The organism is Mesorhizobium sp. YR577, from assembly GCF_900116595.1.
In the GTDB taxonomy this organism is placed as follows: domain Bacteria; phylum Pseudomonadota; class Alphaproteobacteria; order Rhizobiales; family Rhizobiaceae; genus Mesorhizobium_M.
In genome coordinates this window covers 1-57,671 of record NZ_FPBI01000015.1, presented here as the reverse complement: position 1 = coordinate 57,671, position 57,671 = coordinate 1, and the positions used below count along the sequence as shown (strand labels likewise).

Genomic DNA, 57,671 nt, shown 5'->3' with positions numbered 1-57,671 from the left:
ACGTCTCCTTCGGCGCCGGCATCCATTTCTGCATCGGCGCCCCGCTGGCCCGGCTGGAACTGCAGAGTTCGCTCAAGGTGGTGTTCGACAGGCTGCCAGGTCTGGCGCTCGCTGAAGGGCCGCTCTTCCGCGACACTTATCATTTTCACGGATTGGAAGCGTTGCGGGTGCGGTTCTGACGTACGGTCGTGTGGGCGACTACCGGATAATCGCCCACATCGAAGACAGCACCGTGCGCATTCTGATTGTCCGCGTCGGCAATCGCAGGGATGTGTATAGCCGGTAAGAAGGCGCGACACCTACACCTTGATCACATAATCCTTGCGTGTCGTCTCAAGCACTTCCCAGCTTCCCCTAAAGCCGGGCCGCAGAACAAAACGGTCGCCCGCCTTGACCGTACGCGCCTCGCCGCCATCTTCGGTGATAACCGAGACGCCGGAGAGGATGTGGCAGAACTCCCACTCGTCATATTCGATGCGCCATTTGCCGGGCGTCGATTCCCATATGCCGGCATAGAGGCCGCCTTCGACCTCCTCGGCATTCCATGTGCGGAATTTGGGATCGCCGGACATGACACGCCCCTCGGCGGGCGCGCCTTCCTCCGGCTCGATGCCGGTCGTGTCGATCGTCAGGAATTTTTGACTTCCCATCGAGGTCCTCAAATCGTTGGTCGAAATCTATCGGTGCGTCCTTCGAGGCTCGCTTCACACCTCAGAACGAGGGTGGCAGGCGCGAGCCTTTCAAATTCTGAAACGTGGCTAACCTTGAGCCGCGATAAAATCGACTATTTTCATTCATCGCCGCAGCACAACCTCCCTCATCCTGAGGTGCGAGCGAAGCGAGCCTCGAAGGACGCACCAATAGCCCCGGCAAATCAAGCGTTCGCCAGGCCCTGTTCGAGATCGGCGATGATATCGGCGACATCCTCGATGCCGACCGAAAGCCGCACCACATCAGGCCCCGCACCGGCAGCGATCTTCTGCTCGTCGGAAAGCTGGCGGTGCGTCGTCGAGGCGGGATGGATAACCAGCGATTTCGTGTCGCCGATATTGGCGAGATGCGAGAACAGCTCCAGCCCCTCGACCAGTTTCACGCCCGCCGCATAACCACCCTTGAGGCCGAAGGTGAAGACCGAACCGGCGCCGAGTGGCGAATATTTCTGCTGCAGCTTGTGGTTCTTGTCGTTCGGCAAGCCGGGATAGGACACCCACGCAATCTTGTCGTGTTTCGACAGCCATTCGGCGACCTTGAGCGCATTGTCGGAATGACGCTGCATGCGCAGCGGCAGCGTTTCCAGCCCAGTCAGAATCAGGAATGCGTTGAAGGGCGAGATCGAAGGCCCGAAATCGCGCAGGCCGAGCACGCGCGCTGCGATGGCGAAGGCGAAGTTGCCGAAGGTTTCGTGCAGCACCACGCCGCCATATTCGGGGCGCGGCTCCGACAGCATCGGATAGTTGCCGGATTTCGACCAGTCGAAGGTGCCGCCATCGACAATCGCGCCGCCCATGGAATTGCCATGGCCGCCGATGAATTTCGTCAGCGAATGCACCACGATGTCGGCGCCATGCTCGATCGGCCGCAGCAGATAAGGGCTTGCCATGGTGTTGTCGACGATCAGCGGCAGGCCGTGCTTGCGGGCAATGTTGCCGATTGCCTCTATGTCGACGAATTCGCCGCCCGGATTGGCCAGGCTCTCGATGAAGATGCCGCGCGTTTTGTCGTCGATCTGGCTTTCGAAGGTCGAGATGTTGTCCGTGTCGGCCCAGCGCACTTCCCAGCCGAAATTCTTGAAGGCGTGGCCGAACTGGTTGATCGAACCGCCGTAAAGCTTTCTCGCAGCGATGAAATTCTCGCCCGGGCGCAGGATGGTGTGGAACACCAACAATTGCGCGGCGTGGCCGGATGCGGTCGCAAGCGCCGCCGTTCCGCCCTCGAGGGCAGCCACACGCTCCTCCAACACGGCCTGCGTCGGGTTCATGATGCGGGTGTAGATGTTGCCGAACGCCTTCAGGCCGAACAGCGAGGCGGCATGATCGACATCGTCGAAGACATAGGCCGTCGTCTGGTAGATCGGCGTGGCGCGCGCGCCCGTCGCTGGGTCGGGCTTGGCGCCGGCATGAACGGCTAGCGTGTTGAAACCGGGAATCCGCTGGGACATTTTTTCCTCCGAAAAGCTCTTCTGAAAATTCGTTGCTATTCTTGGCGGAGCACTGCCGCGAATGCAAAGAACAAAATACTTCAACGGCATATGCGATGAGCCGCAAAGGCACGAAAAAGCGCCCGGCACGGAATGATTTTGCGAAAACTACTTCTGGCGAACGCCGAAGCTCTGGAATCCGGCGCGCATGATCGGCTTTTTCGAGGACAGAACGCCCGAATTGACGCCATTCCAGCCGATCTCGCCGGCAAGGCGGGCGTATTCGATTTTCGGGCAGCGGTTCATCACCACCTTGAGGCCGGCAGCCTCGGCGCGCGCCGCTGCTTCGTCATTGCGCACGGTCAGTTGCATCCAGATCACCTTGGGCAGCGGATCGAGCGCCAGCGCCTCGTCGACGATTGCCGGCACGGCATTGGAAGCCCGAAAGATATCGACCATGTCGATCGCGCCCGGAATGTCCGTGAGCTTCGCATAGGTCATCTGGCCAAGGATCTCCTTGCCCGCCTGCCCCGGATTGACCGGGAACACGGTGAACCCCTTGGCGATGAGATATTTCATGACGAAATAGCTCGGCCGCACGTCGTTTGCAGATGCGCCGACGACGGCGATCGTCTTCACCGAATTCAGAATGCCGGAGATGTAGGAATTGTCGTAGGAATCGTGGTTCATGATGCCTGCTTGTTTGAGCGGAAGGATGCAGCCGTCAAGGCGCCTACTCGCCCGTCCATTTCGGGTCACGCTTTGCGATGAAGGCGCCGATGCCTTCCTCGGCGTCGCGGGCCAGCATGTTTTCGACCATCACGCGCGAGGCGTATTCGTAGGCGTCTGACAGGCCCATCTCGGCCTGTTGATAAAAAGCTTCCTTGCCGATCTTCAGCGTCAAAGGCGATTTCGAAGCAATGGTTTGAGCGTATTTGTTCACGATTTGATTCAGGTATTCGCGCGGCACGACGCGATTGACCAGGCCGAATTCGCGTGCTGTCGTCGCGTCGATCGTCTCGCCGGTCAGCAACATTTCCATCGCCTGCTTGCGCGATACATTGCGCGACAGCGCCACCATCGGGGTCGAGCAGAACAGACCGATATTGACGCCGGGCGTGCAGAATGTCGCCTCGTTCGAGGCAATGGCAAGATCGCAGCTCGCGACAAGCTGGCAGCCGGCAGCCGTTGCCAGCCCATCAACCTCGGCAATCACCGGTTTGGGATGGCGCACGATCGACTGCATCAGTTGCGCGCAGGCGCCCATGCTGCGTTCGAAGAAGGCCCTGCCCCGGTCGGCATCCGCGCGGTGCAGTGTCATTTCCTTGAGGTCGTGACCGGCGCAGAACAACTTGCCGCTTGCTGCCAGGATGATTACGCGCACCGCCTTGTCGTCGCGGGCGCGGTCGAATTCGGCTTGAAGTGCTGCCATCGTCGCGATCGACAGCGCATTGGCCGGCGGATTGGACAGCGTCAGGCGCAGCACGCCTTCCTTCAGCACCGAGGTTACCGGCCCTTCCGGCGCAGGTTTTATGGCGACGATCTCAGCCAATATTCATCTCCTTCGTCTCGCCCAAAGAACTAACACGCTGCCGGTTGAAGAACAGGGGGCAAACGTGTTTTCTGGCGACGCTTTCGGGCAGATATAAGCAGCCGGACCCACCGCCGGTAGAACCAGACCCCGCGACAGGAGCAGATCAGATGCCGGCCCAGCAGAAACTCGAACCGAAGATGACGGCCGGCGAAATCAACGATCTGCTGAAATCCGTCTACCCGCAGCTGAACGGCGATCTTACGGCTTTCGAGGCGGTCGAGGTGTTTCCCGGCGGCTGCACGGTGAGGCTGAATGCCGACGAACGCCACCTGCGCCCCGGCGGCACGGTGTCCGGGCCATCGCTGTTTACGCTGGCCGATATCGGCGGCTATGTCTGCGTGCTTTCCCATGCCGGACCCGACGCGCTGTCGGTGACCACCAATCTCAACATCAACTTCATGCGCAAGGCCGAAGCCGGTCCGATAGACGGCCATTGCCGCATACTGAAGCTCGGAAAAAGCCTGATGGTCTACGACATAGATATCGTCGCCGGACCGGACGGGCACACGGTCGCGCATGCCACCGGCACCTATTCGATACCGCCGAAGCGCTGAAATTTGTGTGGTAAAATAATACCTTATACCTAGCGCATTGTTTTTATTGAATTTACTCAGAAAGCGGCTGTTTTTCGTCACTTGACCTTCGGGATGCCCGCAGCCTATAAGCCGACATCGAAACAGCGGCCACATCGGCCGTCGTTTTGTTTTTGAAGCGGCGCGCAGGCGGCGTTTCAATCCAAGCAACAAGAAACGCCTTCTCCGGAAGGTCCGAACCGAAAGCATATGACCATGACAACCTTTTCGCAGAAGCCTGCGGACGTGGTGAAGAAGTGGGTGCTGATCGACGCCGAGGGTCTCGTCGTTGGTCGTCTCGCCTCTATCGTCGCCAACATCCTCCGCGGCAAGAACAAGCCCACCTTCACCCCCCATGTCGACGATGGCGACAATGTCATCATCATCAACGCCGACAAGGTCGCATTCACCGGCAAGAAGTTCACCGACAAGGTGTACTACTGGCACACCGGCCATCCCGGCGGCATCAAGGAGCGCACCGCGCGCCAGCTGCTCGAAGGCCGTTTCCCGGAACGCGTCCTTGAAAAGGCCGTCGAACGCATGATCCCGCGCGGTCCGCTTGGTCGCCGCCAGATGAAGAATCTGCGCGTCTATGCCGGCGCCGAACATCCGCATGTCGCCCAGCAGCCTGTGACGCTCGACGTCGGCGCGCTGAACGCCAAGAACAAGAAGGCTTCGTAATCATGGCTGAGCTCAACTCGCTCGCAGAACTCGGCACCGCTGCCGTTACCGCACAGCCGGCTGCCCCGGTCTATGTCCAGAAGCTGGACAAGCAGGGCCGCGCCTATGCCACCGGCAAGCGCAAGGACGCGATCGCTCGCGTCTGGGTCAAGCCGGGTTCCGGCAAGATCGTCGTCAACGGCAAGGAATTCGCGGCTTATTTCGCCCGTCCGGTGCTGCAGATGATCCTCAACCAGCCGATCGTGGCTGCTGCCCGCGTCGGCCAGTTCGACATCATCGCGACCGTCGTCGGCGGTGGTCTTTCCGGTCAGGCCGGTGCTGTCCGTCACGGCATCTCCAAGGCGCTGACCTACTACGAGCCGGGCCTTCGCGGCGTGCTCAAGAAGGGCGGCTTCCTGACCCGCGACAGCCGTACCGTCGAGCGCAAGAAGTACGGCAAGGCCAAGGCCCGTCGTTCGTTCCAGTTCTCGAAGCGCTAATCGCTTTCGAATTTCAGGTGCTGCTTGCCAGTGCCGAACGAAAAGGCCCCGCTTGCGGGGCCTTTTTGTTTGAACACTTACCGTAAAATGGCTGGCAGCGCGGAATTGCCCGTGGGGGCTGCCGCCGGGATATTCGGCCCCTTGCCGTTCGCCGCATCTGGCATTGCTGACGAACTGTCGACGATTGGGCTCTTTTCTGCTTCGACGCCGAAACACATGGCGAACGAAGCATCGATGATCGCCAGCTTCACCGCCTGGGCGGCCATGTAATCCTGAAGAAAGCCCTGCGACACCCACATTACCGAATGGTTCTTCTGGCCATGCCATCCGAGGCTGCCGGCATCCTCGGCCTCGCGAAGCTTTCGCGCGAGGTGAGCCCGCGACAGGGTCAACCACATGCCCAGATTGGTGACCGAGGTTATATCCGTCGAAATACGCGCGGCCTTGATGTCGGCTTTTCGCATCCCGGTTATCAGCCTCTCAATGACGATGCCGCCCTCGTTGAGCCACGAGAAAAGGGAGAAGGTGTTCTTGGGTTCTCTCACGGCGCGGGACTTGAGAAGGCCATCGGAAATGAGTGGCAGAAGCCGGCGCGCGCCGTCAGGCGCAGCCTGGAATGTCGCGAGCCGGGTTTTGCCGTCGAGACTGTCGAGCGTGGTGAGCCCTATCGTCAGCCAGACGCCTATCGCGTCGACACTCAAAGCCGTCGGATGAAACGTCACCGTCCGCTTGTCTTCGATATCGGAACCATAGCTCGCGAAGCCGTAGTTCAGCATCTCCTTGACGAAGGCGCTGGCGGTATTCTTGCTGGCGACCGAATGGTAATCGATCACCTCGAAGAAGCGGGCAGTGCTTGTCCCGGTCGGGCTGCCGCCTGGATTGCTGCGAAAGTAAAGCGCAACCGCAACCATCGCCATCAGCCAGCGCTGGTGGGTCGCAAAGACTGCTGCCAGCCGCGGATGTTCTTCGGAAACCTGCAGAAATGCCCGCGACTGCCGCTGAATCACGGGAAACAGCGCGGGATGGCTGACAATTTCATCTGCATTCATAGAAGGAAATCCTCAAACCCGCCTTCTACCAGAGCGTGTTCCACGAACACTGTCCAGTTGCTTTTCCAAGATGACGGAATATTGAGAATGTTTGGCTAATATTCGACTTTCCTAAAGAGCAAAGCAAATACGATGACTTTCGCGCTGGCGCGTAAGACTATCGTGCTCGACGTCAATTCGTCAGATCATAGGGCGTGCGGTAGCCATTGGCCGTCAGCCAATCGATCGCCGCTTCGGGTTCGTCCGTCTGGATGATCGTCGCGCCCTGCTCCGCCCAGAAACCATAGGTTTCCTCCGGCAGGCTTGCGAATGTCGCCAGCTCATCGCCGCGGCCGCCGGCCAGCAGGCCGCTTTCCCTGTTCACGATCGGGTAGGTGTTGACCCAGAGGTGCCAGTCGCCCCGGGCAGCAACCGCACGGGCACGCGAACCGAACAGCGGCCCGCCATCGGCTATCATGCGTTGGCCCTGTTGGCGCCAGACAACCATTTCGACCGCATCCGCCGCAAAAGCCTTCGTGGCCGTCTCGATGAAACGCGCATCCCTGACGGCATCGTCGGCAATGATCGGCATGAAGTGAACGCCCTCGCCCACCTTCGCCATTACTGCCTTCATCTCGGCGATCTTGTCGGTGTTCCAGAGGTTCTGCTTGATCACCACCTGCCGCTCGATACCCAGATCGCGGGCGACCGCGACCATTTCCGGCAGCGCATCGACGCCTAGCTTGTTGTCGATATTGACCATGATCCGGCCTTTGGCAGCGGCAAGCATGTCGCGCAGCGTCGGCACTGTTTCGTCGGTCACTTCGCCCGTGCCTTCAACGATCAGCCGGCAGCCCTTCAGGTCGGCCAGCGCATACTTGACCAGTTCGCCCTTGCAGGTGGTGGTGCGGTCGAGCCAGCTGTCATGCAGCACGACGAGTTCACCGTCCTGCGTCTTCTGGACATCGAACTCGACCATCTCGACGCCGAGGTCTATCGAGTGGCGGATCGCGGCAATTGAATTCTCGGGACGGGTGATCTTTCCACCGGCCTTCCAGCCGGCGCGATGAGCGACGATCATGACGTGGTCACGCCACAGGTTGGCGTGCTCGAAGCGATCGATGATCTGGTCGATCCGCGCGTTCTGGGCCGACGCCGGCGTCGAGACTTGCAAGAGGAAAGCGGCCACAGCCGCACCCAGCCACATCATCCGCATGAGAATCGTTTCCTCGCCGGTTTGATGTGGCGAGGAGATAACGGCCGCGCGTGACAGCGCGGTGAACGCCGCCGGCTACATTTTCGCGACCCGCCGGACCGCAGGCACATGCCGGTGGGCGAAAAAAAAGTCGACAAACGGGAAAGATGAGCCGATGAAGGCGCTCTGCGAAACGAATCCCGTCGCTGGAAAATGAGAAAGCGCGACCAGGAGAGCGCAGAAACCCCGCCAGGAACGAGCATTTCGAACCATTCGGCGGCGGTAGCCAAAGGCCGCATTCGCGGCAAGATCAATGAAGGAGCTCCCATCGAGGAATGCCGTCTGCGTCAAGATGGTCCGCCTCCTGTCCCGGTGATAATAGAGCCGGGGCGAATTCATTTCCCCACCGAAGCCGCGCAATTTCCGCGCCGCTTCATCAGCCCGTCACAAGACAAGTTTTAGGAAATCGTGATGCCTGCAAAATCCATTGACCATGCTTTCACGGCCAACAAGAACACCGGTCGCTCGGGCGATCCGACCTATGCCGGTGCACTGTCATTCATGCGCCGCCGCTACACCAAGAACGTAAAGGGCGCCGACGCCGTCGTCTGGGGCATTCCGTTCGACGCCGCCGTCACCAACCGCTCCGGCGCGCGCTTTGGCCCACAGGCGATCCGCCGCGCTTCGGCGATCTTCGACTGCGATCCGCAATATCCGTTTCATCTCGACCTGTTCGAGAATCTCGGCGTCGTCGACTATGGCGACTGCCTGCTCGACACCGGCAACCACCAGAAAACGCCGGGAGCGATCGAGCGCGAAGCGACCAAGATTCTGAAATCCGGCGCATTCCTTTTGTCGCTCGGCGGTGACCATTTCGTCACCTGGCCGCTGCTCAAGGCTCATGCGGCCATTCACGGCCCGTTGGCGATGGTGCAGTTCGACGCCCATCAGGACACCTGGGACGATGACGGCAAGCGCATCGATCACGGCTCGTTCGTGGCCCGTGCCGTACGCGAGGGCATCATCGATCCTGACCGCTCGATCCAGATCGGCATCCGCACCCATGCGCCCGACGATTTCGGCATCAAGATCATCTACGGCTATGAAGTCGAAGACATGCGTGCCTCCGACATCGCCTATGCGATCGCCGAGCGCACCGGCGGCAAGAAGACCTACGTCACCTTCGACATCGATTGCCTCGACCCGGCCTACGCGCCCGGCACAGGCACGCCGGTTGCCGGCGGACCATCAACGGCCAAGATATTTTCGGTGCTGCGCCAGATGACGCAGATCGACATTGTCGGTGCTGATGTCGTAGAGGTTGCGCCGGCCTACGACCATGCCGATATTACCGCGATTGCCGGGGCGACGGTGGCGATGCAATATCTCGGCCTGCTGGCCGAGCGAAAGGCTCGCGAAAACGCCTTGAAGGCGGGTTGACCAAATTGAGGAGATGAATCCGGTTTCGGCTTCATCTCCTTGGAATTGCACAGTTTAACGGACGACAGGACATGAAACCGAAAATCTTCATCGACGGCGAACACGGCACGACGGGCCTCCAGATCCGCACGCGCCTTGCCGAACGATCCGATCTCGATGTCCTGTCGATCCCGGAAGCCGAGCGGCGCAACAAGGACATGCGCGCCGATTTCCTGAAGTCGGCCGACCTTGCCATTCTCTGCCTGCCGGATGACGCCTCCCGCGAGGCCGTCGCGATCTTGGAAGGCAAGAACTCGACGCGCATCATCGACACGTCGACCGCGCATCGCGTGCATCCCGACTGGGCCTACGGCTTTGCCGAAATGGACGGCGCGCAGCGCGCGCTGATCGCCAAGGCGCGGCTCGTCGCCAATCCCGGCTGCTATCCGACCGGCGCGATCTCGCTGATCCGCCCGCTGGTGGCTGCCGGCATCCTGCCCGCCGACTACCCCGTCAGCGTCAACGCCGTCTCGGGCTACACCGGCGGCGGCAAGCAGATGATCGCGCAGATGGAAGACCCGGCAAACCCGGAGCACATCGCCTCGCCGCACTTCCTCTACGGCCTGACGCTTGCGCACAAGCACGTTCCTGAAATGAAGCAGCACGGCCTGCTCGACCGCAAGCCGATCTTTGCGCCGTCCGTCGGCCGCTTCGCGCAGGGCATGATCGTTCAGGTGCCGCTGCATCTGGCCGACCTCAACGGCGCGGTGACGCTCGGTGGGATCCATGCGGCGCTTGCAGCGCATTATGCCGGCCAAGACATCGTCGAGGTCGTACCGCTTGCCGAAAGCGCCAAACTGGCGCGCCTCGATCCGACAGCGCTCAACAACACCGACCTGATGAAGCTTTATGTCTTCGGCACCGATGGTCAGGGCCAGGTCAATCTGGTGGCGCTGCTCGACAATCTCGGCAAGGGAGCCTCGGGTGCTGCCGTCCAGAACATGGATTTGATGCTCGGGCTGAAGCACTGAATGAACCAGCCTGCCTTTCCGGGTCGCTGGAAGATCAGCGACCCGGTCCTCATTGCAGAAACATTTTCGAGCCGCATCTGGAAGGTGCGCCAGGAAAATGGCGACCCTGCCGTGGTCAAAGCGCTCAAGCCGTTCGATGACGTCGCCGACGAATTGCGCGGCGCGCATTATCTGTCGTGGCGAGACGGCGCCGGAGCAATCCGGCTGCTAGGCTTCGAGGGGCATGACATGCTGCTCGAGTATGCCGGCGACCGGCTGCTCACCGACGAGTTGAACGAGCATGGCGACCGGCACGCGACCGATATCGCGGTCGAGGTGATGGCTGAACTGTTTTCAGCATCCGACACCCCTCCTCCAGTTGAGCTGCAGCCCCTCACGGAACGTTTCGCCAGCCTGTTCACGAAAGCCAAGGCCGATCGCGACGCTGGAAATGACAGCCCTTATCGGGAAGCAGCGGAGATTGCCGAACGCCTGCTGTCGAACCCGCATGATCTGCGCGTGCTGCACGGCGACCTGCATCACGACAATATCCTGCACGGAAAACGCGGCTGGCTGGTGATCGACCCGAAAGGCCTTCTCGGCGATCCCGGCTTCGACGCGGCGAACTTCTTCTACAACCCGCTCCATCGTCACGATCTCTCGCTGGACCCGGAGCGCATCGCCTATATGGCAGAAGCTTTCGCCCGTGTGCTTGGACAGGACCCGCGCGCGATCCTCGATCATGCCATTGCATGGGGCTGCCTGTCGTCATCCTGGCACGCCGAAGACGAAAACGAAGCCGAAGAGACGAGCGAGCTTGCCGTCGTGGCGGCGGTACGTGCGGTGCGGGCTAGCTTCTAACGGCGATTTCGGTCGGCAAGGGATAAGCACCCTTGGTGCCGCGCCAATGGGCGGTCGCGAAGATCAGCACGATCATGGCAAAGCCTTGATGCAGCAGCGCCCAGTGAATGTGTGCCTGCGCGAGCAGGGTGCCGACGCCAATCGCCGCCTGCCCCAGAATGAGCGCCACCAGCACCCAGGCCCGGCGGGCATGCGTGGTTCCCGGAAGTGCCCGCATCGTCACCAAGGCATGCCAGATGGCCGCGGCGAGGACCGAATAGGCGAACATGCGATGCACGAATTGCACGGTCTTGGGATTTTCAAACAGGTTGCGCCACGCCGGATCGATGATGAACAGGTCCCCCGGAATGACTGCACCGTCCATCAGCGGCCAGGTGTTGTAAGTCAGGCCCGCATGCAGGCCGGCGACAAGACCGCCGAGGTAGATCTGGATCAGCACCAGCAGCACCATGATGCCGGCGAAGCGCTGCACGCCTCGATTTGCCGGCGCTTCCGAATAGGTCGCAACCCCGCGCGCGATATAGGCCGTCGCCATGATGATGATGCAGGCCAGCGTCAGATGCGTCGCCAGCCGGTACTGACTGACGGAAACGCGTTCGGAAAGCCCCGAGGCGACCATCCACCAGCCGATCGCGCCCTGCAGCCCGCCCAGCGCCAGAAGCCCAACGAGGCGCGGCTTCAGCCCGCGCTCGAGGCGGCCCGACAGCCAGAAGAAGGCTAGAGGAATGGCGACAAGGAAGCCGACGCCGCGGGCGAGCAAACGATGCGCCCATTCCCACCAGAAAATCCCCTTGAACTCATCCAGGCTCATGCCCTTGTTGATCTGCTCATATTGCGGGATCTGCTGGTATTTTTCGAATTCTTCCTGCCATTCGGCCTGGTTGAGCGGCGGGATGACGCCGTGGATCGGCTTCCATTCGGTGATGGAGAGCCCGGAGCCGGTCATGCGCGTGGCGCCGCCGACCATCACCAGCGCAAACAGCACGACGAGCACGACATAAAGCCAGCCGCGCACATAGGTGCGGTTGCGCTGTTCGCGGTCGTGCGAGGCAAGCGGTGCAGCGTTGGCGATTGCGGCCATGGCTCTCAATTCCAAACCGTTAGAAACGCGGCGATTGGTGGACCATCGGGACAGCTCTTACAAGGCTATCATGCACGCGACACGCCGTCGCGCTCAAGCAATTCTCGGAAAAGTGTGCAGCGGTTTTTCGCCCGGAATTGCGTAATGGCTTCTCTCGGGTTGCGCAGCGACCTGAGAAGTTTTAGGAGGACGGCGAAGGAAGAACCATGCCCATTCGCCTGAAAAAACTCATCGGAACCGTGCTGCTGATCGTGCTGGTCATCGTCTATGCGCTGGTCGCAACTACGGTGGCGGTGGCGCAGCTGTCGGAATCCGGCCCGCTGGTGCATCTGGCCTTCTTCCTGTTCAGCGGTATTCTCTGGGTGGTGCCGGCGATGGGCATCATCAAGTGGCTGATTATCGAGCCACGGCCGAAGCCCTGACCCTCATACGGTCACGAGCATCTTGCCGGCATTCGCCAGGGGCGTCGTGATACCCGACAGCATCGTGCGGATATAAGAAACGCGCTGGTAGCGGCCGTTGATCGAGATGCGCGGCAGCGCATGCAGGTGTCCGGCGTGGTCGGCCCGCAGCACACCATGGCGCGTCGTCACCGCCGAGGCATAGCCGGCAGCCTTCGCCAGCACCACCTCGCGCTCGCCCACCGCGCTCGGATAACCGTAAGGGTACGCCATATGGCGCGGTTTCTCGCCAAGCTCGGATTCGAGAATGCGCCCGGCATCGATGATCTCGCGCCTTGCCGTCTCCTCGTTCAACCGTTTGAGGCTGTAATGGTGCACTGTGTGCGCGCCGATCGTCACCAGCGGGTGGGCGGCAGCAGCCCTCACCTCTTCCCAGCCCATCAGCGTCTTCCTGCCCGGCCCGGTCGGATCGACGCCGCATGAACGCGACAGTTCGTGCAAGGCGGTGCGCTGGTCCTCCTCGCGAACGTCGATGGTCAGATATTCCTGAAGCCGCGCATTGGCCTCTGCCCGCTTGGCCGGCGACGAGCAGTCGATCATCACGCGGCCCTCGGCCGTATTCAGGAACAGCATGTCGCGGGCGTTGACGATGTCGTCGATCACCTCCCACCACAAATCCACGGTGCCGTCGATCAAGGCCGGCGCGATGTAGATGGTGATCGGCACACCGTGCCTTTCGAGCACGGGCAATGCCTCTGTTAGATTGTCGCGATAACCGTCGTCTGCGGTAATCGTGGCGAACTGGCCGCCCTTGCCGCCGCGCCTCACGCGCTCCAGCGCCTCGTCCATCGTCACGAATTCGGTGCCGCCTGCCTTCATGTCGGTTATCAGTGCGTCGAGAAAGGCCGGCGCGATGTTGAGGTGACGATTGGCGCCGTCGGGCCTTTCAAGGTTGGCGGTAACCCGATGCAGCATCAGGATCGCGCCGATGCCGCCGACGAGCGGACGGGCGAGCGGCGCCAGGCCGGAATATCCGACCGCGTTCAGCACCAGCCTGCGCAACGTATCGCCCCCGTCGATCATTAATTCACCTTTTGGCGTTACAATCCGTTGAAACAGCGCCTTCCTACGGCAAGACAGGCGACCAGCATTAGCCGCGAAGGATTGAGGTATGGTTGACGCCACAGCGTCATTTGGAATCGAACCGGCCGCGCAAGGGCGTGCTTCGGCTCGCCAGGATGCCCGTGCGACGCAGGCGGAGATTTCGACGGCTACGCCCGAAGCACTCTCCTCCTATGCGCGGCTGTGCGCAAACGGCGTCTTCGCGCCCGCCCAGAGCGCGCTCTGGGTCGAAAACTGGGTCAGGCAGATACGCCCCGACAGTCTGATCGCAACGATCACCAGCAATGAGCAGGCGGTCTTCGCCCTGGCGCTGGAAGTCGTCAAGGTCGGGCCATTTCGTGTCGCCCGCTTCATGGGAGGCACGCATGCCAACGGCAATTTTGCACCTGCCCTGCCGAAATGGCTCCAGTCGGCCAGCGAGGCCGACATCATCAGCCTGACGCAGGCTATCGGCAAGGCGCGGCCGGATATCGATGCCCTTATGCTCCAGCGCGTCGCCACAGATCTCGACGGCACTGCCAATCCCCTGCTCGCCCTTCCCCATGCCCCCACCCCGAACATCGCGCTCAGCGTCAATCTTGATGGCGGGTTCGACGCCGTTCTGGAGCGCACGAGCGCCAAGCGAAAGCGCAAGAAGCATCGGGCGCAGACGCGGAAATTCGAGGCAGCCGGCGGCTATCAGCGTCTCATCGCGCAAACCGGCGATGAGACACAGCGCCTGTTCGAAGCATTCCTTGCGATGAAGGTGGAACGCTTCCGCAAGATGGGCATCGCCAATGTTTTCGAAGAGCCCGAACTCCAGGCGTTTTTCCATGCCCTGTTTGCAGAGAGCGTGAAAACCGACCAGCCGATCTTTACGCTGGAGGCGCTCGAAGTCGGAGGCGTGTTGCGCGCGGTCACCGGCACCAGCCAATGCGGCAAGCGCCTCATCTGCGAGTTCGGCGCGATCTCCGACGATGAACTGGCGGCCACCAGCCCCGGCGAGTTCCTGTTCTATGACAATATAAATGCCGCCTGCGCCGACGGTTTCGGCATTTACGATTTCAGCGTCGGCGACGAGCCGTACAAACGGCTCTGGTGCGATATCGAAACGCGCCATGTCGACATCGTCCTGCCGCTCACGGCCAAGGGGCGGATGTTTGCGGCCAGCACGCGAGCCACCGCGCGCCTCAAGGCGTTCGTAAAGAACCGCCCGTTTATCTGGAAGGTCGCGAAGGCGCTGCGCAAGCGGGCCGCAGGCGGAATGGCGACGCCGGCAGAAGAGTGATCCAACGGAAACGAAGGGAATGCGGCGCTTACGCCACGTTCCTGCCGGGCACCGGCGAAGTCGGCAATTCGTAGCCGGCAGGCGTCACCAGGATAAAGCCGTGGTAGCCGCCTTCGCGCAGGTTGTCGGCGGCTGACAGAACCTCGTCGTCCGGCTCCAGCATGCTGATGAAGATTTCCGTACCCTCGCCGACAAGCCGGCGGATGCCATCGGCATCGATCGGGCCGCATTCGACCACGACGATGTCGTAAGCGGTCGTCAGCGATTCCAGGATGATCGGCAGGCGGTCGGCAGCGCGCATGGCACGAACCGGATCGGCAGTACCTACCGGAATGACGTGGCAATCGGAATAATGGTCGGCATGGATGACTTCGGTGAACTGCGCCTGCGCCGACAGCAGATTGGTTATGCCGGGATAGTGCCCGCTGTCGAGCATTGGCCGCGAAGCGGCACCTGATGCGGTAAGATCAAGAAGCAGCACCCGCAATCCGGCATCCGAGACCTCGCGGGCAACCATGACCGAGGTCGCAGCCGCCTCGTCGCCCTCGGGCGACACGAAAATCGCACGCATGGCACCACCGGCAATCAGCTTTTCGGCGGCGCGCTCGATGCCGATCTCTCCGAGCATGCGCTCAGGCCTGGACAATTCGCCGTGATCGTCCTCGATATCCGGCTCCGTTTCGGAAGAAACGATCGGCGCGGCCTGATCATATTCCTTCGCGGTCGGTTCCTCATGCGGCTCCGTTTCGAGGACGGGCATCGCCACCTGCTCGACCGGCTCGAAATGCGCGCCGGGCGCCGGGCGCATTGCACGGCCGGAGAACAATTCCTGCAGAAGCGTCACCACAGCCATGATCAGCAGCGAGGCGACGAAGGCGGCACCCACGATCGGCACGATCTTCGGGAAATATGGCTCTGCGGGAACGACTGCGCGCGAGAAGATGCGGGCATCGGCCGGCAGATAGTTGCGGTCCTTGCGCGATGCCGCCTCGCGATAGCGGGTCATGTAGGATTCGAGCAGTTGCCGCTGCGAAGTCGCCTCCCGCTCCAATGCGCGCAGTTCGACCTCCTGCTCACCGGAGCGTGCGGAAGCCGCCTTCAATGTATTGAGATCGGCCACGATCTGGCTCTCGCGCATTTGCGCGGTCTGCGCCTCCGTCACGATGCTTTTCAGCACATTCTGGGCTTCGATGCGGATTTGACGGTCGAGGTCTGCAAGCTGCGAATTAAGCGCGCGAACGCGCGGGTGATTCCCCAGCAGCGTCGTCGACAGGTCGGCGATATCGGCCTTGAGCTGCACCTGGCGCTCGCGCAGCCGCTGTATGAGCGGCGAGGACAGGACGCCCGGCAACGCATCGACCGAACCGCCGCCTTGCAGCACCTTGCGCATGCTTTCGGCGTTTGCCTCGGAGGCCGCACGGCTGGCACGCACCCGCGACAATTCGGAAGACAGTTCGGAAAGCTGCTGCGTCGACAGGACCGCGTTGTTCTGTCCGATCAGCAGATCCGACTTGCCGCGATAGTCGGCAACACGCGACTCGGCTTCCTTGACGCGCTTGCTGAGGTCGGCGATCTCGGGCGCCAGCCAGTCGGTCGCGTCGGAATTCGACAGGAGCTTGGCATCCCGGCTCACCGACAGATAGGCGTCGGCAACGGCGTTCGGCACCTCGGCTGCAAGCCTTGGGTCTTCAGACGAGAACTCGATGACGATAACGCGTGACTTTTCAACGCGATAAACCTTCAGCTTCTCGCGGAATGCCTTCAGCACGCGCTCGTCGGCAGGAATTTCATGCGGATCGCTTTTCAGTCCCGCAATCACCAGCAACCGCGTCGCGAGCGACATATTGGCGGCGGGATCGAACTCCGGCAGCTTCGAAAGGCCGAGCTTCTGCGATACCTGCTTGAGGATGTCGGTCGACGAGATCACCTCGACCTGACTGGTTACCCCTTCCTCGTCGAGAATCGGGCGATCAGCCTCCGCATTGCCCGTATCCGGCCGGGTAAACACGGATTCGCGGGTTTCGATCAGGATGCGGGTTTCGGCCTTGTAGTGCGGCGTCGCCATCCAGGCGAGGACGAAAGCAATTCCGGTAACGACGAGCGCGACCAGCAGGATGCGCAGCCAGTTCCTCGCCAGCGAGGCGAAGAGCTTTCCAAGGTCGACATCGATATCGTTGGCAGTTGATTGAGCGCCTGACATGCATCCTGCTCCAGTATCGGATGCTTCTTATGGTAAACATCTATGGTAACCCATCGGTTAAGATGCTGGAAAGAATCTGTTTTCCTTGATTGATAGAGCGTTAATGAGCCGACCCTAATGCAACTATACGTAGTCGGATCGACCCAAAAGAGCAGCGGGCTTTACCGGGCATTAACCCTAACAGGATGATAACAGCGACATCGAAGTCGCTGAACTTGAGTCCAGCGCGCAGCCAAAGGTGTCCGTCCGGCCATGAAAAGCTTTCGCCCCGCCTTTCACGCACTGCTCGTCGCGGCGTTGCTTGCCGGCTGCTCCAGCTATCGCCCGGCACCGGCAGCCTTCCATGAAGCGCTTGACCAACCCTACCGGCTCGGCGCTGGCGACCGCATTCGTGTGACGGTGTTCGAACAGGAAGGCCTTACCAACACCTACAGCGTGGATCAGTCCGGCTACATCGCCTTCCCGCTGGTGGGTGCGGTGCCGGCGCGCGGCAACACCGCCCAGCAGGTCGAGGCGGCGCTTGCCGCCAAGCTGCGGCAGGGTTTTCTGCGCGATCCCGATGTTTCGGTCGAGATCGATCGCTACCGTCCGATCTTCGTCATGGGCGAAGTGGGCGCTGCCGGCCAGTACTCCTACGTTCCGGGCCTGACGGTGCAAAAGGCGATCGCCATTGCCGGCGGCTTCTCGGCGCGCGCCAACCAGGCGAATGTCGATATCACCCGCGATATCAACGGCAAGGTGATGACCGGAAGGGTCGTCACATCCGATCCTCTATTGCCCGGCGACACAATCTACGTTCGCGAACGTCTTTTTTAATCCATCGTCCGTAAGATTGGTTTCGACTTACGGAAGAGACCATGAATCAGCATGCAAATGGCAGCGAGAGGAGCGCGGGTGAACGGCTTCGTATCGTTCACTGTTTCCGCTCGCCGGTCGGCGGCATCTTCCGTCATGTCCGCGATCTCGCCGAGGCTCAGGTAGCGGCCGGGCACCAGGTTGGCATCGTCTGCGATTCGACCACCGGCGGCGACTATGAGGAACGCCTGTTTTCCGGCATGAAGGACATGCTGGCGCTCGGCATATGGCGCACGCCGATGCAGCGCCATATCGGCCCCGGCGATATGACCGCCGCCTGGCGCACATACAGAATCATCAAGGAATTGCAGCCGGACGTCCTGCACGGACATGGCGCCAAGGGTGGCGTCTATGCCCGAATGTTCGGCTCGCTGTTGCGGGTTTCAAGGTCTCGCGTCGCCCGCCTCTATTCGCCGCATGGCGGCAGCCTGCACTACGACGAAACGACCACGACGGGAAAAATGTTCTTCGGGCTCGAACGCCTGATGGAGCGTTTCACCGATCACCTGCTGTTCGTTTCGGATTATGAGCAGCGAACCTTCCGCCGCAAGATCGGCACGCCGCGCCCGCCGCACGGGCTTGTCTATAACGGTCTTCGCGCCGCCGAATTCGAACCGGTGCCGGCTGCAGCAGACGCCGCCGACTTCCTCTATATCGGCATGATGCGCGATCTGAAGGGCCCAGATCTCTTCATCGACGCGCTCGCCGCCACCGAGGCAAAACTCGGACGCAAGGTCACCGCCGTGATGGTCGGCGACGGCGAGGATTTGCCGCGTTACCATGCGCAGGTGAAGCGCCTCGATCTGGCCGACCGGGTGCGCTTCCTGCCGCCCATGCCGGCGCGAAAAGCCTTTTCACTGGCGCGGTTTATCGTCGTTCCCTCGCGTGCCGAGGCGATGCCCTACATCGTGCTCGAAGCGCTCGGTGCCGGCATGCCGATGATCGCGACTGCCGTTGGCGGAATCCCCGAAATCTTCGGCATCGGCTCGCCGGCGCTCGTCTATCCCTTGACCAGCCAACTGACCGATAAGATGAGTGAAGCGCTTCTCGATCCCGACGCTTACCGCACCCTCATGCCGACACCGGTCGAGCTGAAAGCCAGGTTCGGCGCCGACGTCATGGCCGCGCAGATCGAAAAAACCTATTTCGCAGCCCTCGGCCGGAAGATTTCCGAGCCGAAAGATGGTCTGAAGCGACCGATAGTCTCAAGGGTTTCTTAGCCCCTGACTGTTAGATATGATCCGTAATCTGCGGGTCTTGACCATGAACGAGATTGAACCTCCACACCGCTTTTCGATCAATGCGGTCCGGAAAGTTGACGCTGGCTCTTCAGGCCAGCCCGTCAAGCTCAACAAGGTCGCGCTGCAGGTCGCCTCGCAATATCGCCGTGATACGATGTCGCCGATCATGGTCAGCGGCGTCATGCGCCTCGTTGAATTCATGCTTCTGTTCCTGCCGGGCTTCGCGCTCTTCGCGTTCCATGTCGGGCTGACCACGCATCTGTTCTGGCACTATCCGGTCATTATCGGCGCGGCTTCCCTGCTGATGGTGATCCTCCTCGAGTTCAACGATCTGTACCAGATCTCCGCGCTGATGCGTCCGCTCTCCAGTTTCGGGCGCATCCTGCTGATGTGGTCGGCCACCTTCGCGCTGTTGGCGCTTGCCGGCTTCTTTCTCAAGATTTCGGAAGGGTTCTCGCGACTCCTGTTCGGCTCCTGGTTCGTCATCGGCTTCGCGCTGATCTTCGGCCTGCGGCTGATCCTATCCCGCGTGATCCGGCAATGGGCGCGCAACGGCCGGATGGAACGCCGCGCTGTCATCGTCGGCGGTGGCAAATCCGCAGAATCCCTCATTCGCTCGGTCGAGCAGCAGCCCTACAACGACATCCGCATCTGCGGCATTTTCGATGATCGCGACGACAAGCGCTCGCCGCCCATCGTCGCCGGCTATCCCAAGCTCGGCAATGTCAGCGAGCTGATCGAATTCGCGCGCATCGCCCGCATCGACATGCTGATCGTGTCGCTGCCGATCACCGCCGAAGCGCGCGTGTTGCAGCTTTTGAAGAAGCTCTGGGTGCTGCCGGTGGATATCCGGCTGTCGGCGCATTCCAACCAGCTGCAGTTCCGGCCGCGATCCTATTCGTTCATCGGCTCGGTGCCGATGCTCGACATATTCGACAAGCCCATCAACGATTGGGATTCGGTCGCCAAGCGCGCCTTCGACATCATCTTCAGCCTGTTCGGCATCATAGTCTTCTCGCCGGTGATGCTGGCAACCGCAATCGCCATCAAGCTCGACAGCAAGGGGCCGGTGCTGTTCAAGCAGAAGCGGCACGGCTTCAACAACGAGATCGTCGAAGTCTACAAGTTCCGCTCGATGTACACGGACATGTCGGACCCCTCCGCAAAGAAGAGCGTCACCAAGAACGACCCACGTGTCACCCGCGTCGGGCGCATCATCCGCAAGACCTCGATCGACGAGTTGCCGCAATTCTTCAATTCGCTGTTCGGCAGCCTGTCGCTGATCGGCCCTCGCCCGCATGCCATCGCCGCCCAATCGCACAACCTTCTCTACAACGAAGTCGTCGACGGTTATTTCGCCCGCCATCGTGTGAAGCCCGGCGTCACTGGCTGGGCGCAGATCAACGGCTGGCGCGGCGAGATGGATACCGACGAGAAGATCAGGATGCGCACCGAATATGACCTGTTCTATATAGAGAACTGGTCGCTCTGGCTGGACCTGAAAATCCTTTGCCTGACGCCCGTGCGGCTGCTCAACACGGAAAACGCCTATTGAGCGCGATCACCCATGAACTGCCGCGAGCCGCGGTCAACGCCAAGCTGATCGCGCTGATCTCGTCGGGCGCGGTCGGCCTTGGCGTGCTTCTGTCGGGCTTCGTCATCAACGAACCGGCCCCGTACGAACTCTATATGGCCGGACTGATCGCCATATGGGCGTTGTTCGGCCTCAGGCTGTCGCGCTCCGTCGTGCCGCTTCTGGTGTTGCTGGTCACCTTCAATATCGGCGGCATGATCTCGATGAGCCAGATGTCGGACCTGATGAACACGCCGCTCTATCTGGCCGTGTCGCTGTTCCTCGCGTTTACGGCCGTGTTCTTCGCTGCCGTCACGGAGATGCAGCCCGGTCTCTACCGGGTCATCTTCCTGGCCTATGTCATTGCGGCGGTGTCGACTTCGCTGCTTGGCATACTGGGTTATTTCCACGCCTTCCCCGGTGCGGACATGTTCACCAAATATGAGCGCGCCGCCGGCGCTTTCCAGGACCCGAACGTCTTCGGGCCTTTTCTTGCTTTGCCCGGCATCTACCTGCTTCACCGCCTGCTGACCGGCAGCCCTGCGAAAATGTTCATTTACGCAGCGCCGCTGCTCATCATCGTCGGCGGCATCTTCTTCTCGTTTTCGCGCGGCGCCTGGGGGCTTTTCGGCGCGTCCGCGATCCTGCTCACCGGCGCACTGTTCCTGCAAAGCTCGAGCGGCCGCTTCCGCCTGCGCATCGTCGTCATGAGCGTTGCAGCATTCCTGTTTCTGGCGCTGGCCCTGCTGATCGCGCTGCAGATACCGAGTGTTGCCGAACTGTTCACCGCGCGCGCCCAACTCGCGCAGGATTACGACAGCGCCCGCCTCGGCCGCTTTGCCCGCTATGGCATCGGCTTCATGCTGGCGCTGGAAAAGCCCTTCGGCATCGGCCCGCTGGTCTTCGGCCAGATCTACGGCGAGGACACGCACGACATCTGGCTGAAAGCGCTGATGGATTACGGCTGGCTCGGCTTCGTCTCCTGGCTGACCATGATTTGCTGGACGCTCGCCGGCGGCTTCCGCATCCTGTTCCGTGACCGGCCATGGCAGCCTTACGTCCTATGCGCCTATGTCGTGCTGATCGGCCATATCGCACTCGGCACCTTCATCGATACCGATCACTGGCGGCATTTCTATCTCCTGCTCGGCCTGATCTGGGGCGGGATAGGGCTGGAATACCGGCACCAGCACGCCATTCGCGCAGATGCACAACGAACTCGGTCACAGCCGCGAATTTCGGTTGACCGACAAAGGCATATGCAGATAGACAGCAACCGGTCCGGAGTGTAGCGCAGCCCGGTAGCGCACTTGACTGGGGGAAGAAGAACCTCAGCCAGCTTTTCCAATTTTTTTCAATGCCTTATCAGCCTTCTTTCTCTCCTTTGCGGGGCTTTTTGTGGGAGCGATTGCATTGAGCGCGTCGCGCACGTCTTCCTTCAGCGCGTGAGCATATTTTGTCGTTGTCTTGATATCCTCGTGCCCGAGAAGCTCTTGAACAACGCGCAGATTACTCTTGCGAAGAACACGGGTTGCGGCGGTATGCCGTGTGTCATGAAACCGGAAGTTTTTGACGCCAGCGTTAGGCACAGCCCGGCGCATCATCGTCTTAAGGCCGCTCTCAGTCATTGGGTATCGCTCGCCACGCACAATCAGCTGGGTGCCGATTCGCACAGTCCGTTTCGCCTGGTAGGTGAAAACGTGTTCGGGATGATTGTTCTGCTGCCGCCAAAGCAAATCGAAAATGGCCTGTGACATTGGGATGACACGTGACTTATCGCCCTTGCCAATCACCGTGAATTGCCGACCAAAAAAGTCCACCCGTGACCAGACCAGTCCGATGATTTCCATTCGTCTGCATCCTGACCAGAACGCGAACTGGATCGCATCGTCATAGCCACGCTCCAGCTGCTCCATGATAGCCGCTTCTTCGCCTGGGCTGGCCTCACGAACTCTTTCCCTCGGCTCGGACAGAAGGTGGTCTCTCCATTTGATTTTAGAGATGGGAACACCCCAGAGTTCGCGAGCGCGTATCAAAATCTCACGCAACGGCTGGGTGGTAGATCTGTTGACCGTCACGGAACTGACGCGGACCGGTTTCTTGCGCCCCTGGATGAACTCACTACGACGCTTTGCCACCATCATTGCTATTTTGCTGTCATCGATATCGCGAAGCCGGGTTTGTTTTCCGAAGTGACTGACAAGCCATGCCATCGACCATTCGGTCGTTTTCCAGTTCTTATGGTGTTGGCCGACCTCTTGCCAATATCGGCTGGTAGCGATCTCAATCGTCATGCTTGGATCGGAGAATGCCTTCTCGACTGCGAGGGAGGCTTTTGCCTCCTCTCGCCTGATCTTCTCTATTTGCGCCGCTTCGCGCCGGGTCTTTCTTTCCGTCGAGCCTGAAAATCGACGACCCTGAAGATGGAAGTCGTAGGAGTACGTCCCGTCCTTGGTTTCTTTTCGGATGAAGACGGACATGCCGTTTTCCTCTTCTTCTCTCGCCACGCCATCAGATCGGCAATGTCGTAGCGGGGTGTTTCACGCTTCTTGCCACGTCCAATATTGATGTAGGCGATCTCTCCAGCCGTGCGCATAGCGCGCAATGTGTCCTCGCCAACGCCTAGGAACTGAGCCGCTTTCTCCGGTGTCAGTAGAGGCGCGGCGATATCATTGATACCCACGGCGCACCTGCTCATTCCGTGCCATTTGCTCGCCGATCAGCCGCGCCTTTTGTTTTTGTCTCCCAGTGATCAGGCCATCGTGTTTGCCGTGCTGCTCGTGGTCGGCCTGCGTCTTGTTTTCTGCCATTGCGATGCTCGCTTCCATTCGTCGAAGCGAACATGAAGCCGGGCGAACTCGCGCGCCGGAAGGGCCAAAATGCAATCGTCGTACCGTGGCGGAGAAAGACTTGGCTACGGCGATTTGTCGTATGCGGCGGGAGCATTGGAGGTCCGCTTCCATGACCCCGTAGAGAGTTACTCGTTCCGGTCCGGACCTGTCTCCAGCGAGTGCTGCGCCGCAAAAAGCCGGCCAAGACCACTAGCCCAGACGGCGGGGCCTTGGCCGGCTCTGCCGATTCCACGAAACCGGCATTCTTAAAATCTTTCCAGGAAGCACAAGCTGTTGCCCGCAAAAGCCGGTCAAGGCTGCTCCCACAACAAGCGGGGCCTTGACCGGCTGCCCCGCCCGGACTTCCTTACACGGAAACGTCGGGCGGAACCTTTTGGCAGGAACGCCGTCTGCCGACGCAGGCACGGAGTAGGCTCCAGCCGGGAAAGAGGTGTCTCCAACGCGAAGTGCGGGCACGCCGAACCTCCTGCTGCCCCTTCATGCCCCCGGAAACAACAATCCCGGCGCCATCTGCCGCCCGAGCCGCACCAGATCGTCGCGGGCCGAGCGGATTTGCGGCCAGGGATGCTTTGAATAATCTTCCCAGGCCTCGTCTCGACGTATCACCGCATCGAGCTTGCCCGCCACGCCCGCAAGCGAGGTGGCGGACGTAGCCGCCAACGCTTTGAGCAAATTCTCCTCCTGTTCCTCAGCCTCCCGCTCGGCCTTGAGCGCAACCGAATAGCCAATCTCCCTGTCGGCGGCATCCCAGCGCGCCTGCCGTTCTGCCAAATCTGCTTCCGCTCGGGCGCGAATGGCTGCCATATCGGTCCGGTCGCCGATAACCCGGTCGAGTGCTGCCTTCGAGCAGATCGTCACGCCCTCGCCATCGGGAAGATTGATGACCGTGCACAGACAATCCACACGCTCGGCAAGTTCCACTTCCAGTTCCTGCTGCCTGAGGTGAAGCCGCTCCGCTAACTCGTGCGCCGCCTGCCACTCTTGCCAGAGCACCAGCGCCGGGTCGGGCGTTGGAATGGGTGCGCCGTCCGGGATCGCAAGGATTCGAGCCCGCGCGTTCCCGCCAAGCGTCCAGCCGGTTGCAGCAACAACCGCGCCACCAAGCGCCATCCGGCGGGTGACGCAGGCAAAACTCATGCTATGGTCGGAATCAGCCATGATCCGAGCTCCTCTAAAGCTTTGGTTATGGTCAGGCTAGGTGCGGTGCGCTAACACCGCATCTGGCCGTTCTCGACGTTGGGCCGAGTGACGCATTTGATACGAAAAGATCATAAAGAAATGATCCAAAGAGATCAAGACGATTTAATCACAGCCAGTCAAATGAGAGCTGCTCGCGCGCTCCTCGGGTTTTCGCAAGAAGAGTTGGCCAGTCGATCGGGTGTTTCGATTCCGACCTTAAAAAGATGTGAAAGCGATGGCGAAAACGTGCCGATCGTGTCGTCGCGTACGCGAGCGAAGATATGCGCGGCGCTGCAAACTGCCGGGATCGAGTTCATTCCGGAGAACGGTGGCGGGCTAGGTGTGCGCCTCTCACGCTCTTCGACACGCAAGTAGCGTACGTCAAAGGAGAAAAGTGCAGCGATCCGCGCAGGCAAAAACTATCGACACAAAAATCCCTAGGGACCTTACGAGTACAGCGGAAGCCGCGACCTCTTCGTCGAGTTCCTGGTTCAGACTGCACCGTTCGATAAGCTCTTTTCAAAGATTGATGCCGAGGACTTTTACAGCAATGTGCGCTGTGCACTATTGCACGAAGCTAGGACGAAGGACCGCTTGATTATCTGGAGTTCGGGCGGGGTTGCTGTCGATTGCAAGAAAAAGATCGTTTACCGCGACAGCTTCCAGACGCTGATCGAGCAATACATTGCCGACTATGGCCTAGCCTTAACGACCAGTGTCCCTCTCCAAGAGGCCTTTATTCGGAAGTTTCATAACCTAGCAGCTTGATTGGCGCGCCTTCCGCTTCACGCCTTTTGATCTATGTTCTTCTCTACCGAGACCAGTCCAGTTTATTGAAGTCCGCATATAGGCCAGCTGCGTATGGCTTATCGACAGCATGCGCAAAAGCTACTAGTCCAGCCAGATGGCGTCTCAAACCTGTCACTGACCGGAAACCTCTAGCGGCGCAATGAGCCGTAGCTCCCACTTTCGGGTGACCCAGCGCGAACAGATGTGTCTCCACGTTGTTCCGAAACTTCTTAGTGAGCCGGGGTTGATCCTGATCAACCAAAAGACCAAGCAACACCTTTCGGTGTCCAGGTGGAGTGATACTGGTCTTCGCTGGGTTCTCTCGTAAGCCGAAATCGCGCACTTCGCGTTCGACCTGCTTTACCAAGGCAATCGCGGCGCCGCGTCCGGTAATGTCCTTCGTTGAGAAGGCTAGATCGTCGGCGTAACGAGAGTAGACCCAGCCATATTTCAAACCGAGGGCTTCGAGTCTTCGGTCTAAGGCTCGGACAACAAGATTAGCCAGCATAGGGCTGGTCGGCGCTCCTTGGGGGAGGAAACCAGGCTGTCGAAACTTGTAACCCGTCGACAGCGTGGCAGCATCTTGAGGCTCGGCAGAGTAAGAGCCTCGCAATCGAGTGCACAGTCGTCCCATTTCAAAGGAAAGAAGTGCGCCGTACCCCATCGAGCGAAAGACAAGGTAGACTCGGCGCTCATCAATCGACTCGAAAAAATCTTGCAAATCCATTTTTATGAGCCAGCGACAGCCTGCATGACGTTCGGCTGCCTGGACCAAGCTGCGGCACGGTGCAAATGCGTAGCTACGGGGGTGAGGCTTTTCCGCATTAAGGACGTTCTGAGCTATCCAACGCTGTACGCGCATCAGGCTGGGCTCTGGAACACAGATCGTGCGGTGCTTTCGCGGCGCGTTGCCCACATGGTTCTTTTTGACCTGGAAAACGCGGTACGGATCGTCAGATCGTTCGACATAATTCCGCAGCACAGGCAAGCCCACGTCCGAAAGATGCGCGAGGTGCCCTAACGACAGGATTACCGGCAAATTGACATTGGTCTTTTTAATGCTGTCAGCAGCGGCCAGCGCATTGGCGATTGTTGCGTCTGATCGCCCAGCGTTCTTGGCGCCTTCAGCAAAGGTTTGAGAGTCCCAAGGGTGCATCATCTACCTTACACCCCGGTGGGGTGTCCTGCCCGGCGGGTTCATTTCGACGCTTGCCGAATGTGTCGCTCGCGACTGACGCGCTGGGTAGGATACCAGTATTCGACAGCTCCATCTACGGCGACAGGAAACCCTGCCGCCAAGGCAACCCACCCTAAAGCGGGTCACCTTGGCCGCCTCATGAGGCGGCGGTTGCTAGATGACACCCTTGGGTCTCTCAACTGCCATGGATAGTACGGATTTTCTTCGGTGGGAATATCCGGACGCCTCCAAGGTTTCCGAAGAGTCTGAATCGCAGTCTGTCCTGCTTCGGTCAGGTGACCGTCACTTGCGATCAAGGTCCTGGCTTGAGCCTGGGTTATCGCGCCGCGTACTTGACTCGGAGCGAGCCCCGTTCGCTCGCCGATCTCTTCCTCTGCTCCATCTCGCCACTTCCCACGGATCTGAGACAAAATCAAAAGCATTACTGCCAAGTCGGTTCCCATCGATACGTCGAGTCCCAGCCCAGCACGTTCGATGGCGTTCTGCGCCCGCTCGTCTTCCGTGAGCGGATGAAAGGCCCGCTTGCTGTCCGACGGAATTGAGCCTCGGTATAAGGGCTGCCATCCACCACCTGAGCCATGAATGATCGTTGGTGTGTTATTCGGTAGCCCATAGGTAAAAGCAACCAGGGCAGCGCTGCCCTTATAGCCGCTCTTATCCACACCGGCCGCATCAGGAGGTCCATAGCGCGTCATGATTTCGGCCCACCGAGCAACAAGATCGGCTTCGAAGTCACTGACCGATGGCACGGTGACTTCCGATTTCACTTCCGGTTTGACCAGATGCCGTTTGACTTCCTCGATCCCACGCCGTGTGCCACAGGCGGTCACGACAGCGAATTTCATCCACCCCAAATGCCACCACGAGCGGACTGAGGGCGATTTCCAGAAAAGGTCCAACATCTTGTTAATGCGTGTGCCGGACCCAATGAAGTCGGTCACAATACAGATAACTCCCACCCCTGTAGTTCTGATGATTTCAGGACCAGGATGGTTGGTGAAAGTCCTAGGCCGACTCTTGATGATCTGACCGATGACGTTTGCCGTAGGGCCTTCGCTGCCAACCCGACTTGACCCCCGACGAGGTGCGACTGGCGCAACGCGAACGGGGCCGGTGGAGCGTTCCGTTCGCTTTCCGTGACGACCGACGACCCATTCCTCTGTAAATATGCGTCCTTCGGCGAATTCTCGCTCGGCGTAAAGGCCGATCCGACTCTTGATGAAAGGTCGGTCGGATGGCCTAGCTGTCATCGAGGCCAATCCGGCCCTCTGTGCGGCGGCAACTTCTTCGTGATCCAACAGCACCATGGCGTTCAACATCGCCGCGGCGGCTGCTTGGTCAGCTCCTACCTTGAACTGCGCCAGCCATGATTGACCAGCGGCGGTCTCGGAGAGCTTTGCCACCCGCTTCAATAAAATCTCCCGCTTTTGCTCAGCCCCAATGTCCCAGCACTATACGCTTGGGGATGGTGAAGGAAGACGGCCTTCAAGTTAAGACGAAATCAGCCAGGATGATCAGATTGAGGTCGGTAGCGCAACGACAGCTATCCCTTGGCGATAGCCCGAAATCGGACAGTCAGCAGTCGGCCCCAAAGCTGCCTGTCGTCTAAGCGCCTTCATCTCGGCAATTGAGATCCGACTTCTCGATCGCTGAATGCAGACATATCAAGTCTGGCAGAAATGTTAGGGCCGCTCTACGACGTTGGAACATTCCGACGGCACAGTGAATCGAAGTCACCAGAATGCACTTGCGGTTGCACGACTATCGAGCGCTACCGTCTGAGTCGCTTGATGCGCTCTTGGAGCGAAAGTGCTGCAGGGACCTGCCTTGCCACGAGATAGGATGCCAGTGCCAGCAGTGCGTCCCGTGCTTCCTGTTCCTGCTTGAACGCGGAGGCATTTTCATGCAGCACGATGTCAAGGAGATTGACAAGCGCATTACCCGTCCCTCCCTGGTCCCGCCAATATTGTTTGCGGCTTGCGTCGGCAAACGATGCGGACAGCCATTTCACGCCGTCGATACGTAATTCCGCGCCGGGATTCGAGGCCAGAAAACGGGCGAACGCAGCGACGTTTTCCTCGTCAATCTTAAGGTTGGCTTCCGCCCAGCGCCGGTAGAGGTCGCGCATGGCAAGCACCGTCCGTGCGGCATCGGGTAAATTGGTCAGGAAAGCCTCAGAGCCAAATCCGAGCAACCGCAGGAATAGCCGCTGTTCATCGAACCAATGGCCGCCCTCAAGCCAGCCGGCGCTCAAGGCGAATTCGATCATATCGCGCCAACGGGCGCAAAATGCAGCCGCATCACATCCGCGATTAAGTTCGATGAACCAGGCACCGACAAAATGCTCGATAAGGTGGCGCGCAGCCGGACCAAGGCCAAGGACCCCACGCCAAATCTCCGGCGCACGCTCCGCCGGGACATGCGCCGCATAGAAAGCGAGCTTGCCGATGATGTGGTATCCGAATTGATCCGGGAGGCGATATTCGTCGCGCTCGTCGCGATGCTCCGAACAGAAGGTCGCCTCATAGGCCCAGAGCGACAAAATCACTATGCGGCCGATTTCGAGCTCCTCTCCTTCCGGACGAAAGTCCTCGGCGACCAGCCAACCGTAGAAGCCGGCGAGGAATACCGTATCGAGGCCGTGCGAGGCCGTTTCATCGGACATAGCTCGCAGCCAGGCTTTATCTTCGCTAGCCATCTGGCGACGCCGGCGCGCCCGTTCAAGCGGTTTGGATCGTTGCCACATGCCGAGCGGATCGATGCAGGATTCGTCGGCTCGCGTGCTGGATAACCTGCGACTACGCAGCCACTTCAGCCAGCGTTGCCAGTGCGCAGCGACTTCAGGCGGATCATCATAATCCGGTCCGAACATCGAGAGGGCGGACCACAGCGTGCCAAGTTGCAGCAGGCGCCACCACCGCGCACCAAGCTCTGTTCGGTGGCGATGGGCAAGGAAACCCAGTGCGCCAGCCGCATTCCCGTGGCTGCTCGTCAGGATGCAAAGCAGTGCCCGTTCCCACTCGGTTTCTTCGCTGCCGCCACCGAGCCACAGATGAAAGACCCCGTGCGCCGCGAACTTCAGACGCTCGTCGAACCTGATACGCTGCCGCCGCATTGACTCTTGGTCGGTTGCAGCACCGTCGGCCGTGGCACGCAGTTGGGCCTTGGCTGCTTCTTGCGCATCGGGCCGAGGCGCAAGCCACGCGCCGCCACAGACAAGCAGCGTGGCGGCCGCCGCCAACCGGTTTAGCGCCTGGCGCCCCTCGTCACCTGGCTCATCGTCAAGCTGTGGAGCGGCCAACACATTGGCCAGGAATTCGGCGTCAGTGTCCGCCAGTTCGCCGCGCGCCTCGAGAATCTCCTCGCAGCGATATGAGAGCGTCAGACTTTGCAATTTGGGCGCGTTCGCCGCCTGGAACGCGATCACCTCTGCCTTGATCGTTTCGGGAAAATCGAACGCAACCGTTTCCAAGCCAGTATCCGGATCAAACTCGATTCGGTGATTTGCCTCGTCAAGCTGCGCGCAAAGAATGTCGAACTCGACGGCTTCCTTCGGCGCTTCGGGCCTCTGCCAGGTGGCCATTGCCGTTTTGAGGAAAGCGGCAACATTTTTGTCTCTCGGAATGAGCTGGCCGACAATCTCCAACAAGTTCTGTCGCCGATAAGGCGCTGCCGCCCATTCCCGCGCCGCATTGAAAATGCCTTCGCCCGCGCGGAACCATGCAAATGCGTTGAAAAACCGGTCGTTCCTGACTCGGTTCGCGTCGAGCAGATACACATCCTCGCCGCTTAGCAGCGGCATCAGCACACCCGAAAACAAGGTGCTCCGGTACTTTCCGACGTTCACAAGCAATCCGACGAAGGCAAGCGAGTTGCCCTCCTTCAATAGCCGCTCCAGATAAGGGGCGATGTCCGTTCCCTTGTCTACTTGCAAGGTCAGCCACCGTTCCAGCGCGTTCAAGGCACAGTGAAGCTGTCCGGTCGCGCTCGATTCTCCGTGGGTCCAGTCAAAAACCATCCAGTCGCCGCAATAGGACGCCTTTGTACCGTCGAGCATCGCAAGGGCTGTCTGGGGCAGGCTCCGGCGGCTGGCTTTCCAAGTATGTGCCCACCGTTCCGTGGCGAAATTCACCAATCGCACGAGGATCGTCAGCGCCATGTCAGGGTCGATTTGCAAGAAGGCTAAAAACTGACTTTTCCAGAAGGCAGTCGGATAACTTTCGGCGTCATATTCCAGCCCGACCTTTTCGAAACGGAGTCGATCGGAATCTTCCTCGCGCGGACTGCTCTCGATGAGGGCGGCAAGCATAATCTCCGCAGCCAGTTCGGGCCGTAGATTCATCAGCGGCGTCAGCGCCGGCGTGTGGAGGACGGTGTGGCGAAAATCATTCTCGATACGGCCCTTTGGCCCCATCGGCCACGGCGGCAGCTCACGGGATGTGAAAAAGCTCATCGGACCGCTGGATCGCCGCTGCTGTTCCACCTCTTTCTGACGAGCGCGATAGTCTGGATCGGTCTTCATCCGCTCAGCATGGTCCGCCGCCGCCTTAGACTTGGCCGCAGCGATCTTTTTCGTGACCTCGGCGTCCTGGGGCCGGCGACGCGCCATTTCCAAGGCCCAGATCGCCACGTCGTCTGGAAGGTCCCAGCCTCCGGCAAAGACGCCCGCATAGATCGGGCGCTCGCCATCGCCGATGTAGATCGTGCCCTTGCCTTGATCGACCTGCTGCGCTCTGGCGGTAGCCAACGCGAGTTCGGCGAATTCCTTTCGGAAAGGCAGTGGAACATCGCTGTGCAGCCCCAGCGGGGTTGCAGTCAGCCATGCCGCACAGACATCTGCTATCGTTGGCGAGACAAGTTCTGCGACTTGCTGGAGGTGCTTGTGGAGAAAATTCGCCATCGCGGGCCACAGCCCGATGATCGGCGTGCGGTATTTGTCCTCCAAATAGAGTGCAAGAGCACGATCGACGCTTTGCGACGCTTCGCGTGCGCTTGGAACCGTGGCGACGTGTAGGAAGCGGCGGAGCAAGCGGTTCAGCCGTTCGCCGTTACTGGCGAACAGCAGTCCGGCGCGTTCCTCCAGAAACCGGTCGGCCTGCGGATCAAGGCATAGAGCATCGAGCAGGATATCCGCAGCCGGCGTGGCGCCTTTCGCTTCCAGAACCGCCAACGCCTGATCCCATTCACTTACATTGCCGGCGCGCGCGCGCAGCAGGAATTGCCCGAACAAGCGCAGCGCGCCGCCCCACAGCGGATTGTTGGCCAGCGCAGCCCATTGATCGACATCATCCGCAATTTCCTTGAGCCGCTGAAAACGCGCCCAGTCCGCTACAAGATCGTGGTCGAATTCGATCCGGTTGCGAGTGTTTTTCCGCATCGGAAAATGTAGCGGCTTGTTCTGGAAGATCAGGGTGTCCGTGGCATCCAGTTCGCTGAGCGCAAAGCTCCGCACGAACTCCGCTTCGCGTTCCGCCAACCGAACAAGTAAGCCTTGGGAAGCTGGTTGATCCTGCGTCCAAAATGCCCAAATACGATCGGCAACAGCCGCAGGCGACGTCAGTTCCGGGCTTCCTGCCTGAAACAGAGCCGACGCCTGAACAACCCAGCCCAAGGTCCGGAGGTTGGTAAGGGCGGCCACCGTTTCGTCCCGACCGGCCAGCCAACGAAGGTCGCCGCTTGCACGAAGCGCTGTTTTTATATCTTCGACATCAAGTGCGCCGACGGCGAGCGGGCGCTGTACCGCCACGCCAATCAACGGCTGGAGGCGATCACGCCATCCTTCGGGCTGACTGACGATCACGATGCGCCATGACCGGTCGCCTTCCGGAGCGGCAGGCGGGACCAGGCGTTGAACGAGCAGCTTGATCCGCGCGAGCGCGTCGGCATCAAGTTTCTCCGCTGCATCGATCACCAGCACGTTGCGCGGGCTGACGCTTGCCAGAAGAATCTCGTGCAAAGGATATGCGAGTTGGAGCCGCGTTCGATCGAGCTCACTGGTCGCGGCATCAACCTGGTCCGGGCCGAGCCATACTTGTTTTTCCGAGGGGAACAATGCGTCCAACGTTCCCTTCACGAGCGCGGATTTCCCGCTGCCGGATTCGCCGAGCACCGGGATAATCGATTGATCACGGAGTAGTTCGGCAAGGTTGGCTTGGTCTTCAGTTCGGTCGATGACAACACCTGAAGGAAGCGCGGTTTCGATCCGGGCTTTGTAGTCCAACGTTAAGGCCTCAAGAGCGCTCCATGATCCCGCGAAACTCGGCTGATCCTTGAGACGGTATTTCGCGCGGAGATTTTCCCAGATCGTGTGCAGCGCCAGCGTGCCCGAGCCGACGCGGGTATCGGTGGCCATTTGAACCAGATCAACCCAAACCCGCTGTGCTTCTGTTCGATCGCCGCTCTGCAGCAACATCCGGCATCGGCCGATGGCCTCTTCGAGGGACGTGGATTGGTCGAGCTGGAAGTCGAGCGGGATGACGGCAAGATGCTGGATCAGTTCGACGGTCTCAGCGTCGGTTGCCATGCGGGTGCCGCCGGGCGCCTGGATGCTTTCGAAAATGCGTGTGTGGGTTTGGGTTTTCCGGATACGGGCGATGGCAAGCGCCGGATCGGCACCCGAACACCATATCACGATATCGCTCCACGGTGGAGCGAACTTCGCGTGGCGCCCGCGCGTCACAAGCGCAAGCATGTCCGTCGCTTGCCGCATCGGGCCGTCAGAGGCCCGCCATTGCGTCCAAGCGCGTTGAACGAAATCAGGCGGGAGACCGTTGGCGGTGACCTGCATGTTGCTCTTGCATGAAAGGGCAAGGTGGCTGCCGTCGGCTTCAGCCGTCACCAGCAGATCGTCGATCTGCCATAGCAGTGCGTCACTCTGCGATTGAATTTTGTTACCCGCGCTCCCGACAGCGGGCAACGCTTCACCAGCTAGAAGCTTGGTTACCAACCATGCAGCAATAAGATCTTCGAAAGTAAATCCCGGACCAGCCGTTTGCCGTGTGGTTGCCTGGCTGGTAGCCCTACCTTTCCGAGGTGTTTTAGACTTCATGCAACTCCTTAGCGCAACAAAACAAATGCGATACTCATAAATCATTGTGGCAGTCGATAGTGGATCTTATTGCCCTTTGATCGTCGGTTGGAGTGAGGCTCATCACATACCATCGAGGTAGACATGATCTGAGCGTTACAATGATCTTAACTATAGACAGTCGACTGCTAATGCCTCTCATAACGACCAATTTCGCCACGCACGTCGAAAAGATCGCGGGCCAGGTATTGGTCGAAGAGATTGAGAATTTTCTTTTCCTGCGTACTCTCCACCTCAACGGCCCGGTATAGTTCGATCAGGACACGGCTCAGATGATGCAACGTAGAAAAATGCCCGCGACGGGCATCCGCCGTCCATCCATCAGCAAGTTCCAGCACGCGCTCTACAGCCACGAAGGTGAGGTCTGGGAACTGGCTGGCCCGCTTCTCGAGCGCGCGCATTAGAGAGTCGGAATCGTCACTGAATGTCGGCGAAGCGATATAGGTCCGGATAAAGGCCGTGTGGCCGTTCCCATCATCGAGCAGCTTTTCCCAAGCAATATGCATTGTATCGGCGCGAACAAGCGAATCTTCGTCCTGAATCAGTTGCTGAAGCCAACTGAGCGCGCGGCTCCCATAACGACCGGACGCCGCATTGCCGGACGCACGCAAGGCCGCCATCTGCCGTCGCACCGGATTATCCTTGAAGCCAGCGACGAATTCGTCGTTGCGCTCGTCTTCAATCAGCGCCAGCAGCGACTCCAGGAAATGCCCATAGGCCCTGATCCCCGTCCGTTCAGACTTCAGCATGCCATCGATAAACCCGGCGACGATATCCGATCGCCTGAATACCAACCAGTCCAACACATGCTCTGCCGCGTAACCCCGCAAAATCCTGAAGTCCGTGCCAACAACACGCTGGAACAGATCGACGGCCTTGTCCGGCTCATATTTGCCGACCGAATTGATGAGATGAACCATGCAAATCCGAACCGACGCCAGCGGTTCGTGGCGCGTCCGGCGCTCCAGAAGATCCAGGATAGCACGAAGAGCTGTTTCATCTTTCCACAGCACGGACGCCAGCGCCTCGTAGGCAGCCCCTCTCTCACCATTGATCCCGCTGAAGACGAGATCGTCATTCCGCTCCAGAAGTTCTCTTGCGCTAAGCTTTTCCTTGGCCTTGGGCGATGTCGTGGTGACGGTGGTATCCGAGGCTTCTCCGTATTCGGCGCTTTTCAGCAGAAATTCCAATACATCTGGATCCGCCGCTGCCTCGGGATGCTTTTGGATTGTCCAGCTGATGATGCGATCATATTCGCGAACAGGCCAGCATAGCGCCGCCTTAATTGCGCGCACCACAAGAGAAGCCTCGACCTCACTTTCACGCAGACCGCTGATCACCGCTTCCGCGTAGTTCGGACTTGCTGTGAGCGGCAGGCGCTCAAGCAGCTCCACAAACCGTATCGGCTCTTCCTTGGTTCTTTCCTGAAGCACCGACGCAAGCTGGCGCCTGCCGCCAATTACGCCGTCTGGCTCGTAAACGTGTCGCTCGCTGCCGTCATATTTTGCAATAGCCCTCAGCCACTGCGTATCTGACATGAATGCCGCTTTCTCCGACGGAATCGGCGACCTGACCCATCCGCCCCGGATTCCATAGGCTTCCGGCAAAGGCGCACCAGCGAATTTTCGATCTAGTTCGGCCAGTCGACGCCTGGCGCGTTCGCTTAGGTGATCCGGGCCAATAGTTCGCAGAATGGCCCTTTCGTCGCGACCGCTCAGCTTTAGCTGATAGCGAACATATTCAGCGGTATCGTTCGCCAGCAAGACAAGTTCGCCCGCTTTGTCTCGACATAGATACTCCCTCGCCCACTCATACTCAGGACGATATGCCAGTACGGCCTCCTCGACGTGCGTTCGGTCTGCCTCGGGGAGGAAGGGCATGGCTGCCGCCGCTGCTTTAGCGAACGGTATCCAGTCGCTGTCGCTATCCCCCACTTTGAAAATGCGCTTGTATGACAAGAGCGGGATGAGCAAGTGCTTTAATCCGGCACCATTGGCGGCGATCGCGTGAAGCTGCGCGAACATCGCGACATCCGATCCCGTTCCAAGCAGGCGCAAGAATTCTTCAGCTTTGCCCGGCTCATTGCCGGCAACGGCTTCCAGTGCGCCCAGCAAGCACCGCTGATATTGCTGGTCATGTTCGTAGTGTGGCGGCCGCAGGGTTGGATAGGTCATGTCCCCGGAAGCAAGCGCGACTTGTTCCCGACGAAGCGCCTCAGCGAAAGGTTCCAACATTGCTTCGAGCAAAGCACCCGGCTGCGCCTTCACCAATTCTTGAATCCAATAGTCACTATTATGCTTGGATTGACCGAAGGGATGATCGGCCGGGAAGGCCACCATCCATCGCCGAAGCCATAGCCCCAGGATGTGGGCCGCGAGTGACGGACTCTTTTGGACCCATGAACCGAGTTCGAAATTGTCTTCCAATGCCGGCTTAATTTCCGTATCGGGCAACTTCGCAATGACGTCGCCGTAAAGCGCTTCGAGCGAACCGATGGGCCCATCCGGATAGAGTCGCTCAAACCAAGCTTTCAGCTCGCCGGCTCTGGCGTCAGGCGCAGCCGACCACCAGCAACGCATGAATGCAGCTACCCGAGCGCTGTGTTTCACTGCGGCCTTGTTCAGCAGCCAAAAGGCGAACTCCTTTCGATCGCCGCCTTCCGACACCCACTGCTTTATTGTCCCACCCTCAAGAAGCGTGAGTAGCCAATATGATCCATTGAAAACAACCCTCGCCGACCGTTCCAGTAGATGGCCGGGCGCAAACCACGACTCGACTAACAGCCGCTCATCCGCCGTTGGCCCCTCCACCTCGCTCAGCCAGTAGGCAATTGCGTCTTTGACGAGGTATCGGACGTCGCCTGACTCCATCACTGCCCGCAGATTGGGAAGGTATCGCCGCTCGCCAATGTCCCTGAGGCGGGAGAAAATCTGCCGGACCTGGGTTCTGCGGAAAAGGCGCTGCTCGTTACTTGTAAGCAGCGCGTGGACGGACTGCCCTATAGAGATAAAATGGCGGGAGAATACGTGGTCGAAATAGGATTCGTGAGCGAATTGCAACTTGTCCCGAATGGCCGTGATCAATCCATGCGAACACAGGACATCGATAGCGCCGCTGAACGTATCCAACACCACTACCGGCGCCGTCAGATGTTGGTTGTCACTCATGCTCCGAGCGATTGCGCCAAGCGCCGCCTCCGGCGTCCAGCTATAGCCAGCCGTCCGAATTTGCCGTCCGCGAATTTCAAGCAGCATATCGAACAGCCTGACGCTAGACAGTTCGCCAGCGGGCGCGTCCCCAGCGAGCATGACGCTTGCAAAGAGTTGAAGGTTGATAGGAACTGACAGCAGTTGCTGTTCCCGCTCGGTAAAGGTTCGCTTCTCAAGCCCGAGGCGGTTCAGAGCCGGCTGCACCGCATCCTTCCAGTCCAGCGGGTTGAGTGTGATTGAGGTGACCTGGGCCGCCTTCGACAGCATCTCCAGCCGGCTGTCGCCATCTAGGTCATACGACCGGCATGCCGCTACGACGCGCATGTTGGGAAAGTGTGCGGCTTGGTTGACCATACGGAAAAATAGGTCGCGCATGCGCGGCGACCGACCGGATGCCTCGCTGACGGCGTCTATCTGGTCAATCACGAGTAGTGACGGCCGCACGATCGTCCGGTTGCCGAAAGCACTGACGGGACTTTCTTCGGCCTCTAGGAGAATCCGACCCAGGTCCGGCAGGGACTGCACCTCCAGATAGCGATCGATCCGAAAGGCGAGAACTGGCCAGCCGCGACTGCGCGCTTCAGCAATGACATGCGAAAGAACGACACTCTTCCCGCTGCCGGCGCTGCCCGCCAGTACGGTTATGGGTCGCGCATCCTCCAGGGCCGTTTGAACGGCATTCCTAATATCGTCGGTCTCGATCTCAATCCCGGCAATCGTTGTCATAAGAGAGCCGAGATATTCGTCCGTCGCCGATACGATGCGCCCTTCCAACCCTCCATCGAAGTGGGCCAGCCATTCGATGCCGAGGGACGCGACGGCATCTGTCATTTCGATGCGCGTAAACCGCTTGCCCAGATTGGCACTAAGAAGCCGGATCATACGATCGATCACTTCTACCGGCGGTGTGCGGAACAGCAGACCGCAGACCTCTTCGAGTCGACGAAACAGCATGGTTTCCGACGTGACTTCCACGCGGCAGCGCTTGAGCCAATCAAGCCGCTTCGCTTTATCATCTGACCAGACCTTGTTCAGGTCCTCAATTGCCTTCCTGTCGCCCTTGCCGACACCGCCGGGACCATAGAAGTCCTCTACCGTTTCTGCCGCATTTGCCTTCTCGATCAGTTTCTCGAAATCGGGGGCAGGATCGGACGAAACGAAGACGCAGATAGTGTTTGGATCAGCCAGCTTACCGGCGAAGGCTTTGAGGACGCCTGCGTTGGTCAGGCCCGTGATGGTCCATGACCCATGCGACGCTTGGCGCTTGCATTGATGCCACTCGTTGAGACCGTTTCCGGTGATCCGGAACTCGAACCCATCGGCCTCTTCGTTGAATGGTTCCCAGCGGATTTCCTCCGCCATGCCGCGCAATACGCGCAGGGCTTCAACGAGAGTCCACCGGGCCTCGTATTCATTCCCCTTTTTGTCAGCGAATCCACCACCAAGCATAGTGATTGCTTAGCTTATTCACCTCTCACTTGCCACGGGTCCCTCGATCTGCGCACTCCGATGACCGCTCCTGGCTCACTCGCGGCTGGCCCGCGCGGGTGCTCTTGATCCTTGCCCGGACGTCGAAATCGCCGTCGCGTTCGCTCATCGCCGCGCCCTTTAACAGGCCAGATCGGGCGCAGTGCCGGAAACAGCCTTGTAATCATTGGGCAAAACGCAAGCAGCGGCACTGCTCCCGACCGACCGGCACGCCAAAAACCAAGCCAAGTCAAGGACTTGTGCGACGGTGGACATGGCGCTTTTATCTTGCCTTCCTAATCGGGCATCTAAAGTCAATCCGTTCCTACGCTTTTCTGCGACCTCTCGGTTTTCATCCATTTCCACGTCCTTGCACTGCTTGAACAGAATGCGTGTCACAACCGTGACAACGATTTGCATTCCAGGCGGGAACCATGCGTTCCTTCGCGATCGGCACTTTGGCCGTCGCATGCTCTTCATCAGGTTCGTAAACAGGGCTGTCCAAGCAATCTGGCGCTCTCATTCCCGAAGGACGGCAGCAGGCAAGAAATAGCGGACATTCCCCGTTTCGCGGCCCGCCAGGGGACGCTCACCGCGCGCGCGGATTCCTAAGTTTTACTCCTCCTCGTCATGCCGGCCGTGAGGCGGGTGGTGATTTTCCTTGTCATTAAAGCGACGCTCATTGCGCTGGCTTCAGCCTGAGGCGCTGCGTGATCTTGGCACCGAAGCCGACATGGAAGTCGGTCTCGCTGACCCACATGCGATGCAAGATCCCCGCAAGTTTCCGCGCAACTGCGACGATCGCGCACAGCATGCTGGATCGTTTGGCGACACGAAGTCCCCACGCTTTCAGCGCAGACCACTTCCTCACCGCATCAGAAGGCTAGCAGCCGCTTCGCATAGTGCTTCACGAACACCGCCATCGCCCTGCTTGGTGATGTGGCCTTCATAGTCGATGGAAGTACTCGACTGATGTCGTCTCGGCGTGAGGCCAAAATGCGCTCCGACTGTGCGCGAACGCGTAAACCGCAAAGGATTGTCGACACCGACTTTGAACGAGAGCGCCGTCACTGGACCCACGCCTGGCATCGTCATCAAGCGCCGGCAGATCGGGTCATGCTGGACGACTTGTAAAAGCACCTTGTGCAGACGTTCGAAGCCTTCAAGGATCGAGCGGCGGACATCCAGCATGGCCTCGATCGTGACCCCAAACACAGGATCGCAGTGATCGAGCAGCTCGCGCACGCGCCCCTCGTAGCTGGCGCGGCGGAGCTGTCACTCTGCGTTCCGGAACGACACGTCGAATCCTTCGGCGGGAGCAATTATATATTTAAACAACGTCCTTACGTTATGCCGGCTGCAGGCCGGTCATCGAGCCATAATGCGGCTGGCATGTAGGGCGTCACACATTGACCCCGGTGCTCCCAGCCCCCGTCCGCGGTCGAGCTAGAGCTTGCCGTCCAGCTCGATGAACGGGATGCGGGCGCTGAAGCGCGGACCCGAATCGACGAACGTCCGATCGTCGAACATGTGCGATGGAAGGATCGGCTCCTGTCGGTATGTCGCCGGCATGCGCCGGTCGACCTCTTCGAGATAGGCGACCACCCTGCCCGTTCCGAGCTCGTTGAGTTCGTCTCGCACGAGGCTGAAGTCCGCGCTCCACACCAGGGTGGTGTTCTCGAGTTCCGGCTCCGGCAGCTCGTTCTGCCAATCCTCCTCGGAAGCTGGCTCTGTCAGCTGCGGGGCGCGAAGCGGCGTGCGCAGCAGCCGCCCGTCCGCGCCTTGCGCTTCATGAAAGAGAGCGACCTTCATCTTTGGACGCCGCAGTGTGGCGAAATTGTTGCGCCACTGTCGCTTCTGTTCGTCGCTGCCGACCAGCTCGTCCGGCGGCAGCCGCTTTATATCGATGGAGCCGAGGCCTTTGACGCTGACCTTGAAGCTGGGACCGTCAGGTGATGCCGGCTTGGTCTCCTTTATTTCCGCGCGCCGTTCGGGCAGCAGCTGCATCGTGACGGTGACGGGCTCGGAGGTCGCCAATTCGTTGGAGATCGTCTGCTTCTGGTAGCGTACCAGCCCGAAGCGCACGAACGGCTCGGAGGCGCGTATCGGCTTCAGCTCGATATCGACATACCATTCCTCACGATCGAGATCGAAGTGCGGCTCGAAGGTCAGCAGCGAGACGCGGAGATACTCGTACGCTTGCATCTCGCCGTCGCCTGCCGTGGAAGCGCCGTTCTTCCCGCTTCCCGAGGTGCCGCCATCCGGCGGGCTCGCGCGCGGCACCGGCATCATCACGTCGGCCTCGAATTCCGGTCTATGCGGACCCTGCCCGTTCCGGTCGATGTCGGCGAAGGCTTTCGGCGGGATGAGGTTTCCGCTCTGCGGGCTCTTGTCCTCGCGCACCGGATCGCCGCCCCAACGCGTCACGAAGGCGCCGCCGGCGCCGAGGTCGGCATCGTCGAAATCCGTGAGTTTGAGGGTGCGCTCGTTGAAGGGGATGCGATCGCAGTCGATATCGTCGCTGGACAGGTCCTTGTAGTGGGGCGGCCAGAGCACGATCCCCAGCCGCTCTCCTTCTCCGGAACTGAACCAGCCGCGGCCGAGATAGAGGCGCGTGCGGGCGCGCCTTACGACGTAGCGCAGTTCCGTGCCGTCTTCAGATTCCATCGATCCGCGTTCGATGACGAACGACGGTTCGGGCCGGCGCAAGTCGGGCGCGGCCGGACGCCGGGTCGACTTCAGCCAGACCTCCACCGGCGCGGGACTGGCGACCGTCTGATCGGACCGCTTCAACGGCTGGCGGCGGAACAGCGCCTGTTCCTTGCCGTTGCTGTAGGTCGGCGCCGTCTCGTACGCCGCGGCGAAGCGGGAAACCGATACCAACGAGAGATTGAGTCTGCGGGCCAGCGTGTCCTTGAACGCATAAGGCCGCTCGATCTGAAGCCGCCGTGTCCGGTTCAAGACGTCCAGCGCGTCCGGATGCCGCGCGATCTCGTGCACGATCGGCGCACGCGCCGCCGCGGCCACGAAGAGCGGCGCGAGGCTGACCGACATCATCCGGCCGCTGGATGCCGTGAACAGCTGTTTGTCTGCCTTGCCTTCGGCGACGCAGACGCCTTTGCTGTCCTTTTTCGGCTGCAACAAGGTGCCGATGGCGCCATGGCCCGGCAGATTACCGACGCTGAGCAGCGTCACCGTCTTGCGCGGCAGCTCGACGGCGCCATCGTCCCCAACCTTGAAGCCCACCACGTCAAGGGCCGAAACGTAGGCCTCGGAACCGTTGGGCTGAAGCAGGATCGGCCAGCGACCGGACCGTTTCGAGATCATGCTGCGGCCACGGCTGGCCTGGTCGATCAGCGAGCTGTCGGCGGCGACGATCTCCGCGACGATATGGAAGGATTCGGTGAACTCGAGGTCGATATCGACCTTGCCGTCGAGCAGAAGCCCGGTGGCGTCCCCTTTGTCGGCCAAGGTCGGGGTAAGGGCGGACTCGCATGTTGCCGCGTCGTTCCTGAAGGGCGTCACCGCGCCGTTGAAGACGGCGGCCGTTGCGGGCCTGTTGACCGCATGGCAGACCCGCAGCGAGGTCACGCCCGCAACTTCCTCGATCGCCCATCGAAGCTTCATCGCACCCAGCAGCCGCGCCGAGACTTCATTGATCGTCGCGCGGGCCGGAACCTGTACGCCGCCGAGCCCGGTCAGCTGCTGGAGTTCGCCCGCTTGGCAAAGCTCCGCGATCCCGTCCCCGCAGATCTCCTGTAGTCTGCTCAGGGATCCGGGGTCCGATCGGGCGCAGTCCAACTGGATGGCGATGGTCTCCGGCAGCGAGAAATATTTTGCGAGCGTATCCCTATCGGGCAGACAGGAAACCTCGAGGTCGAAATCCTCCCCCGGAAACAGCATCACGCGAATCACTTGGACCCTGACCCTGCCGCTTTGCTTCTTGGCCTTGATGGCGCCGTCCTTGTCGAGCCAAGCGATCACCGGGTCGCTCGCGATATCCCTGATCTTGGCCGCTTGCGCTGGCCGGGCCTGCGACGCGGTCATACCGCGTTTCTCGACCACGATCACGAGAGGCAGGGCGTTGGGGTACGGCTGATCGGCTTCGTACACTTTCACCGCGATGTGGTCGTCCAGATAGCGATCACTGCCGCGGATCCGGGCGCGGACGCAGTAGATGTCGATCGCCGGATCGGGAAGGTAGCCGACGTCGCGGCGCTTGGTCGTGTTTGCGCCGGGCTCGAACACCGGGATGCCGCGCGAATCCGCGACCGCCGCTGCCGCGACCTGGCGCCGATAGATGGCGCCTCCCGGATCGAGCGTGTCCCGCCGCGCGGTCACCGCCACGGGAAAGCCGCTCGGCTTGACCTGATCGGGCTTAGGTCGGCCGCCTTGGGGCTGGACCGGCGTGTAGGAGACGTCCGTTAGCCCACCGACCCGGGTTCGGATGGCATCGCCGGCGTCGAACTTGCCGTGGCGCGCGACGAGATCGGCGGCGGCCTCGGGTGGGACGATGACGCGCGTGGTACGGTCGGGCGCCGCCCTCGACGCGCCGTCGATGGGGACGCCGTTGATCGGCGCGTCATCGCCGAGCAACTCCGCCTTCGGTGCGCCGGAGCCGTTCCATGAGCGAACGATGGCTTGATCGAGCTGCTCGTAGCCCATCGTTCCCATCGCGCCCAGCTTCGACTGGGCGAGGCTGCTTGGCAGCATGAGCACGGGCGCGGCGATCCTTTCGTGCCGCAGGAAGCGTGTCGGGCGCGCCACCGCGCCGGCGCCGGCGGGAAGCATGGTCTTGTCCGTTGCCTTCTGATCGGTCGCTTCGGGCGAACCGCCGCCGAGGAACATCGAACGGACCTTGAACGCGTACGGAACCCCGAACCGCATCGCCGCGGGCACGTCGACCCCGTCCCTTCCATCCTCCGCGAGGTCGTATTTGCGGCTAAACGGCATCTGGCTGGACGGACGCTCGCCTTCGGCGCCCGAGTCGGTCAGTACGCCGGCCGGCGTTCCGTCCCAGAGGAAGATCGCCTCTTCGGCTATGGCCTCGAAATCGGCCTTGTCGGCCTGCGTCGGCATGAAGCGCGCGGCGACTTGGAATGACACTTCCTCGAGGAGGCCTTTCTTCTTCTTGCTGCCGTGAAAGAGGTCGCCGAGCACGGCTTCCGCGACCGCGTCCTGCGCCTCGAAGTCGAAATCGACGAAGCGGTGCATTAGGCTGCGCCACTGCAGTCCGCCGATGTCGGCGCCGGCGGCGGCGGCGGCGACGTCGACGCGCCGGCCGATGGTCAACTCCTCGGCGTGCAGCACGACGACCGCGTTGCTGTCGCGCACCTGCTTTGTCTGCAGTTCGGCCAGCGCGAGGTCACGGGCGATCTGATCGGCCCTGCCCCGATCGAGAATGGTGAAGCCTCCGGTTTGATGCGACTCGCCGCGGTCGCGTCCCCTCGTCTTGGCGTCCACCGAGCGGCGCAGATCGATCGAGGCGAGGTCGTAGCGCGGCACCCGCATGGTCTTCAGGCCGCCCGAATCATCCGTGCCGGTGACGGTGGTGGTCACTCCGAGCTTCCAGACGCCATGCTCCTGCTCGACGAAATCCGGCATGTTCGCGATGTTGTAGGAGGAGTTCCCGTCCTTGTCCTTCGTTTCGACGATATGCGCCTTGAATGCCGACACGGGCCAGAATCCGTGCGCCGTGTCGAATTCGGCCGCGGTGGCCACCGCCGCACGCGCCTTGCCATGCTCCGGGGGCTTGGTTCCCAGGTGGACGAGGGCGGAGGCGGCGCTGCCTACCACCTTCCGGAGGCTCTCTTCCGGAATATCGAAGTCGAAGGCGAGGCAAAACAGGCGCGACAGGATGGGATCGCCCTGCAAAGAGAAATAGATGCCGCGCATGCGCTGGAACGCGCGCGTGTCCTCGTCCGGCTCCTTGCCGTCCTGCGCCGAGGGCTTACTGCGTTGCAGCCACGTCCCGTAGCGGTGCGTGGCTCGCCGCCTGTCGCGGCCGCTTCTCACGGCGGCGATCGATCCGGTCTTGTCCGGGTCCACCCCCCCGCTCCCTGCGGCCTTGTGAACGACATCCGGCGTCGGCGGCACGATCGGCGCCGGAAGAGCGGCCTTCTCGGCATCCGCTTTGGCCTTGTCCAGATCGGCTTGGCTGACGCTGCCGGGCACGAGCGTCTCCTTGATCCGCAGATGGGTGAAGAGCGTGACGGCGCGTTCCGGGTCGGTGGCTTCCGTCGCCGCGGGGAAGCGCTCCTCCAGCACCTCCAGCTTTTCCGTCTCGTCGTCGACCGCGAAGGCGCCTTTGAACTGCTTGGTCAGCACCCTGGCGGCCCGCACGCCCTCCTCCTCGATGGCGAAATCGCTCTGCCGGATGGGAAGCACGCCCTTCACCGTCACCGCCTGCGTCCCGTCGCCGGAATTGTGGACGATCGCCCCGTCCTTGTCGGTGTTCAGGTTGCCCGAAAAGGCCGCCTGCAAATCGGCGGACCTTTTCGCCCCGTCGAGAGAGGTTGCGATGTCCTGCGCTAACCTTGCCCAGCCGTTCGCGACCCCGGTTTCGAGCGCGCCTTTCCAGAGCGCGCTGATACGTTGCCATCGCGCCTCGCCGGCGAATGCGGTCCGGGCGCTCGCCTTGACGTCCGTCAGCTGCGTCCAGCCCGCCTCGCCGACCTGCGGCAGCGCGGCGGCGGCGATGATCCTGGCGAAGACGGTGGGGCTGCCGCCGTCGAAGGGAGCGATCTTGTCGCGGATCATCCTGGCCACGGCCGCCGGCCAGTCTGAGAACTCGACCGCACCCTCCGCGGCCGTGAGGCCGGGACAATACTCCGGCGTCGCTATCAGCGTGAGCTTGAGGCGGCGTCCCTTGCCTTCCGCCGGCGTCCAGCCGTTCGCCAGGATGCGTAGCAGCGGCCGCACCGGAACCTTCGGTTCGCCCGTCGCCGGCGGACTCACGGCCAGATCGCTCATTGGACCAGCCCCTCGACAAGTTCCGTGTTGAAATAGCGTGCGTAGCGGCTCCACTCGAGCGTTTGATCGGCCGCGGCGACGATGATCGATCCGGTCTTCGACGTCGACCCGGTGGTCATCAAGTCGATGCCGTCGCCGAGCCCGGCGAAGCGCGTCGGCTCGCTGGAGGGCTGCGCGGCCGCGCTTCCGAGCGGCTTCTCCCGCTTGAACGCGGTGATCGAGTAGTCGTAGTCGGCGATGCCGATCGAGAAGGAGAAAGAGAAGATCGCCTCGCCGTACATCTGTCCGCCCTCAGCCCGGCCGAGCCGGACGTAGAGCGAGGTGGCGAAGTGGAAGATCCAGATGCTGGCCGAGCCGCCCGCGAAGAAAGTGCCGTAGATTTCGGTCGTCTTCTTGCCGTCCGCCTTCAGAACCCTGACGAAGACGCCGGCCTGGATGCGGCACTGCGCGGCGAGCGGACCGAAGCCGATCCCGGCGCCGCCGCCGTACTCGAATGACGCCTCGAAGCCGCGCACCCCGTCGGCCGCCGCATAGATGGAGAAGTAGCCGGAGCCGACGAACGGCAGCACGCCCATGGTGAACGGCGAGAGCCGCCGCCCGAGCGAAACCTTAAACAGCGATTCCTCATTGCCGAAGGGCAGTTCCGCCGAGACGTTGAGGGTCACGTTGAAGAACGACGTGACGCCGACGCCGATCGTTCCGAGATTGAGGCTGTAGCCGGCTTCGATGCCTGCGCCGCGCGTCATCGGCTGGACGAAGACGCCGTTGCCGTCCTTGGGCGACAGGTAGCTCTGCAGCTGCTGGGCGAATTTCAGATCCTTGCCGATCTCGAAATCCTGGTAGACCACGTCGAAACGGGCGCTGCTGTTGCTCCGCACCGAGAAGGCGGCGCCGCCGAACTTCAGCCGCAGCGCGTCGATGATGTCGCCGATCAGGAAGATGTCGAATGGGCCGACATGGGCGGATGCCGAGAAATCGGTTTTCTGCTTGAGAAGGTCGACCGAGCCGCGCAGGAGGATACCGAACTCGCCCCCTACCTTAGGCTGGAAGATCGCCCTCGGGCTCGACGCCTTGTCGACGATCGAATTGAAATCGTAGGAGAAGTTGATCTTGGTCGGGATCAGCGCCGCGATCGCGTCCTCGATCTGGTCGCGGAACGCGCCTAGATCGATCGCGGCGAACACCTCGCCGCGCAGCAGGTCCTTGGCGATCCCGCCGGCCTGGTCGATGATGACGAGGGGCGCCGCCTGGCTGCTGCTCCAGCCTTGGAACATCACCGCGACGCGCCTGCGGAGCGCGGGGCGTTTGCCGGCATCGATACCCTTGAAGCCGACTGCCTCGGCCACCACCTTTCGCTCCTGGTCGAGCCGGTCGCAGGCGATCAGCGTGTCGAGCGGCAGCGCCGGATTTTCGACGTTGCAGGCGTCGAGCGGATCGTTTTCCGAAGGCGCCAGACCCAAGATCGGCTGGACCAGCAGCGCACGTCGTACAAACGGGGCAAGCGCCTGGATTGCCGAGGCATTGTCGGCGAGCTCCTTCCTGTAAAGGAGCACCTTGTCATAGGCGTCGGCGATTGTCTTAAACACCGGCTCTAGCCGATTCTCGACCACGATCTTGATCTGCTCGGGAACCCCCTCGATCCGCTGCTTCAAGCCGCGCAGCGCCTTCAGGGCACCCGCCTCGGCGCCTCGAATCTTGTCGGCTGCCTCGCGGTATCCGCCCCCGCTGGCGACAAAATCCGACAGTTTCTCGCCGTTTTTGCTGAGTTCGGCGTCCCGCAGGCCGATGAGCGTGGTCGGCAGCGGTTCCTTCAGCGCGAGGTCGACATAGGCGAGCAAGACATCCCTGACTTTGTCCAGCGCCGCACGGAGATTTGCGCTTTCCGGCGTCAGCGGCAGGCCGAACTTGAGGCTGGCGGCGGCGAGCTTGTCTGCCGCGTCCGCGACCGCCGCGACGCCGTCGGCCGTGCCCGAGACGCTGACGCCGATGAGCTTGAGGGCGAAGTTCACCACTTCCACGAGGTGCGCGACGATCTTTTTCTCCGCGTCCTCTGCTTCTTTCAGGCGCTTCCGCAGCTCATCGAGGTCCATTGAGCTTGGAATGACTTCCTTCACGGCGGCGAAGACGGTGGCGAGCACGACGCCGCCTGTTAGGATGTCCCGCTGCTCGTCGGCAAACTTGGACAACCGGGCCAAAATGGATCGCAGCCGGCCGCCGATGCTTTCGCCGAGCCGCCGCAGCGTGAGCAGGTTCGTGGAAACGGCTTCCACGGAAATCGGATCGGGCTTGCCGAATTCGCTTGCAAGCTGGCGGGCGGCGACGGTCGCATCCACGATGTCGGCATAAAGCCTGCGCAGCGCGTCGATCAGCACGACCCCAAAATCGCCGCCGCCCTCGGGGCCCGCCACGAGCTCCCGCAGCTTGGCCGTGAAAGTCAGGAGCTTCGCTGACGTGAACTGCGGCTTGCCAAAATCGTTGGCATTCTTGTCGATTTCTTTGTCGTTATCTCTGATCTCGCGCGTAACCTGGTTGAGCGTGTCGTCGCCGCCCCCGGCGAAATCGATCAGGATCTTGAGGGCTTCTCCGATATTGAGAAGGAGTGCGTTGCTGGCGATGACGACGTTATTGTCGAGGATCGGCGGCTCCAGGAACGGCGGGGTTCCGGTCTTCAGATTTGCGACGGCGGCGATCTCCCGCAGCAGGATCGCTTTCGCCTCCGGCGTCTGACCGATCAGCGGCGAGAGCACCGCTTCGTGCACGCTCTTCACCGCCGCGCTCAGCGGCGTCTCGATCTCGCCCTTCAGCTTGTCCGTGACCTCCACGACGTTGACGCCGAGCACCTCCTGGGCGAACGCGCCGCTCGCCTGTAGCACGGCCTTCGCGTCACCGTCCTTCACCGCCTTGGCAACTGCACGGCCGTTCTCGATCGCCGTCCGGATGCGGTCGAGTCCGGCAAGCAGCGCCTGCAACTGCGCCGGAGCCAGACCGCCAACGAACTCGGCGAGCGCGCTCTCGAGCTGCGCCTGGAACCGGTCGGCGGCTAGGACGAGGGCGACAACCGCGTTGTCGATCAGCGTCTCCAGATCCTTAGTCGCGCCCGCTTTCGCCTTGGTGGCGGCATCTTGGATTTCGATTTTCGCTGCTGCGATGAGCGGCAAGGTCCGCGTCTTTACGTCGGCTACATAGGCGCGTAGCGCAGCCTCGATCGCGACCTTGATGTCCGTGTTCTTGATCACCGAAAGGATTATGCTCTTGACCACGGCCTCGAGACCGTCGCGCGTCGCCGCCTCCACCTCAGCCTGTAGCTTGGTCGCGATTGTCGAAACGGTGTCCCGGAAGTCCTTGACGGCCTGCCTTGTGTCGCCGGACAACAGGTCCGCCACGCGCTCTAGGTCGGGCGGCAGAACGCCGAGGGGAAGATATTTGCCGACCTCCGACGCCTTATCGGCAGCGATGCCCGACGCGATATTCTTGTAAATCCAGGCGGTGACCACCCCGGCCGCCTCGTCGGCCTTTTCGTTGATCAGCGCTTCCTTGAAGTCCTGAAGCTGCCCGACGATTGCGACCAGCTCGTCGAGCACCTTCGTCAGCGCGATGATGCGCTGCCGCAGACTGCCGATCACGGCCTGCTCGAACCGCGCGATCGGATCGGCGGCGAGGCTGGCCAGCCGCCGGATCAGTTCGCGCGCCGCGGCATGCACGGCCGCGAGCTTGGGCACGAGCGCGAGCGTGTCCTCAGTCGCCAGCGCCTCGTTCAGCGCGGTTTCGACCTTGGAGAGTGCTCCTGTGCCTTGCCCTCCTTTGACCACCGAGGGGCCGTCGATTTCCGGGTAGAGGTCTTTCAGACTGATCGGTTTGACGTCTTGGCTAGGAGTGGTCGGCAGGTCGATCGACTTCGCCTTGAGGTCGTCGTCGAGCTTCGTCCACTTTTCGCGCAGCAGCGCGACGACGTCGCGCAGAGGCGTCAGGACGCGCGTTCGCAAGTCGTTGGCAATGCTGCCGGCTTGTTCATCGGCGGTGCGCGCGGCGGCCGATCCGAATTCCAGAACCTCCTTAAGAGCCGGTATGCTTTCGAGGCTGAGCCCGAGCAGCCACATCATGTCTTTGAGCTTGATCGTGCCGAGCAGCTTGGCGTCGAGGCTGAAGTAGGACTGAATTTGCGCCAGCAGCGCGGCGGCCTTGGCAATCTCGTCGGCAGTTTTGTCCTTATCTTGATCCTCGGCCGGCGAGGTCGGGACGACCCCGTCCTCGTTCGTTTCCGGCTTTTTCGGTTCCGGCCGCGGCACCGCATCGTTGAAATAGGGTGCCAGCGACACCAGCTTGATCTTGCCTGCCAGGTCGACGGAGGGAGGCTTGCCCTTGTCGGGGCCGGCGGTGGTATCGGGATTGGCGATGATGTTGGGGCCGCTTGCGCGCCATGTGAACTCGTCGCCCCCCAGCGGACCGTCGATGCCGACGCCGACATAATACGATTCGGGCCGTGCGATGCCGCCCGACCGGTCCCCATTGTCGTCCATCGTGTGGTGCAGCGGCTCGTCGCGCACATCGAGGAAGATCTGCTTCGGGTTTGCCTTCTTGCCCTCCGGCGCGGGGTGGCCGCGCGGCGTCGCGTCGCCCTTGAGGCCGTAGAGCACGTAATGCCCGTCGAACTGCACGTCGGCGGGTTTCTTACCGCTGCCGCTCATCCGTTCCACGGCGCCCAGCCTGATCGTCGCGTATTCCAGCGACGGATAGAAGGGAGGCTGGCTGGCGCCTTCGAGGACACCGGTGGTCGCGTAGTTGTCGGCTCCCTCCAGTTCGCCCGTCCAGCTCTCAGTGGTCGGGGCGAGCAACCGACCGTGCACGCGGATGTGCATCGTCTCGGTCTCGAACTGCGCCTCGCCCGCCTTGCTGCTGGGTACGTAGTCGATCTTGTGGCCTTGCAAGATAAGCGTCCGGTAGCCCTTGAGCCTATCGGCGAGATCCTTGTCCTCCACCGTTTCAGCGAGATTGCCGTTGTAGAGGTCGGCCGCTTTCTTCAGGGCCTTGCGCGAGGTCGCCGCGACGTTGTCGAGGAAGATCATCGGCAGCGCGGTCGGCGCGCCGTCGATCGCGATCTCGAACTTGCAGAGACCATGCTCGGTGATGTCGGTCCGCGGCCAGAACGCCAGGCCCGGCGCGTCGCCGAGGAAGACCCTGCCGTTCAGCGCGATGGGGCTCGTCTCGTTCGCCGGCGGGCCGATCGTGAAGGTCGGGTCGATGAGATCCGGCGTCTTGTCGGCCAGCAGCCTCACATGCTTGGCGCACCACATGCGCCCGGCATGCGGTTGGCCAAGCGCCCCATAGAGCTTGTCGCGGTCGGCCATGCGCAGGAACATGCGCTGCCGCAGGATCGCCTTGATGCCCTGCTCGGGCGTGCGCAGGAACACCCGCTCGGTCAGCTTGACGAACGACGCCTTGTGGCCGAGCGGCAGCAGGTAGCCCTTGTAGACGACCTCGGTGCGCACGTCGCGGCCGAGCACGATGTCCTGCTGCAGCGTGTCGATCGAGAAGCCTTCGAAAATCTTGCGCCCGTAGACGTCGTCCAGCCCTGCGGAAGGTTTGAAGGCGGTGTCGTGGACGAACGAGCCGCCGAGCGCGGTGAGCGAGAGGGCCTTGACGTTGAGCGGCACCGGCCGGTGCATCGCCTGGTCGTCGTCGGCGTCGAGCAGCGAGAAAGCCTCGCCCGGCTCGATCTGGCCTGAATTGGTGATCAGCGCGCCGCCGCTCTCGACGTTCGTCGCATCGTTGGGGTCCTTCAGTTCGCGTTTGCCGATGACCGGCAGCCCGTACGTCGAAGACAACAGCACGAGCTGGTGCCGGTCGTAGGCGTCGAGCGTGGTTCGGAACAGGCTGTACTCGTCCGACGGCGGCACGCTCACCAGCCCGGCGCGCTCGCACAGCCAGCGGATCAGCCGGAACTTATGCTTCTGCCGCTCCGCCGCCGGGTCCGGGCAGACATAGTCTTTCTCGCCAAGGTCGTCGGTGATACCCGCCGCCGTCAGCTTGCCGCTCTCCATCTGCTCGGGGCCGATGAACCACGGCGCGTACGGCCCGCGCGGCGGCGCGCCCTGCCCGGGCAGCCGCTTCCCGCCCGGCGAACGCTGGCCGCCGAGCGCGGTTAGCCGCAGGTCGGGCGAGGCGACGGCGCGCAGCGAGGGCGTCGCCGCGGACGTGTCCAGGCGCACGGACCACAGGTCGCGCGGCTGCCCGCTCATCGCCGTCTTGCCCGACAGGCCGACGCCTTCCTCGAGCCCCACCGGCGGCGGCACGGCGGGCACGGGCACGGCTTCGCCTTTCTTGGACGTGTAGATTTCGGCCGGAACGCGCCGGTTGGTCCGCCACACCGCGTCCTGGGCGGTCGAGAGGACCAGCCGCGCCGGGATTTCGATCGCGGTTTCGAGATCGAGCGGCTCGCCGGGGAATGGCCGATCGTCGCCGTTTTCCTGCTTGGCGGTGCGTTCGCTCCTCAGCGAGGCGCGCACCTCGGTCATGCGCGCGTCGCCGGTCGTCGGCGCTTCGGTGAAGCCCTGGAACCGCATCAAGGCCTGATCGCTCGGACTGGTCGTTCGGCTGCCCGGAGGCGGCAGCAGGCCAGAGGGCAGCGTCTCGAACAGCTTGCGCGCCCGCTTGGTCACCGCCGGCTCGAAACGGGACCAGTCGGTCAGCGCCTCGAACGTGAACGGGATCGGCAGGAAGCGCGAGCTTCCCGTACCCGGCCGCGCGGGTCCGTCGCCGGAGCTCTTTTCCATGCCCGCCTCGCGCGCGTCGACGCCCGGCGCCGGCTCGCAATCGATCCTGAAGGCGAGCCGCGTCCTGCCCGACAGCCTCGCGCCCAAGACATCCGGAATCCGATCTTTGCCGAGCGCGAAGTCCACGAACTTCTCGACTATCAATTTCTGCAGCGGTTCGATCGCGCCGTAGCCGTCGAAACGGTCGATGTCGGTCAGGAATTCCGACAGATACCCGTTGGTGACCGGCTTGAGCTTGTCGTTCGGCAACGCGAACTTAAGCTTTTTCTCGATCTCCACGGGAGACATGCCTCGGATGGAGAGCGCGACATAGGTGGCGATCTGATCGCGCCAGAAATCGCGGAACACCCCGTACAGCGGCTCGAGCGCTTCCAGGTTCGCCTCGTTGCGCTTGGCGTTGGCGAAGGCGCGGTCCTTCTTTTCCGGATCGGTCGGCTTGGGATCCACGACCGGCAGGAGCTTGCCGAGCTTGTTTAGACTGTCGGCGCTCTTCTTCACGCGCTCGAGCATCGCCAAGACTTCATACCGGACCGCGTCCGGTCCGACGCTGGACATCAAACCGCGCGCGATGGCCATGCCGTCGGGATCGAGCCCGAACGGGCCGATGTAGATGCGCTGGTCTTTCGGCAGGTTGCCCGTCGCGCTCGCGAACGCGTTCGCCATTTGCTTGAAGGGACGCGGCGCGTCCTTCTTGTCTTCTTCCTCCTTGAGAACCTTCTCGTCCCTAATCCGGCCGCGGATCACGACACGCTCGTCGGCATCCTTGGCCTTGGCAAGTTCTTGGAGGATTTGCTCCTTGGTCGTCTTCGCCGTGCCGTCCGGCAGCGGCGGCGGATCGGGGCGGAAGATCGCCTCCTCCAACACGTGCTGCGGATCGAACTCGGCGACCAGCATCGGACGCTTGTCGTCGACGGCGCCGTCGTCGCCGATCCGCACGCGCGCGTCGTCGCGCGCCGGGACAATTCTTGGACCCGGCGCGTGGACCAGAGTGAGGTCGCGGAAACGTAGGCGCAGTTTCATCAGGTCGTAGTCGCGGCCGCAACTCAACGTCGCGCCGGAAAGATCGAACGCCGCGAGGCGCGGCCCCTGCCCCACGGACGGGCCTACCCAGACGAAGCTTGACGCGATCGGCCGGGGATACTCGCCCCCGATCAGCTCCGCGATCTCCGTCCCGTCCTCGTAGGTCAGCCTGAGGTCGGCGTTCTTGAACGCGAGCCTGCTCCAACTGGCGTCCGGCAGCGCGGCGGGCGCCGCGAGCAGCGTCACGTCGAACTGGACGCGGCGCAGGCCGCCTGGAGCGCTCGCGTCGGGTTGGCGATCGTGCAGGACGTAGAGCGTCGCATCCGGTGCGCCACTCCGGTCGCCGCTCGCCATTTGCAGGAAGCGCGCGAGTTCGTCCTTTCCCCTACCCGTCGTTTGCGGCGCTGCCTGTCCCTCGCAGCGGTCGGCGGCCTCGGTCCCGACGGTTACGGCCGAGGGCTGCCCGGCCGGGGCGGCGGAATCAAGCTTGTCGGCTGCCGATCCGCCGCCCTTTTCAACGCCCGTCTTTGCATCGCTCGTCTTTGCGTCGCCATCGGTCTTGGCCTTGGATGGTGTCTTGACCGCCGTCGCCGGCTTGTCGATCCGCAGCCGTCCTACAGGCGAAAGAATGTCGCCGCGGCTCGCCTTGCCGCGCGTGTCGACGGATTTATGGAAGAACGGGCCGACGCCTTCCGAATCGCCCCAAAGGACGTCGCGCACCGCCGGCGACGCCCCCGCTTGCGGCATGCGCGTCTGCGTCAGGGTGAATGCGGAGCCGGCGATGCCGTCCGCGACGACGGCGGCGCCGTCCGCGACGGCGAGCACGCCGGCCCCGGCGGAGACGGCGCACACCACCTGCAGGCGGCTTGGCACGGTTGGAGCCGTTCCGACGATCGCGTCAAGCCGCAGCGCGCATGCGTCGTACGGCCTGAACCTTACGTGATGGCTGGCCCCGTCGCCGATCTCGATCATGCCGGCCGCGTTGCTGATCTCAAGTGTTCCGCCCGCGGCTGAGCCCGCGAAATAGATGATTGCTGCGTCGGGGTTCGTCCCCGGGGCTTTGGTCTGCCCGGCCGCGGCTTCCTTGCCGCCCGTAGCGGTTGCCTGCCCGCCGCCCGTGGCCGCCGTCGTTTCGGCGAGCGTCTTGCGCCAGGCGAAGCTGAAGTCCCGGAAGGAAACCTTGCCGTCGTGGGCGATGAGGCGGGCCGTGTCGAGCCCGGATATCTTCCAGACCAGGTTTCGGTCGAGCATCACCCGGAACACCCCGGACGATGGACGGGCGGAGCCGATCAGCCCGGAGAACATCGCCTTGAGCGTCCCGTCGACGCGCCCCGAGATGATCGTCTCGAACGGTTCCGGCGGGCTGTTGCCGTCGAGGTCGCGCGCGTCGACCCTGGGCTCCGCGGGCATCCCCAGGAACGCCTGGAATTCCGCCGGCTTGCTGCTGATGATCGGGTCGATGCCGCCGCTGCTCTGCAGCCACAGATCGGTCAGATAGGCGATCTGCCACCGCGTTCCCGGTCTGGTGAACACGAAGCCGACGAAGTTGCGTTTCTTGTACGGATCGCCCGGTTTCGGCGGCTTCGGCGCGGGGGGAGCCGCGCCTTTGAAGCGCAGGCCGTACTGGACGTGGCGCACATAGACGCTGCGCTGCGGCGCCGGGGACGGGGCGCAGATGCCGTTGGGAGCCGGCTCGTCCATATCGAAGAAGGCATCCGGGCCGAACGCCGCGGCCGGTATTTCCCACCGGCACGCCATCGTGCGGACACCGGCGTCCGCATCGTCGCCGCAGCCGTTGTCCACCTGCTGCGGGACGACCTTGATCTCCGTGACAGCGAGCGTGCTCAGGTCCGGCGACAGCTCGAATTCAAGGTCGTACCAGGCGTTCTCGCTCGCCCGCGCGGCGCCGCTGTAGAGAATTGGGGAAGCGGCCAGCCCCCCGAGCAGCGCCCGCCGGGTCAGCCGGGGATTGATGATGCTCTGCAGGCCGAGGGGATGGCTCTCGGCGTCGAACACGCCTCGCACGCCACGACCCGGCCCTTTGGATTTCGCCGACATTGATGATCACACCCCTCATCAACCCCATTTCGAACGACGATGCAGTGCAAGACGACCTATCAGTTTACGTCAAAGTAAATCCCCATTGTAGCCGCGCAGCGAATTCAGTCAGGTCACGCACGAATGCGCAAGCATGCTAAACAAGGCAACCCGTGGCAGATTGTTAAGATGGGACGCCAGCGGTGGCTTTGGATCTTCCATGAAACGCTTGACCTCGATCTCCTGCACGGTGACAGCGCTTTGGTCTTCGGCGATGACGAATTCGAGATCGTAGCAGCCAAAAGCCCGCCCAGCAGGCCACGACGCACCATTTTGGGTTTAAGATCTCCTGCCAGCCGACAGGCCGGCTCCGCCCGAGTGGCAGCCCGCCACACTCACGCGACCTGGCCATGACTCCCCCTTTAGTCGTTGACGCTCGAATTTACCCCACCCTTCGTGTCAATTGTTGCGGCGGTGTGCTTCCGCGTCAATACACAAAGTAAAAATATTCGTCGGTCTATTGATCTTAGAGGAAAATACTTGCAGTCTGAAGATGGATAGGAGTTTAAAACTCGTTTTTTCGAAGTGCTCGCGAACCGATTGCTTGCGCGCGCCACGAAGGATTTCGCGAGCCGAATATTCTGTTGCAACGGATTTGCTCGCGCCAGTGCGGGACGCCTTGTTACCTTGGCGTTAGTTGCGCGGTGGGTTCCGAGCGTCAGTGCGTCGAAGAATTTGGAGGCGGACCGAGATGGGATCGTTAAGCATCTGGCATTGGGCGATCGTGCTTGTCCTTATCGTCCTGCTGTTTGGCCGCGGGCGCATCTTGGCCGTGATGGCAGACATGGGCGGTGGCATCGGTGTCTTCAGGCGCGAGTTGCAGCAAAGCGCGAAAGCCGGCAAGCCGGCAGCGCCGAAGGATGTCTCAAAAGCGGAATAGCATCCTGTATCTTGTTCAAACCCGACCGCACGGTCGTTCGAAACGGGGGGATCAGATGTCAGCGCGACGGTTGTTCTTCATTTTGTCGACGTGCCTCGCGTCATATGCGGTCACTGTAGAGAGCTTCGCGCAATGCGCTTGCGGCCCCGATTTCTGTCAGGACGACCCGCGTGTGCCTGGGGTACTTGCAGCGAAAAAGAAGAGCCTCGCGAAGGAGTACCCTGCTCGGCTGGTGGGCTTGATCGAGATCGGCGACCAGTGCGTCGCTCGCATCACGCGTTCGCCCGACATATTCACGATGTGGCTGGTGGGAGACGACGGCTCGAAACGGACGCTCCCCTGGTCGCAGGACAGCGAGGACAGAGCAAATAAGGATCCCGATCTGAAGCGTTTCTGGATCTACAATACCCAACGCGCATTTTCGTGTTGCGGCCAACTCTCCTACGACCAGCAGCCGGATTATGACTCGACCGACGACGTCAATATGTCGACGGCGATCCTGTGCAAAAACGGCGCCTGCGCGAAATAGTTGACGGACAATATTCGGGAGTTTTCGATGTTAACAAGGCGAACCTTTGTCCAAGGCTCGTTATTTCTGCTAGCTTCATCTTTTCCAGCACGGGCTGATCTATACGACGACTACATCAACAGCGTTTCGAAACAGCCTTTCGTTTCGTTCTTCGCCCGCGATGACACTTTGACCGGTCATGCGTTCGTGGCGCTGGGGACTGAACTAGATAACGGTCTCACCGTATACGAGGGCATTTTTGGATACTATCCGGCAGATTCCGGCAAGATGACCATCATCAAAACGTTCGTCGGAACTAAAGGGATCGTCACCTTCAAGGAGAATGATTATCCATCTAAAATCAGGTATCGTAAGAACGTCGACGACGAGACGAAAGAAAAGGCGAAGGCCGTACTTTCTGCCTGGACGTCCAACGATCCGAAATATGCCCTGTTCGGCAATGGCGGCAAGAACTGCAATGCCCTGGTCAAGGAGATTGCCGAGGCCATAGGGTTGAATACGCCGTCGGACAACCCGTCAAGCACGTTTCCCGAAAACTACATTAGGAAGCTGAAGGAGGCCAACCCATAATCGTGTGCGCCTGCGACGTGGACGGCGACCTCCGCCAGTTGGATGTCAATCGGCGCTGGAGGCTTGAATTCGCGTCCGATACGCTTGGCGGATGGCCGCCGCCGCCGAGTCGCCTGCACCATTGACCACGTCAACCGGTAGTGCCTAGCGGCCGTCGAACGAGTGCGAACAAACACTTAACTCGGCATAGAGAAAACGACCGCTTTCGGCGAACGGCCAAATTTGCCTCAATGTCCGATTAGGTGAAGGGTTTCGGGTGCCGGCAGGCGTACGAAAGCCTCTCATGCTGGAACCCGCGGGCCACGTTCGATGGCTATGGGGATTTCGAACTGCGGC

The 57,671-nt window shown here is 61.3% G+C and carries 36 protein-coding genes and 1 pseudogene (1 of these 37 running past the window's edge); 18 read left to right on the top strand and 19 right to left on the bottom strand.

Annotated elements, in window-relative coordinates; all coding sequences use genetic code 11:
- Window positions 1-179, top strand: the end of a protein-coding gene (locus tag BM413_RS21240; RefSeq protein ID WP_091916676.1) for a cytochrome P450. 1,072 nt of this gene lie to the left of the window's left edge; only the last 179 of its 1,251 coding nucleotides appear in the window; its start codon lies off the left edge, out of view; its stop codon occupies window positions 177-179.
- 120 nt (window positions 180-299) lie between these two features.
- Here BM413_RS21240 and BM413_RS21230 read toward each other — a convergent pair whose 3' ends face one another.
- The 4 genes from BM413_RS21230 to BM413_RS21215 form a co-directional block, all read right to left on the bottom strand.
- On the bottom strand, window positions 300-650 hold the full coding sequence (locus tag BM413_RS21230; RefSeq protein ID WP_091916675.1) for a cupin domain-containing protein: 351 nt from the start codon (window positions 648-650) through the stop codon (window positions 300-302).
- A gap of 224 nt (window positions 651-874) precedes the next feature.
- A complete protein-coding gene (locus BM413_RS21225; protein ID WP_091916674.1) occupies window positions 875-2,158 on the bottom strand; it encodes an O-acetylhomoserine aminocarboxypropyltransferase in 1,284 nt (427 codons plus the stop codon).
- A 147-nt stretch (window positions 2,159-2,305) separates the two neighbouring features.
- Entirely contained in the window at window positions 2,306-2,827 is a 522-nt protein-coding gene (locus BM413_RS21220; protein ID WP_091916673.1) for a CoA-binding protein, read from the bottom strand.
- A 43-nt stretch (window positions 2,828-2,870) separates the two neighbouring features.
- The gene (locus BM413_RS21215; protein ID WP_091916672.1) at window positions 2,871-3,689 is read right to left on the bottom strand and encodes an enoyl-CoA hydratase; all 819 of its coding nucleotides are present in this window, start codon (window positions 3,687-3,689) and stop codon (window positions 2,871-2,873) included.
- 149 nt (window positions 3,690-3,838) lie between these two features.
- Here BM413_RS21215 and BM413_RS21210 point away from each other — a divergent pair, with 149 nt between their 5' ends.
- The 3 genes from BM413_RS21210 to rpsI all read left to right on the top strand — a co-directional run bounded on the left by BM413_RS21210 (window position 3,839) and on the right by rpsI (window position 5,463).
- Complete coding sequence (locus BM413_RS21210; protein ID WP_091916671.1) at window positions 3,839-4,285, top strand: PaaI family thioesterase; 447 nt, start codon at window positions 3,839-3,841, stop codon at window positions 4,283-4,285.
- Between the two features lie 234 nt (window positions 4,286-4,519).
- Window positions 4,520-4,984, top strand: a complete 465-nt coding sequence (rplM, locus tag BM413_RS21205; RefSeq protein ID WP_091916849.1) for a 50S ribosomal protein L13 — start codon at window positions 4,520-4,522, stop codon at window positions 4,982-4,984.
- A gap of 2 nt (window positions 4,985-4,986) precedes the next feature.
- On the top strand, window positions 4,987-5,463 hold the full coding sequence (gene rpsI / locus BM413_RS21200) for a 30S ribosomal protein S9 (protein ID WP_091916670.1): 477 nt from the start codon (window positions 4,987-4,989) through the stop codon (window positions 5,461-5,463).
- Between the two features lie 77 nt (window positions 5,464-5,540).
- On the opposite strand, the gene BM413_RS21195 is transcribed toward rpsI, so the two are convergent.
- Window positions 5,541-6,512 (bottom strand): hypothetical protein, encoded by a 972-nt coding sequence (locus tag BM413_RS21195; protein WP_175544389.1) that lies wholly within the window; start codon window positions 6,510-6,512, stop codon window positions 5,541-5,543.
- A gap of 172 nt (window positions 6,513-6,684) precedes the next feature.
- On the bottom strand, window positions 6,685-7,707 hold the full coding sequence (locus tag BM413_RS21190) for a glycerophosphodiester phosphodiesterase family protein (RefSeq protein ID WP_091916669.1): 1,023 nt from the start codon (window positions 7,705-7,707) through the stop codon (window positions 6,685-6,687).
- A 192-nt stretch (window positions 7,708-7,899) separates the two neighbouring features.
- Between BM413_RS21190 and BM413_RS33415 the strand changes: the two genes are divergently transcribed.
- The 4 genes from BM413_RS33415 to BM413_RS21170 all read left to right on the top strand — a co-directional run bounded on the left by BM413_RS33415 (window position 7,900) and on the right by BM413_RS21170 (window position 10,976).
- Window positions 7,900-8,148 (top strand): hypothetical protein, encoded by a 249-nt coding sequence (locus BM413_RS33415; RefSeq protein WP_139238626.1) that lies wholly within the window; start codon window positions 7,900-7,902, stop codon window positions 8,146-8,148.
- Window positions 8,149-8,157: 9 nt separating this feature from the next.
- Window positions 8,158-9,126, top strand: coding sequence for an agmatinase (gene speB / locus BM413_RS21180; protein WP_091916666.1), 969 nt, complete (start codon window positions 8,158-8,160; stop codon window positions 9,124-9,126).
- A gap of 71 nt (window positions 9,127-9,197) precedes the next feature.
- On the top strand, window positions 9,198-10,136 hold the full coding sequence (gene argC, locus BM413_RS21175) for an N-acetyl-gamma-glutamyl-phosphate reductase (protein WP_091916665.1): 939 nt from the start codon (window positions 9,198-9,200) through the stop codon (window positions 10,134-10,136).
- Window positions 10,137-10,976 carry an aminoglycoside phosphotransferase family protein gene (locus BM413_RS21170; protein ID WP_091916664.1) on the top strand — a complete coding sequence of 280 codons (840 nt, stop codon included), beginning with the start codon at window positions 10,137-10,139 and terminating at the stop codon, window positions 10,974-10,976.
- On the opposite strand, the gene BM413_RS21165 is transcribed toward BM413_RS21170, so the two are convergent.
- The gene (locus BM413_RS21165; RefSeq protein WP_091916663.1) at window positions 10,966-12,057 is read right to left on the bottom strand and encodes a COX15/CtaA family protein; all 1,092 of its coding nucleotides are present in this window, start codon (window positions 12,055-12,057) and stop codon (window positions 10,966-10,968) included. The genes BM413_RS21170 and BM413_RS21165 overlap by 11 nt on opposite strands.
- Before the next feature lie 206 nt (window positions 12,058-12,263).
- Here BM413_RS21165 and BM413_RS21160 point away from each other — a divergent pair, with 206 nt between their 5' ends.
- A complete protein-coding gene (locus tag BM413_RS21160; RefSeq protein WP_091916662.1) occupies window positions 12,264-12,479 on the top strand; it encodes a DUF2842 domain-containing protein in 216 nt (71 codons plus the stop codon).
- A 3-nt stretch (window positions 12,480-12,482) separates the two neighbouring features.
- On the opposite strand, the gene BM413_RS21155 is transcribed toward BM413_RS21160, so the two are convergent.
- The gene (locus BM413_RS21155) at window positions 12,483-13,541 is read right to left on the bottom strand and encodes a polysaccharide deacetylase family protein (RefSeq protein ID WP_091916661.1); all 1,059 of its coding nucleotides are present in this window, start codon (window positions 13,539-13,541) and stop codon (window positions 12,483-12,485) included.
- A gap of 88 nt (window positions 13,542-13,629) precedes the next feature.
- Between BM413_RS21155 and BM413_RS21150 the strand changes: the two genes are divergently transcribed.
- A complete protein-coding gene (locus BM413_RS21150; protein WP_091916660.1) occupies window positions 13,630-14,847 on the top strand; it encodes a GNAT family N-acetyltransferase in 1,218 nt (405 codons plus the stop codon).
- Window positions 14,848-14,875: 28 nt separating this feature from the next.
- Here the strand turns inward: BM413_RS21150 and BM413_RS21145 are convergent, their stop codons facing one another.
- Window positions 14,876-17,047, bottom strand: coding sequence for a GumC family protein (locus BM413_RS21145; RefSeq protein WP_091916659.1), 2,172 nt, complete (start codon window positions 17,045-17,047; stop codon window positions 14,876-14,878).
- A gap of 252 nt (window positions 17,048-17,299) precedes the next feature.
- Here BM413_RS21145 and BM413_RS21140 point away from each other — a divergent pair, with 252 nt between their 5' ends.
- Genes BM413_RS21140 through BM413_RS21125 form a run of 4 tightly spaced genes read left to right on the top strand, consistent with a single transcriptional unit; the run spans window position 17,300 to window position 22,008 of the window.
- Window positions 17,300-17,863, top strand: a complete 564-nt coding sequence (locus BM413_RS21140; protein ID WP_091916658.1) for a polysaccharide biosynthesis/export family protein — start codon at window positions 17,300-17,302, stop codon at window positions 17,861-17,863.
- A gap of 41 nt (window positions 17,864-17,904) precedes the next feature.
- Window positions 17,905-19,122, top strand: a complete 1,218-nt coding sequence (locus BM413_RS21135; protein WP_091916657.1) for a glycosyltransferase family 4 protein — start codon at window positions 17,905-17,907, stop codon at window positions 19,120-19,122.
- A gap of 43 nt (window positions 19,123-19,165) precedes the next feature.
- Window positions 19,166-20,698: an undecaprenyl-phosphate glucose phosphotransferase gene (locus tag BM413_RS21130; protein ID WP_091916847.1), complete on the top strand. Its 1,533-nt coding sequence runs from the start codon at window positions 19,166-19,168 to the stop codon at window positions 20,696-20,698.
- Window positions 20,695-22,008 carry an O-antigen ligase family protein gene (locus tag BM413_RS21125; protein WP_244537950.1) on the top strand — a complete coding sequence of 438 codons (1,314 nt, stop codon included), beginning with the start codon at window positions 20,695-20,697 and terminating at the stop codon, window positions 22,006-22,008. The genes BM413_RS21130 and BM413_RS21125 overlap by 4 nt, the downstream gene beginning before the upstream one ends.
- 39 nt (window positions 22,009-22,047) lie before the next feature.
- Here the strand turns inward: BM413_RS21125 and BM413_RS21120 are convergent, their stop codons facing one another.
- The 3 genes from BM413_RS21120 to BM413_RS21110 form a co-directional block, all read right to left on the bottom strand.
- On the bottom strand, window positions 22,048-23,196 hold the full coding sequence (locus tag BM413_RS21120) for a tyrosine-type recombinase/integrase (RefSeq protein ID WP_091916656.1): 1,149 nt from the start codon (window positions 23,194-23,196) through the stop codon (window positions 22,048-22,050).
- 189 nt (window positions 23,197-23,385) lie between these two features.
- A complete protein-coding gene (locus BM413_RS33195) occupies window positions 23,386-23,526 on the bottom strand; it encodes a hypothetical protein (protein ID WP_175544387.1) in 141 nt (46 codons plus the stop codon).
- A gap of 519 nt (window positions 23,527-24,045) precedes the next feature.
- Window positions 24,046-24,726, bottom strand: coding sequence for a hypothetical protein (locus BM413_RS21110; protein ID WP_091916654.1), 681 nt, complete (start codon window positions 24,724-24,726; stop codon window positions 24,046-24,048).
- Window positions 24,727-24,846: 120 nt separating this feature from the next.
- Here BM413_RS21110 and BM413_RS21105 point away from each other — a divergent pair, with 120 nt between their 5' ends.
- Window positions 24,847-25,122 carry a helix-turn-helix domain-containing protein gene (locus BM413_RS21105; protein ID WP_091916652.1) on the top strand — a complete coding sequence of 92 codons (276 nt, stop codon included), beginning with the start codon at window positions 24,847-24,849 and terminating at the stop codon, window positions 25,120-25,122.
- Between the two features lie 436 nt (window positions 25,123-25,558).
- Here BM413_RS21105 and BM413_RS21095 read toward each other — a convergent pair whose 3' ends face one another.
- From BM413_RS21095 to BM413_RS21060, 7 genes and pseudogenes are all read right to left on the bottom strand, one after another.
- Window positions 25,559-26,695 (bottom strand): reverse transcriptase family protein, encoded by a 1,137-nt coding sequence (locus BM413_RS21095; protein ID WP_091916648.1) that lies wholly within the window; start codon window positions 26,693-26,695, stop codon window positions 25,559-25,561.
- Between the two features lie 161 nt (window positions 26,696-26,856).
- Complete coding sequence (locus tag BM413_RS21090; protein WP_091916646.1) at window positions 26,857-28,146, bottom strand: phosphoribosyltransferase-like protein; 1,290 nt, start codon at window positions 28,144-28,146, stop codon at window positions 26,857-26,859.
- Window positions 28,147-28,505: 359 nt separating this feature from the next.
- A complete protein-coding gene (locus BM413_RS21085; RefSeq protein ID WP_139238625.1) occupies window positions 28,506-33,782 on the bottom strand; it encodes a hypothetical protein in 5,277 nt (1,758 codons plus the stop codon).
- Between the two features lie 167 nt (window positions 33,783-33,949).
- Window positions 33,950-38,479, bottom strand: coding sequence for an nSTAND1 domain-containing NTPase (locus tag BM413_RS21080; RefSeq protein WP_091916642.1), 4,530 nt, complete (start codon window positions 38,477-38,479; stop codon window positions 33,950-33,952).
- A gap of 697 nt (window positions 38,480-39,176) precedes the next feature.
- Window positions 39,177-39,649: pseudogene (locus BM413_RS33660) on the bottom strand (transposase); the annotation flags it as partial.
- Between the two features lie 294 nt (window positions 39,650-39,943).
- Window positions 39,944-45,469 carry a hypothetical protein gene (locus BM413_RS21065; protein WP_091916636.1) on the bottom strand — a complete coding sequence of 1,842 codons (5,526 nt, stop codon included), beginning with the start codon at window positions 45,467-45,469 and terminating at the stop codon, window positions 39,944-39,946.
- A complete protein-coding gene (locus BM413_RS21060; RefSeq protein ID WP_091916634.1) occupies window positions 45,466-55,317 on the bottom strand; it encodes a hypothetical protein in 9,852 nt (3,283 codons plus the stop codon). Before BM413_RS21060 ends, BM413_RS21065 begins: the two co-directional genes overlap by 4 nt.
- 730 nt (window positions 55,318-56,047) lie before the next feature.
- Between BM413_RS21060 and BM413_RS21055 the strand changes: the two genes are divergently transcribed.
- From BM413_RS21055 to BM413_RS21045, 3 genes are read left to right on the top strand one after another with little or no spacing between them, the layout of a single operon-like run.
- Window positions 56,048-56,236: a twin-arginine translocase TatA/TatE family subunit gene (locus BM413_RS21055; RefSeq protein ID WP_091916632.1), complete on the top strand. Its 189-nt coding sequence runs from the start codon at window positions 56,048-56,050 to the stop codon at window positions 56,234-56,236.
- Window positions 56,237-56,291: 55 nt separating this feature from the next.
- Entirely contained in the window at window positions 56,292-56,765 is a 474-nt protein-coding gene (locus BM413_RS21050) for a hypothetical protein (protein ID WP_091916630.1), read from the top strand.
- Window positions 56,766-57,335: a hypothetical protein gene (locus BM413_RS21045; RefSeq protein WP_091916628.1), complete on the top strand. Its 570-nt coding sequence runs from the start codon at window positions 56,766-56,768 to the stop codon at window positions 57,333-57,335. It begins immediately after the preceding gene.
- Window positions 57,336-57,671 lie beyond the last annotated feature (336 nt).

Bases quoted from the DNA above. Each gene is read 5' to 3' on its own strand.
- BM413_RS21230 (WP_091916675.1), bottom strand. From the start codon at position 650: ATGGGAAGTCAAAAATTCCTGACGATCGACACGACCGGCATCGAGCCG.
- BM413_RS21225 (WP_091916674.1), bottom strand. From the start codon at position 2,158: ATGTCCCAGCGGATTCCCGGTTTCAACACGCTAGCCGTTCATGCCGGC.
- BM413_RS21220 (WP_091916673.1), bottom strand. From the start codon at position 2,827: ATGAACCACGATTCCTACGACAATTCCTACATCTCCGGCATTCTGAAT.
- BM413_RS21210 (WP_091916671.1), top strand. From the start codon at position 3,839: ATGCCGGCCCAGCAGAAACTCGAACCGAAGATGACGGCCGGCGAAATC.
- rplM (WP_091916849.1), top strand. From the start codon at position 4,520: ATGACAACCTTTTCGCAGAAGCCTGCGGACGTGGTGAAGAAGTGGGTG.
- rpsI (WP_091916670.1), top strand. From the start codon at position 4,987: ATGGCTGAGCTCAACTCGCTCGCAGAACTCGGCACCGCTGCCGTTACC.
- BM413_RS21195 (WP_175544389.1), bottom strand. From the start codon at position 6,512: ATGAATGCAGATGAAATTGTCAGCCATCCCGCGCTGTTTCCCGTGATT.
- BM413_RS21190 (WP_091916669.1), bottom strand. From the start codon at position 7,707: ATGCGGATGATGTGGCTGGGTGCGGCTGTGGCCGCTTTCCTCTTGCAA.
- BM413_RS33415 (WP_139238626.1), top strand. From the start codon at position 7,900: ATGAGAAAGCGCGACCAGGAGAGCGCAGAAACCCCGCCAGGAACGAGC.
- speB (WP_091916666.1), top strand. From the start codon at position 8,158: ATGCCTGCAAAATCCATTGACCATGCTTTCACGGCCAACAAGAACACC.
- argC (WP_091916665.1), top strand. From the start codon at position 9,198: ATGAAACCGAAAATCTTCATCGACGGCGAACACGGCACGACGGGCCTC.
- BM413_RS21170 (WP_091916664.1), top strand. From the start codon at position 10,137: ATGAACCAGCCTGCCTTTCCGGGTCGCTGGAAGATCAGCGACCCGGTC.
- BM413_RS21165 (WP_091916663.1), bottom strand. From the start codon at position 12,057: ATGGCCGCAATCGCCAACGCTGCACCGCTTGCCTCGCACGACCGCGAA.
- BM413_RS21160 (WP_091916662.1), top strand. From the start codon at position 12,264: ATGCCCATTCGCCTGAAAAAACTCATCGGAACCGTGCTGCTGATCGTG.
- BM413_RS21155 (WP_091916661.1), bottom strand. From the start codon at position 13,541: ATGATCGACGGGGGCGATACGTTGCGCAGGCTGGTGCTGAACGCGGTC.
- BM413_RS21150 (WP_091916660.1), top strand. From the start codon at position 13,630: ATGGTTGACGCCACAGCGTCATTTGGAATCGAACCGGCCGCGCAAGGG.
- BM413_RS21145 (WP_091916659.1), bottom strand. From the start codon at position 17,047: ATGTCAGGCGCTCAATCAACTGCCAACGATATCGATGTCGACCTTGGA.
- BM413_RS21140 (WP_091916658.1), top strand. From the start codon at position 17,300: ATGAAAAGCTTTCGCCCCGCCTTTCACGCACTGCTCGTCGCGGCGTTG.
- BM413_RS21135 (WP_091916657.1), top strand. From the start codon at position 17,905: ATGAATCAGCATGCAAATGGCAGCGAGAGGAGCGCGGGTGAACGGCTT.
- BM413_RS21130 (WP_091916847.1), top strand. From the start codon at position 19,166: ATGAACGAGATTGAACCTCCACACCGCTTTTCGATCAATGCGGTCCGG.
- BM413_RS21120 (WP_091916656.1), bottom strand. From the start codon at position 23,196: ATGTCCGTCTTCATCCGAAAAGAAACCAAGGACGGGACGTACTCCTAC.
- BM413_RS33195 (WP_175544387.1), bottom strand. From the start codon at position 23,526: ATGGCAGAAAACAAGACGCAGGCCGACCACGAGCAGCACGGCAAACAC.
- BM413_RS21110 (WP_091916654.1), bottom strand. From the start codon at position 24,726: ATGGCTGATTCCGACCATAGCATGAGTTTTGCCTGCGTCACCCGCCGG.
- BM413_RS21105 (WP_091916652.1), top strand. From the start codon at position 24,847: ATGATCCAAAGAGATCAAGACGATTTAATCACAGCCAGTCAAATGAGA.
- BM413_RS21095 (WP_091916648.1), bottom strand. From the start codon at position 26,695: ATGATGCACCCTTGGGACTCTCAAACCTTTGCTGAAGGCGCCAAGAAC.
- BM413_RS21085 (WP_139238625.1), bottom strand. From the start codon at position 33,782: ATGAAGTCTAAAACACCTCGGAAAGGTAGGGCTACCAGCCAGGCAACC.
- BM413_RS21080 (WP_091916642.1), bottom strand. From the start codon at position 38,479: ATGCTTGGTGGTGGATTCGCTGACAAAAAGGGGAATGAATACGAGGCC.
- BM413_RS21065 (WP_091916636.1), bottom strand. From the start codon at position 45,469: ATGAGCGATCTGGCCGTGAGTCCGCCGGCGACGGGCGAACCGAAGGTT.
- BM413_RS21060 (WP_091916634.1), bottom strand. From the start codon at position 55,317: ATGTCGGCGAAATCCAAAGGGCCGGGTCGTGGCGTGCGAGGCGTGTTC.
- BM413_RS21055 (WP_091916632.1), top strand. From the start codon at position 56,048: ATGGGATCGTTAAGCATCTGGCATTGGGCGATCGTGCTTGTCCTTATC.
- BM413_RS21050 (WP_091916630.1), top strand. From the start codon at position 56,292: ATGTCAGCGCGACGGTTGTTCTTCATTTTGTCGACGTGCCTCGCGTCA.